Genomic DNA, 57671 nt, shown 5'->3' with positions numbered 1-57671 from the left:
ATAATGTGTTTTCTATCATCGTAAAGGCTACCGATTTAATATGTACATGACCCGGTATCTTGCTGATCACCTCATCCAGAAACATATAGAATCTCATTCTAGAATCTGCGGTGAAGGAGAGCGTTACATCAGTTAAGATGACGTCATAGAATGAGGATTGCTTGACAGTATCTACCCTGATGGAGTTTTGAATAAGAAAATTATAATTTTCAAGGTCATAGTCATCCCTGATAAGTTCAAACAAAAGGTTTAGATTCTCTATTTTGTTTGCGAAGATGATCTGTGTTGCAAGGGAATCCTCTGTTATTAATTTTCTGATTTCAGCTTTTGTCCTTTCGATGTCGGACTGTTGCTTAACGGCTTCCCACGCATTTAGCCTTAGCTGATGTGTAACTTCCAAAATGCGTGTGTTGTAGTACAAAGCAGCCCCGCATAAAAGAAGGAACGAGAATAAAAGCAAACTATACTTTAGATAACATCTGAACACGGTGCCTTCCTCCCCTACTACGGTGTTATCACCTTACCGTTTAAAGTTAAGCAATGATTCGTATAGTATTTCTTTAACTCCTCCGCTATTGCAGCTGTTTCGACATATGCGTTCCCTTCAATGTATAGGGTGATCCGCTTCTCAGGGTCTATGTTCTCCCCATCATATTCGATGCGTACTCTCTTTAGAGAAACTTGATTTTCTAGTTTTCTTAAGTAGTCTACAGGGGATTTATGTGGGCTTTGGAATACTTTGTAAAGCTTTATTTTCTCTTTAGACTGTGCGTCGTAATTATCGAGATCCAGCCTCAATTTGCTTATTACTTTTTCCAGGTGGATCAGCTTTTCAGAAATAGCGTGGTTTTTGTTTGAATAGTTATGCAATTTTATTTCACCGAAAAAGACTATTAGGATTACCAACAGAAACATGAAAAGGCTCCCTAAAGAGAAGCTCTTTTCCTTAGAACGTTGTCTTTCTTTAAGTGCCTGTTTCCTTGGCAATGTCCTGTATTTTGTTTTTCCCAGGAGTATGTTTGTAGCGAAAAGTAACCCACCCCTTTCCTCATCTTCTCTAAAGAATTTTTCAACTTTGAGTAGTATCGCTGCTTCGTATGGTGTAAGCAAAAACATATCGGCAAGTTTTTCTTCGCCTTTTATGACTTGGTTTATCGTTTTGGTTGCTATGACAGCAATATTGCTGCTTTTCCTGAGGGCGAGATCTTCAATTTTCTGCAATATCTCCCCGGCAATTCTTGTTGGGGTATTTTGCTCTAGTTTTATGTTTACTATTTCTAAGGGGATATGCTCTTTAGTGAGTCGAACAACAGTCAAGGTATGTGTGGGGTTGTAAACGAGAACTACATTTTCTCTTTGTAGCCTGTTGAATGGGCCAAATATGTTCTTTGAAATTTCTCCCATTTCTAAAAAGGGAAAAAAGATTCCTTTGCACTTCTTACCAGCACTATCGATGAACCGTTCGATTTCTGGGCTTATATTTGAACATACAAAGGAGTAGAACAATCTATTCGCAGTCTTACTGCTGGAAAAGTATTCGCATAAAGCATAGTGTCCACACTCTTCTTCTAATATCGTCCTTCTCAATAAGGAGTTTATATTGATGTACGATATAAAGGGAAAGCCCCTTGTAAAAAATCTCTGACCAGGTTTAGAAGGACAGTATACGATATAACAGGTGGCGTCGCTAAAGTTTACTATCTCCGCGATCTTTTGTAGATCTACGCTTTTACACGAGATAATATTGCCATCTTCGCTGGTTGTCTCGAATAGCGTAATGCTTTCTTCGGAAACGTATATAATTACTTTGTCTAACACTGTTAATAATCCGTGTTTTTTCATCGCCCCGTTGAAATAAAAGTAGTAGCAAAGAGTAAATAAATAGTTCAGGCTATGAAGTTTCCTGGTGTTGCTCTAGCCTTCCGTTTGTAACAGTTATTATAGTTTTGGTCGAATTTTTAACAATGCAAGGCTGTGGAGAAATTTAGTTGGTCTTACTAGAGTTGAGTATTCTAGCAAAATAAGACTTTGCGTGAAATGAAATTGCACAAGGGTATCCTTTGGCCCAATAAAGGTGATAACTTTTAACTTACTTAGCTTTTCCGGTAAATTAATGGTGAAAGTTATCACTTTTGGGTGTCGTCTGAATTTTTATGAGAGCGACCTCATTGAAAATCTTGTAGGTATCCGAGATAGAAGAGATTTTATCATCATTAATACCTGCGCTGTCACAAATGAAGCGGTACGTAAGGTAAAGCAGAAAATAAGGAAATGTCACAAAGAAGAACCTGAAAAAAAGATCATAGTTGTTGGTTGTGGTCCCCAACTTGATCCTAACGTGTATTCTCACATGCCTGGAGTTTTTAAAGTTCTTGGTAATGTCGAAAAATTAAAGGCCGAAAGTTATGCTTCCGAGCAAAAGATAGCAGTTGCCGATATAACTAATGCATCTGAAACTGCTTTTTCTGGCACGATAATGCCTGTGGTTTCCACTGTCCGTAAACGGGCTTTTCTTGAGATTCAAAATGGATGCGATCATGATTGCACCTTTTGTGCAATCACTCTTGCCAGGGGTAAGAATCGTTCTTCAGATGCTATGAAAATTGTTTTGGAAGTACGTAAAATGGTCGCCGCGGGTATAAATGAGGTCGTGCTTACCGGGGTTGATATCACTGATTATGGAAAAGATTTCTTCGGCAAACCAGCATTGGTTTATTTGTTAAAAGAAATTCTTAGTGGTGTTCCGGAGCTAAAGAGATTGCGTTTATCCTCTGTTGACGTCTCTGAACTTGGTGATGATTTCGTCGACTTATTCGCTACGGAAGCTCGCTTAATGCCACACTTGCACTTGAGCATACAGTCGGGCGATCCCATTATCCTGAAGCGGATGAAAAGGAGACACACTCCTGAACAGGTTGTTGAATTTCATTCGAAGATTTTAGCTGTTCGTCCGGAAACTGGCTTTGGTGCCGATATAATCGTAGGGTTTCCAACAGAGACCGAAGAAATGTTCCGCAATAGTTACGAATTAATCAAGAAACTTGCTATTCCATACCTACACGTTTTTCCTTTTTCACCTAAAAATGGGACGAAGGCTGCCTTAATGCCGCAGGTGGATGGAGTAGTAAAAAAGGGACGTGCAAAGCAGCTTATAGAATTGGGAAAGGAGAACTTGCGAATATTCAATGCCGCGCAACTTGGTAGTATACACAACCTTGTACTTGAGAGAGATGATATTGGAAGGAGTGAAAATTTTTGTTTAGTGAAACTAGATAGCGCGGTAAGTAATGATGCTGGCATCATACGTACCAAGATAATGGGTTGCAGTGATGCAGAAATGCTGTCGGGGCAGGTTATAGTGTAACGCTTTGTCTTAAAATGCGCGGCTCTAACATTAATGTATGATGTGACTCCGTCGGTCGCACAGTATAAAAAACGACGGTTTCAAAAGTTTACTATTTGATCTGGTCATGCCATTCCGGATAGTTTTATCTTTTCTTTTGGGCCAGCTCTTCTGGACGAAGCGATTTCCATGTTCTTTCTAAGCGTAGTTTTATTGGTATGAATCTGTTTTCTGTTGTACCAAATGAAAGCAGGATACGTTCTGCCCTGCCAACTAAATACTCTGCTGGAATGAAGCCTACAGATGCGAGGAATCTGCTATCAGTGGAATTATCCCTATTATCACCAAGGACGAAAAAATGTCCTTGTGGTACATGATATGTGCCGGTATTGTTTGCCGGTCCCTCAGTTGTTTTCTGCAGTACTGGATACGTAAGTTTACTATCCAGGATTTCTACGAAGCATTGTATTTCTGGTGTCCCAGAGTCCATAAAAACTCCATCTTCTGCTCTCTCTATGGGTTTGTGATTCACATACACTCTGCCGCCAATGAGTTGGATCTTATCTCCTGGCAGTCCGATAATTCTTTTGATGTAATTTGTGTTGTCCTTGTGTGGGTTTCTGAAAACTACTACATCTCCGCGTTTTGGAGGCTCGTAGAAAATTCTTGGATTTCCTCTTATAAAAGATGGGGAAAATGGGAAAGAGTACTTACTATATCCATAGGCATACTTAGAAGCGACTATGTAGTCTCCTGCCAAAAGTGTCTTTTTCATTGAACCCGAAGGTATGATGAACGGTTCGTAAAACAGACTGCGTACCAGTATCAGACCTATTATCAGCCAAAGTGTTTTACTTCTACAAGCATCCCTCAGTGTGTGTAGGATTTTTGATGAATGTGTCATTTATTTGGGAAGAGAGCCTTACCTACTGATAGCAGAATACCTATACTCTAGTCAATTCACATCCACCCCGAACGGGGACAGCCACAATTTACGTCTGGAGAGGAACAACCAATGCTTTGTATCTACGTAATAATGGACATGTAAAGCTTTTTAAGCTACTTTCTACTCCGAGGATTTTTAGAGTCTAGAGTTTGGCTTAAGAAGAGAGTGGTTTCTCATTTTGTTGTTTAGTCTTTGTTCTGACTCGCTTTAGTAACATGCTGTATCTGGAGAGTCTAGATTGTAGCTTGTTTATCCGATCTACTGTGTGGTAGTGTGCCATGTCCGAGAAGTCTGGGTTTGTTAGACAAATTGCCGTAACCCTTCTGTGTAATAGTCTTGTTTGGTACGACTACGCACTTTATGGTCACCTTATAGGCGTCATCAATATTTTATTTTTCCCTGAAATTAACCCAGTAGCACAACTCCTCTCATCTTTTGGAACGTTTGCTGTTGGTTTCTTGATGAGGCCAATAGGGGCGGTTTTTTTTGGCCACATAGGAGACAAATACGGTAGAAAAATTGGGGTTCTGCTATCTCTGATGATGATGTTCTTGCCTGTGGGCCTGCTGGCGGTTTTGCCGACGTACCATAGTATTGGTACGTCCGCGATTGTTTTGCTCATTTTGATTAGATTAATTCAAGGCTTTGCTCTTGGAGGGGAAGTTGGTAATGTACTCTTTTTGATAGAATGCAGTCCTCCCAAATATAGGGGATTTTTTGGAAGTTTTGAGGTACTCAGTGCAGTGATAGGTGCCACAATGAGCAGTGTTGTGGTTCTACTCTGTAAGAATGTAATTCCTGAAGAAGCATTCTTGAGTTGGGGTTGGAGAGTACCTTTCGTTATAGGAACATTTATGGGTGTTTTAGGTGCGGTCTTTAGAAACACACTTAGTGACACACCAATCTTTGAGAATGCCAATAGAGCCGACATCCTGCCAATAGCGATGCTCTTCGGGAAGTATAAGAAGGCGTTTTTTGTTGCTATCGGAATAGACAGTTTGGAAGAAACAAGTCTGTATCTTTTTCTTGTTTTCTTAGATGTCTACTTTGTGGGTAAAGTGGGTTTATCTGGCACAACCGCTGGATTAGTACATTTACTGTTCTTGCTTTTGCTTGGTGTATTAACGTTATTTTCGGCGCTGCTATCTGATTTATTCGGTAGAAAATTGATACTTTCACTGGCCGCTATACTTGCAATTGTTTCTGCGTATCCAATCTTTTTTCTTATAGAGAGTGGTGGCCTGGGTTATATGATTATTGCGAAGATATTATTTGTAGTAATAACAGGGTTCTCATTGGGTCCCGTGAGTACTGCTGTGTACGAAATATTTCCTGCTGAGATTTCTTATACAGGACTTGCGATCTCACGCAATGTTTCCAGTGCGCTTTTTGGAGGTATGGCGCCTGCTTTTACAATGTTTCTTATTGCAACGACAGGTAATAATCTTTCAGCAGCGATTCCTTTGGTTCTTGTTGGATTTTTGACTCTAGGTTCTCTGTGTTGTTATTCAAAAATATGAGACCGCGCGCTTACAATATTGCATTGCAGCTAATGTTCTTTTTCATGTAGTCTTTTTCAGTGATATATCGAGCAATTGTTTGAGAAAGCTATGTCTGTTGATGAAAGTACTAGATCCAAACAAATTGAGACTTCCATATACAATGTTTTGGATGTTGTTTACTGTGAAGTGAAAAATATTTCGGAAAGTCACAGAGGCCACGTTGATCATTCCCAAGATTCTCACTTCGAGATAGTTGTTGTGTCACCTTCTTTTAGAGGTCTATCAAAAATTTCTAGACACAGGATGATTTTCAAAATACTTGAGGAGCACTTCAAACTTGGCCTGCATGCCTTATCTATGAAACTATGGACAGAAGATGAGTATAAAAATCAATAACGTCAAAGGGACCAGGGATCTGTTTGGTGAGCAGCTAGAAAAGATGCATCTCATTGAGCAAGTGGCTAAGAATCTTTCGGTTCGGTATTTGTTTACTGAACTTGATACTCCGATAATTGAGTATACAGAGCTCTTTATTAGGAACCTTGGTGAAACGTCAGATGTAGTAAATAAAGAAATCTATTCATTCCAAGACAAAAGCGATCACAATATTTGCCTGAGACCAGAATTTACAGCTGCCGTAACCAGGGCATTTGTAGAGAATTTTCAGCATCTTCAATCACCTGTTCGGTTATTTTCTTTTGGTCCTCTGTTCAGATATGAGAGACCCCAGAAAGGGAGATATAGGCAATTTCATCAGGTGAATTTCGAATGGATCGGATCAAGGCATTATCTTTGGGCTGTTGAAGCTGTAGTTTTGGCAACGTCGTTCCTTAGAGAAATTGGAATAGGATGTGAAATACGCATTAATTCACTTGGTTGTACAAAAACTCGGGAGGAGTATAAGCTTGCACTTATTGAGTATTTTCTACAATATAAAGACCACCTTTCGCCTGATAGTTTGCTCAGGTTGAAAAAAAATCCATTGAGAATATTAGACTCAAAGGATCCATCTGAGAAAGAAATTGTCTTGGGTGCACCAAAAATTCTGGATTACCATACTAGTGATGCTTTAAGGGAGTTCGAATCAATTTGTGATACACTAAAACTCCTCAATATTAAGTTTTCTATAGATCATAGACTGGTCAGAGGATTAGATTACTATTCTGGTTTAATTTTCGAATGTACTAGTCCTGATCTTGGTGCGCAGGATGCCCTCTTGGGAGGTGGAGCATATGAGCAACTTTCAGAGAATTTGGGCGGAAAAAAAGTGCAGTCAGTCGGGTTTGCTGCCGGAATTGAACGCTTAATTGATGCGATGACGGTTTGGACACCTGCAAATGACAGAATTATCTCGATTGTTCCCATCGGGGAGGTCGCAGAAAGAGAGGCGCTAAAACTACTATTTTACCTACGCAGTGAGGGATTATGTGTTGATATGTGCTATGGGCTTGGTGTTAGGTCAAGAATGAAACGTGCCGAGAAAAGCACAGTTGCGGTCATTCTTGGTGAGGAAGAACTCTCGAAGAAGGAGTTAATTGTGAAAATAATGGAGACTGGTCAACAGATGACGGTTGCACGCGAAAAACTCCTATCCACGTTGAAGGAATTGGTCTGTTAGTGTTTGATTGGCGTGGGTTTTGCCTATAGGGGTATCAGTATAGATTTTCTTTGACGGTTCTTGATATTAACTTCTGATATCATATGGCAAGCCTCCCTTCTCACAATGGACTATCAGTCCCTAATCCTCGATTTGCACTGGTGGTAGAACAGTTAGAAGACATATTCTAGCATCGGGATAGAGCTCACATCCTTCTCATCTGAAGATTTCGTTCATGTTTGTAGAGTAGCGAAAATTGTATGCATCTCCGCCCATAAATTTTTCGCGGATGTGATGACACGCAGTTGCCGCTTCAGAAAATCCAGAAAGGATGAGTTTTAATTTTGAGTCGTAATATGCCACATCTCCAACCGCGTACACGCCACTGATATTCGTGCTGCAAGTAAGTGGATCGACATTAATACGGTGGTGAGTGATATCTAAGCCCCACTCCTCGAGATGTCGTAACGATGGCTTGAGGCCGAAAAAGGCTAAAAGGTAATCAGCCTCTAAGGTGACCGATTCACCGGTAAGCCCACTAAGCTCGACATGAGTGATTTGGCCTCTGCTTCCCCTTAAACTAGTAATTTGATATGGAGTGAGTATCTTAAGTTTTCCTCTTTCTTCTAGGGACTTTAGGTTTCCAAATGTACTATCCGAACATCTAAACTTCGAACGTCTGTGAATCAAGTACACCTTTCTGGCTATATTAGACAGCATCATACCCCAGTCTGCAGCAGAGTCTCCGCCACCGGCTATAGCAACAACCTTACCAGCGAAAACACTTGGATCCTTTATGCTATAAAAAAGTGATTTTCCCTCATAAACGTTGCTCGATTCTATTGGAATTCTGTTGTACTCGAACGCGCCTGCTCCCGCTGCTATGATGACTGCTCTGGCTGTGATCTCAATTCCCTTGCTTGTTCTTATTGTAAAGGATGTGTCCGACCTATTCATATGCGTTGCAAACTGACTGGTGTGGTACATTGGATTAAATCTCTCAGCCTGATCAGCTAAATTCGAAATAAGCGCAGCAGCAGTGATCTGTTTGTACCCGGGTATATCGTATATGAATTTCTCTGGATAAAGTGCTGTACACTGTCCACCGATGGAAGATAGTGAATCAACCACGTGCACCTGCATGCCCAACATACCAGCCTGAAAAGCTGCAAATATCCCAACAGGACCAGCCCCTATTATGATAACGTCAGTGTTCACCTAATTAGAGTCCCAAACTCTAGGTATGATACCAGGTTATCAATGGTTTTGAACATTATTTCGCTTTCTTCGGATTTTTAGCTTTTGAGTGAAGTGAATGTTCCACTTGAACAAATACGCTGTTCTGTAGTTGTTTCTTGCATCAGTGCGGAGAATAATTGATTTGCTGCTGTTTGTGGTGAGAGAATAATGCACTTTAGTAGATGGCTGTTCTGTGAATCGTAGGTATTTACGACACTTTGGTCTTTTTGGTAAAGAAGGTCAGTATGCGCTTCTCGATTCGAAGGTTGCAGTCATTGGTTCGGGAGGGCTTGGGTGTTCAGTTTTGTACAATCTTGCTGCCGCTGGGTTGGGTGAAATTGTCATTGTGGATTTCGATAGGGTCTCTGAATCTGATCTGAATAGGCAATTTCTTTTCGATAATTCATCGGTACAACAGCTTAAAGTGTATGCAGCTAAAAGAAGGCTCAACGCATTTAATGCGGATTGCAAGATCTCTTGCTATCCAATGCGAATACAGAACTGCCCGGAAGTGATCGAAGAATGTGAAGTAGTTGTTGATTGTACGGACAATTTTAAGACTAGATTCTATCTTAATGAATTGTGTTTTTTAAAAAGAAAAGTTTTGGTTTCTGGCGGAGTTACTGGATATTCTGGGTATGTTATTGTCCTGAAGCCTTTTGCCTCTGGGGACTCACCCTGTTATAGCTGTTTTTGTCCAGAAGAGCCGGAAGCCTGTTCTAAAGGTTCATGTGAGGAAGGTGGAGTGATTGGTGCTGCAGTCAATGCAATAGGAAGTATTCAAGCAATGAAAGTAATTCAGGAGATTTTGCATATTAACCCAGAAAAAGCAGGCAAACTTGTTTTTTGTGATATTCTTAATAACCGTTTCAGAAGTGCAGTTATCATGCGGGATCCGTATTGCAATGTGTGTGGGCAGAGATGCATTTGAATGGTAATTCAGCTTAATAGTAGTACCAGCTGCCATGTTTTTTCTGTAGCAGGGTAAAAGCAGCTCTGTCGAATTTTTACGAACTCAGATGTAGTGGAATAATCGTTTAGCTGAACCCAGCTGCCATGTTTCTCATCTTATAGTAGTAGAAAATGGCAGCTTGGCAATTAGATCTCTGTTAAAGTCATTGTTGGATGCCCCTTATGCTGGCACTCTCACACGATGACGAGGTCAGTTGTGTGTCCGGAGTTTGTTGCTTCTGCGTACCTCCTTCAACAGCGTCCTTTATGAAAGTGCAGTACATCCTAACAATGCAACTGGTTGTATTATTTGATGCAGCTTCCTTGGATAGGGGAATTATCGTTGATGCGTAATCCATATTTCTGCATGCAGCGCGTGCTGCTCTACGGCTAACTTCACCGTTATCGAGATAAGAAGATGCTAAAGAGTGTGCACCAGATGGTCCATCATTCTGGATTGCTTTATCTACTGTCTCTACTACTCGGGATACTTTTCCTGATATTGCTTCAGGTGCGGTACTAAGCTGCTGAAACAGTGCCGCTCTAAATTGTTGTATTTTTTGACATGGATCTAGTCCTGGGGATGCAAGGATAATTCTTCTTGCCTCACGGAGCTGAAATAATAGACGAGAATTTAACATGGTATCGATTCCTCCTGGTAAAGTTGATTTGTTAAGCTATTTATGAAGTTTCTAATAAAGTTATGTCTTATGCCGTTAGTCATCTCTGACATATTAAATTAGACATTGCAAAGACATGATGCGCCTCGCATATTTTTAGGCACTAAAAAAGCTCCTGAATAAATTTCAGACCACCAACCAGCGTGAGTGACGCAGTTTCTATTCGCTCTATGCTTCATAAAAAAATTGGATAAATGAACAACACCGCTCTATCGTAGCACGGAGTTCAATGAAGGTAAATAAATTTAGAGAAAAATTTTTTATTTAAATTTTGCCAATTGTCACATAAAAAATATAATAACTATGCTATTTCCAATAAGGTTCTAACTAATTTTAAAAGGTGTGCCCACTAGATGCGGTTACCGTTTTTTGTGCTAACATTAACGCTTCAGTCCGAGAGCTCTTTACCGATTGGAAATGGAAATACAAACTGCCTGGCCAATAGAAGAGGCAAAAAAACTACTGCCAAGGGTGAAAAATGACAAGATAATACTTTTTGAAACTGGGTATGGTCCTTCGGGTTTGCCTCATATAGGAACATTCGGAGAAGTGGTGCGAACCATAATGGTTATGAAAGCGCTGCAATATCTTTCTCCTAATGTAAAAATGAAGCTTATCTGTTTCTCCGATGATATGGATGGGTTGAGGAAGGTACCTGATAATGTTCCAAATCCTGATGAGGTGCGTCAGTACATTGGGTACGCGTTGACCTCAATTCCAGATCCCTTTGGTACGCATGAGAGCTATGGTGCGCACATGAATGCAAGGCTGATGTCTTTTTTAGATCTTTTTGGCTTTGAATATGAATTTAAAAGTTCAACTGAATGCTATAAGTCTGGGATGTTCGATGAACAATTACTCCTTGCATTAAAGCATAACCAAGAGCTCTTAGACCTAATAAAGCCAACCCTTGGTGACGAAAGACAGCAAACATACAGTCCTTTTCTTCCGGTTAGGGATGGTAAGGTGCTTCAAGCGGAAGTTGTCGAACTTAAAGAAGATAGCATTATCTATAAAGATCCGGAATGCGGAAAATTAGTTGAATCTTCTGTGATTGGGGGTAACTGTAAGTTGCAATGGAAGGTGGACTGGGGTATGCGTTGGGCGGCACTTAATGTGGATTTTGAGTTTCATGGAAAAGACTTAACTCCTTCTGCGGTTTTGTCCGCGAAAGTCGCGCGCATACTGGGTGCTGAACCTCCAGAACTTTCTGTTTATGAACTCTTTCTCGATGAAGAAGGTAAAAAAATCTCGAAGTCTAAAGGTAATGGTCTGGCGATAGAGGAATGGCTTAAATATGCTCCCTGGGAGAGCCTAGCGTTTTTTATGTTCCAGAATCCTAAAAGGGCGAAGCGTCTGTATTTTGATGTTATTCCGCGGAGTGTTGATGATTACCTGCGTTTTTCTGAGTCTTTTGAGGAGGGTGATCTGACAAATCCTCTCAGCTTCATTGATGCAAAAGATCGAAACGTAACAAAAGGAATTAGCTATTCGTTGCTTCTGAATCTTGCCTCTGCATGTAATCCCGAGAATTCCAGTGTACTTTGGGGTTTTATACGACGTTATAGTCCAACCGTAACGCCTGAAAATGATCCCCTACTGGGGAGGTTGGTCGATCATGCAATTGCATACTATAAAGACTTCGTAGCTTCAAATAAGATTTATAGAGTACCAACTGAGAGCGAAGCCAAGGCCTTGCTAACCTTATCTCGGGAATTGAGTAAAATCCCTTCCGATGCTACAGCGGATGATATACAGCGTGTCGTATATCTTGTTGGTAAGGAAGAAGGGTATTCTTCAGACATAAAAGGGTGGTTTCAGGTGCTGTACCAGATATTGCTTGGTCAAAACGAAGGACCCAGAATAGGATCGTTTTTTGCTCTATATGGCTTGAATAATGCCATCACTATGATAGAAAGTGCAGCTACAAGATGAAGCTTAGTTAGGTGGGTGGGTACTTTTAGCTGCTCCAATGTTATACTCCTGGTGATTTGGGGTTGTTGTAGTGCCTTTAGAAGCCTGACTGTTCAGAATGTGTGTGGCTTGTGGATGGTAGGGTGCTGCATGTCTTGTCTCTTCTGATTAGTTGTCCTGAATTTCTGTACTAAAAAAGATTTCATGAAAAACATTAGGAACTTTGCAATTATTGCTCACATAGATCATGGTAAATCTACACTTGCTGATAGATTAATGGAGGAGTGCAAAGCTGTAGATCCGAGAAAAATGAAGGAACAACTGCTTGACTCAATGAAAATAGAGAGAGAGCGAGGTATCACAATCAAATCTCAGACGGTAATGCTCAAGTATACCGCCAAGGATGGGGAGGTTTATGTTCTCAATTTGATTGATACGCCGGGTCACGTGGATTTTTCATATGAGGTAAGTAGATCGCTTGCAGCATGTGAGGGTTCTCTGCTAGTTGTGGATGCCACTCAAGGTTTAGAGGCTCAGACGCTCGCAAATGTTTATAAAGCGATAGACAACGATCACGCAATTATACCTGTGATTAACAAAATTGATTTGGATTCGGCTGAACCAGAAAGGGTGAGGGCTCAAATCAGGGATGTGATTGGTATAAGTACTGAAAATACTGTTGAGGTTTCTGCTAAATTGGGCCTGGGCATTGTGGATTTATTTGAGAGCATTGTGAAATACATACCACCACCGGAGGGTAATGTAAGTGAACGGCTTCAAGCGCTACTGATTGATAGCTGGTACGATATTTACCTTGGTGTTGTAATACTCGTCCGCGTGAAAAATGGCTCAATAAAGAGCGGTATGACAATTGAAATGATGTCAAATGGGAATAAGTATTGTGTTGAAAAGGTTGGAATTTTTACTCCAGAAAAAAGAAACGTAGCTGAGCTCGGTGCAGGTGAGATAGGATTTTTCACTGCATCGATAAAGAATGCTAGGGACTGTAATATCGGTGATACGATAACAGATGCGAAAAACCCGTGTACAGAATGTTTGCCTGGATTCAAGAAGCTTCGGCCAGTTGTATTTTGTAGTCTTTTTCCGGTTAGTTCAGATGAGTTTGAAAAGCTGCGTCAGGGCTTGGAAAAGCTTTACCTAAATGATTCAAGTTTTACATTTGAATCAGAGTCTTCATCAGCTTTAGGGCATGGTTTTCGGTGTGGGTTTCTAGGTATGTTGCATCTAGAAGTAATCACTGAAAGATTGGATGAAGAATTTGATCTTGCACTTGTTCTTACGGCGCCAAGTGTTGTGTACAGGATCCACATGAAAGATGGTTCCGTTTTAGAGTTGTACAATCCAACGGAAATGCCTGACCCAAGCAAAATAGATCATATAGAGGAACCTTGGATTAAGGCTTCCATAATGTTACCCGGGGATTACATAGGGGAAGTGATAAATTTGTGCAATGAGAAACGAGGTGAACAAATTGATCTGGGTTATGTAGATAACAAAGCGATTCTCACATACAGTTTACCGCTCTCCGAAATAGTTTTTGACTTCTATGATAGATTGAAATCTGTATCGAAGGGTTATGCTAGTCTGGATTGGGAGATTCATGGTTATCGTTTGAGTGAGCTTGTAAAGCTTTCCATTGTCATTAACGGTGAGGAGGTAGATGCTCTCTCAGTGATGATATACCGTCCAAATGCGGAAAGGCGCGGGAGGGAAATATGTGCGCGCCTGAAAGAATTAATTCCTAGACAGCAGTATAAAATCGCAATACAAGCTGCAATAGGGGGAAAAGTCATCGCAAGGGAAACTGTTAATCCATATAGGAAAGACGTTACTGCAAAATTGTATGGCGGTGACAGAACAAGAAGAATGAAGCTTCTTGAGAAGCAGAAGAAGGGTAAAAAGAGAATGCACAGTATAGGAAAGGCGAACATTCCGCAGACGGCGTTTATAGAGGCATTGAAAGTAAAACCATGATACGGGACTGCCCTTTATAGGAGTCAGTTTGATCTTGCTTTTATCTGATATCGCTTTCGCTGGATGATCTTTCCTTTGGATCTAGGGTTGAGTGATAAGAACTTTTCTTTTTATCCTAATAAGTAAGTAGTGATTTAATAATTTCATTATAGAATCCCCTGAGATCCTTGCTGAGGAGGAAACAAAGGATGAATAAAATAGCAATATTCTGTTTGATGCTATGTTGCATGCTCTTCTCTATACAGCCAGCAGAAGCGAAAAAAAAGAGCGGTGAAGGTGATGTAGTGTCAAGCGTGATTTGTAACATAGTGACCCAACTTTCTGGTCCGATATCACAAGCCATCGCGACACTTGTGATTATTATCACTGGGTATAGTTTCTTCGTGGGGAAGGTGTCCATAGGTATGTTATTTATCGTTGCAGCCGGAATGATGTTTGTCTTTGGTGCACAAACAATTATGGGTTGGATACTCGGTCAAAAAGCTTATCAGTGTAAAGGTGGAAGTGTTCTCGCCGAGAGTGCATCCAGAAAATAATTTGTTGAGTTATTCCTAAGTTGTATTGCCACCATTCCAAGACTAAGGAATTCCCGACTACCTTCTTCTGATAACCCCTGGACGGTGTATGGCTCGTCAGTGAGTTAAAATCAGTTAAGATTATAACCATTTTGGGCATTTTGCTTGTTTCGTGATCATAGATTTTTTAGCATTACTAACATACAATGCCCATGAATGGTGGTTTTAAAAGGTTTCAGAATGAAGAAAACGTTTCTGTGGTGCTTGATTTTATGTTGTGTGTTTGTGCTTGCAGCGCCAGTGTATGCTGCTCCAAAAGGTACAAATAGTGATAGTACGGTGTCTCGTGTAATTTGTAATATAGTAACTCAACTTTCTGGTCCGATTTCGCAGGCTATAGCAACGCTCGTAATTATTATTACTGGGTACAGCTTCTTTGTAGGAAAGGTATCTATAGGTATGTTATTTATCGTTGCAGCCGGAATGATGTTTGTTTTTGGCGCACAAACAATTATGGGTTGGATTTTAGGAACTGAATATAAATGTACGGGGGGTGAAGTTGCAGGTGGAGGAAAAAGTTAATGTCCACAAAAGTGTAGAGTGATTTTTCCTTAATCCTTTTTCAAGATGTGTCTGTTTCACTCATCTGCGTGATAGATCATGGTAGGTGGTTTGTATACAAAGGAAGTCTCACGGAATGTTCAGGCCTCTTGTTTTTACGACTCGAGTACTGTTCTAAACACGAATGGTACCCTGGTAAGGGTGGTGAAGCTATCAGATTTTAGGTTCACCACAGCTTCCTTGGAGAGGATGCGTTCTTTGTGCAAGAAGGTGCTCTATTCGAGTGAATTCGGTTGTTTGGCTCTCTGGGTCAATGTGGTGCGCTCGTCTGTTAAGTCGCCCCGCGCTGAGACTGTGGGCATGACCGAGTTTGCGATGAACTTATCCGATGCCTACCGTGGATTTGTGGAGAAAGAGAATAAATTCTCGAATGAGGTATTCATATCGATTGTATCGGAATCGGCTCTTGAATGCGCGGTTGGGCGGGTCGATTTTCTCTTGAAAACCTTGCTTAAAAGATTTCATGAGTTTACTTCTAAAATAGTCATAAAAGGTTTAGAAGATGCGGTCGCGGTAGTTTGCACTGAATTGGCAGACTACAATCCTGTGTTGCTTTGTGAAGCAGAGGTGATGGATTTCTTTTCCGCGTTGCTTGGGCTTTCAAAAGACGGTCTTGATAGTGGTGTTAGGGATATATCAACAGAACTGCTTTCTGATAGAAAAGTGTTTTTCGGTTTTAACACTTTTGAGATACATGGAGATAAAAGAACTTTTGGTGCGAGCTTTTCGGTAAAGAGTTTGAGAAATCTTGAGAATGCCCAATTCATAGCAAAATTCCTGGGCATCCAAAGCAGGGTGGTAATCACAGAGGTTATAGCAAGGACTACAGAAGAGGATATTAGGGGTGTCTTTGAGGAAAGTCTTGAACTGATAGCAGTTGTGAATGATTCGGTTTATCAAGATGCTTCTTCCAAGGACGTTGTTGCGGAGCATATGAAGGAGAAAAGGCTGGACGAGTTCTGTAAGCGTTCCTTCAAGGTGACACTTTTTGCAGATTCTTTAGAGGAACTTGGTCTTACTGTCGCGAGTTGTGAAAAGCTTTTCTCGCAGCAGGGTTTTATGATTGTTCGTGACGACCTACTTTTGGAAGATACTTTCTGGGGTAATCTACCTGGAAATTTCTCCAGAATGAGAAAGTGGGAGATAGCTTTACTAAAGGATGCCAATTCATTTTCCTTTACGCATGCACATTTTCGTTCTGTTTTGGCTGATGTGAGTAAATGTCTTGCCAAATTTGTTTCGCTTGAAGGCGAGTTACACTACTTTGGTTTTCCCGAAAATAAAAGCCATGCTATTGTCTTTGGTAAAGAGAAATCCAGTAGCATTGAGTTGCAGAATTTCCTCTTGTTAGAGTCAGTTGTGAGGCTCGGTGCCGAGTTCTTGATAGTGGATGATCAGTGTCTTTCGGAGGTGTTTGTACACGCGTTGGAAGGTTCTTACTTGGAGGTTACAGGTGAGGCATTTAAGTGCAATTTACTTGATGTCACTGATGAAAGTGTTTTACATGATATCCTGTTGGGGTTCTGTTTAAAGGATGTCAAACACGAGGAAATTGCCAGTGTAGTAGAAAGAATATCTAAGATCCCGCCGGGCAAAAGAAGTCTAACCGACTGTGCTGCACATCTGCAATCCATTTTTGGGGAGCTTTCGATATTGCAAGAAAGTTATGGATACCTTTTTGCCAGTGATGCTGAGAGTAGCTGGTTACTTGGTGATAAACTTGGTTTTTCGATAGGTAAATTGTCTTTGCCTGAAAGAGTTGTCTCGTCCATCACGTCTTACATGATTGCAAAGTATCTTGAAGCGCGTCAGCAATCAGGGAAGCCGTTTATAATTGTGATACAGAGCCCAGCTCGTTTTAAGACGCTTTTTTCTTCGTTATCAAAGTGGGAGTCGTTTTTGTGTAAAGTGAGCGAATATGGTGGTATGGTTCTTTTCTCAGCTGAGAACACGGCCTTCCTCGAAAGGTTGGGTGAAGTAGGGAAAAAGTACGTTACTACGAGAATGTTCCTGCCGTTGAGTGATACTTTGCCAGCAGAGTACAATAGATTTTTCGCTATCTCTTCTTCTGTCACGCGTACACTTGATGATGCATCCCTTTTTGGAAAATGTTTCTTCCTTAGTCAAAATGGTGACTCTGTGATTCTTAAGTTTGATTCCTCATTGGTTGAGGAGATGAAGATTTTGTCATCTCGCGGGAAGATTGGGAAAATGAAGGCTGCTATGCGGGAAGCAGGCAATAATCCTGCCATCTGGTTACCAATATTTTGCCGCAAATGCAACTGAAGAAGTTTCTCTTGCCTTTGTTTTTTCTATGTCTTTGTTTCTGCCCGAAGGAGGCTTCCTGTAAGTCCAAGCAGCCTGTTGCTTTGCCTGAACACGATCAAGGTAGCTTTGTAGAACCAGCAATTAATGTTTATTCAACGACGACTTCTGACTTTGTGACTCTCACTGCTGATGATTGTAGGTATATTTTTCCGACAAATGTACGTGCAAGCGTTGTTTGGTGTGATAAGTCCTGTTTTGAGAAACTAGATGATGTCTGCACAAATTGGAGCAGTACAGAAAGTGCAAACTACACTAAGGAGTGTATATGTGCAAGGCAGGTTACGGTTTGTGATCAAAAAACTGCAATCAATGGGATAGAACTTGGGTGTGTGATGTCGTTTCCACTTCCTACGCCGCCACCATTTTTTGATACACTTTGCTACTTGCCTAGGGTCACTGTTGTCCCGGTACGATCTTCTGATTATATGCACCCTAAGCTGCGTGTAGTGATCTCAACTTCAGGTGACATGAGCGCATATAATATAGACTATCCAGATCCGACGGATTATGGAAGCCACAGGCAAGTGCTTCAGAGTGAAGGAGGTAAGTGGGGTCCGGTTGTAGTCGAGAGAAGGCTCACAAGGAATGAGGTATGTGCAAGGGTTGTCCAAGTTTTTGGTGGAGAGGCTGGGGCTAAACGGGAAAATTGTTTCAATAGGTATACTTCGACAGATTATTCAGGCTTAAGAATTTGTGAAGGTGGCTCCGGTCTATGTATTGATAAGAAGCCGATTCCATACTTTAGACCACTTATTGCAAAGAAAGAAGAGCGGTCCAAGTGTGCTGGTCCGCTTTGCCAAAAGGGAGCTTTCGTTGGAGGGTACACGTGTATAGAGAGTAAATCTGAAGATTCTGGTAACGAGAAAGAATCTCCCATTTGTGGTAATGGAAAGTTCTTTATAGACAATGAAGGTAGCCTGCGTTGCGAAAATGAAGGAGCTGAGATATGTCCATCTGGTTACCTAGTAAGGCTACGCTACCTCGATGACCCGAATGGAAATGTGCTCTGTCCAAAGAATGTATTCTCCCTGCCTCAGGAATATATGACTGTCGTAAATGGTAGAGTAAAATTATTTAGAGAAAATATCAAAAAGTTTATTCCCTATCAAACAAAGGATGGTAAGAATGTGCCATCTGACGAACGTGCATTAGACATTCCACACACGGAGCAATCAGTGTTGGACAGTTTAACGTTTGATAAGCGGACGGGTTTCTACAAAGTGGAGTCTCAAAATAAGATTGTTCCTTACAAGTATGAAGAACAGTCAGTATACTGCCTCAAGGTGGATCTGGATGGAAAAGGTGCTTGTAGTAAACCCTTCTATTCTCCAGGATATCTTTCCCAAGGTGTTCAGTATGTTGCTACACAGTTTTCTACTTTTGAAGGAGAGGCGTTTTTTCTGCCTGACGATCATTACGATAACAAGTACTCATTAAACCAGTGTGGAAGTGGTCTATGTTATGTTCCTGTTACGCCGCTGTACAAAGGTTTGTGCTTCTTCGAAAAAGAAAATGGCCTTTGTTATGATTATAGGGCTGTTGTTCATTCTCCCCATAAGGATGGGGGACAGAAAGAAAAAGCACCGCGTGTTCAGGAAAAAGAACGTAACGACTCCGTTCTTGTTCCGTTCTGGGAGAGTAAAAATGAACCTCGCCTGAATTGTGATATAGTCGAAATAGAAGCAGTGGGTGCTGGCTCTGCTGGTACTAGTACTAAGGGTGGTAATTCTGGTGAGTATGTGTCAGTCAGAATGATCACGAAGGATTTCATGGATATCTTAGCTTCGGATAAGGTTTTATTTCCTGTAGTCGGTCTTGGAAGTAGTGTAGACAATAAAAATGAGGTTGGGGATTCGATCCTCTATGTATGCGATAAGGATAATTTTGAAGAGATATATGGTGGCAATGTAGATCGTGATAAAGATGGTAAGTGTGATTCAGGGTCTTCTGCTGATGGTGGTTCTGGATGTTCGAAAGTAAATCCTCACGATCAAGAGTATCTCAAGCACTGCAGCGTCTTGGTTGCTGCGCGCGGTGGTAGTGTGCGCCAGGTACCTCAAGAAAAGGATACATTTACTCGATTTGGCAGTGAATTTGAGGATAGATTTATAAATAAAATCTATAAGCCGTCTATTGACGGAAAGGTAGCAAATTCGTCGTGTGTATCCTCTGTTCCGTATTACGATCTAAAGACACGTCAACCAGCTTACACCGCGCCAGAGGAAGCAGTGTGTACGGTGCTTGAATATGAAAGTGAGGCACGGAAAAAAGGTGGGTCGACACAAGCGGATTTACGTTTCGATGAACGCTGGCTTGAGTGTAAGAAAACCGCCAAATATGGTAGAGGTGGTTGTCCAGCCAGATACTGTGTCCAAGGTAAGTCTGATGATTCCCATAATGGCTCCGATAATGTGCAACAGAGTGGTGGTGCGGGTGTGATTCGTGTGCGTTGTCAGTCATTTAAGAAGTAAAGACGATTATGCTTTTTAAGTGACTATTTTTTGTTTCGTCTGTGGCATTTCTTGTAAAGTTGCTATACGTCCCAGGGATTTGAAAAAGTCTGTGCATGCCTTACAATGTGATCCTGAGTGATTTCTAAGTAAGTCTTTTGATGCCAGTAAGTACCGGGAAAATAGTTCGCGTCGTTGGTCCGACAGTTGATGTAAAGTTCGAGGATTGCGTATTGCCAAAAATAGAAAATGCTCTCACCTGCGAGAATAACGGAAAGACCTTATACTTGGAAGTTGCGCAGCAATTGGGAGATGGGATAGTTCGCGCTGTAGCGATGGACTCGACGGATGGTTTGACTAGAGACAAAGTTGTTCAAGACACTGGGAAGCCAATCTGTGTGCCAGTCGGTAGGCAGACTCTTGGTAGAATCTTTAATGTAGTTGGGGAAGTCATAGATGGTGGTGGACCTGTGCCAGAACCCAATAAGGTTTCTCCAATATATGCAGAGCCTCCTAAGTTTGATATGCAGAGTACTTCCTCCGAAATTCTGGAGACCGGGATTAAGGTAATCGACTTACTCGCACCTTATTCTAAGGGAGGTAAGGTTGGTCTGTTTGGTGGAGCAGGCGTTGGAAAGACTGTCCTTATTATGGAACTTATCAATAATATCGCAAAGGCCTATGGCGGTTTCTCTGTGTTTGCAGGTGTTGGTGAGCGAACCAGAGAGGGAAATGATCTTTACAACGAAATGATTGAGTCAGGAGTGATCGACAAGGAACATCCTGAAAAATCTAAGGTTGTCCTGGTTTATGGTCAGATGAATGAACCACCTGGCGCGCGTGCGAAAGTTGCGATGAGTGCCCTCACCATGGCTGAGTACTTCCGTGACAAAGAGGGGCAAGATGTTCTCTTCTTTGTGGACAACATCTTTAGGTTCACTCAAGCCGGTGCAGAACTCTCTACTTTGTTGGGAAGAATCCCATCAGCGGTAGGATATCAACCGACTCTTGCTACGGATATGGGAAGGCTGCAGGAACGTATTACTTCTACTAAACATGGTTCCATTACTTCTGTACAGGCGATATATGTTCCTGCAGATGATATCACCGACCCAGCTCCAGCGACCTCTTTTGCTCACCTAGACTCTACAACTGTTCTGTCAAGGCAAGTTGCTGAAGCCGGTATATACCCTGCAGTTGATGCCCTTGCTTCCAGTGCACAGATTCTTTCTCCGGAAGTGTTGGGTCAAGAACATTACGAGGTTGCACAAAAGGTGAAGGGAATTCTTCAAAGTTATAAATCCCTTCAAGACATAATTGCGATCTTAGGCATGGAAGAGCTTTCTGAGGAAGATAAGCTTACGGTTTACAGAGCGAGAAAAATTGAGAAATTCTTATCTCAGCCGTTTCATGTAGCAGAGGTCTTTACAGGTCAGCCAGGAAGATTTGTAAGTCTTAAAGATACTATAGCTGGTTTTAAGGAACTGGTTGAAGGTAAGTGCGATGATATGCCCGAGGCTGCCTTTTATATGGTTGGTAACATGAACGAAGCGAGGGAGAAGGCCGCTGGTCTAAAGGAGAAATAGATGTCCGCTTTTGAGCTTAGTATTTTTACTCCTCTTGAGTCCAGAAAGTTGCACGTCGTGAGTTTGGGGGGTGATACAGAGGAGGGAAGGTTTGTTGTCCTCGTGGGGCATGAACCATCTGTTTTCGCATTGAAAAATGGACTTATCTTCGCAGTTCTTTCTGATGGGACAAAGAAGAAATTTTTTGTTGAAGGTGCGATCCTTAGAATCCAGGATAAGGCATATGTCCTGACGGCTGAGACCGTGCTAGATGTTGAACTAATAGATGAAGAGTTTTTAAAACGTTACCGCGATGCTGAAGTAGTTGCTCGCGTAGTTAAGCAAATGGAGGCCTGATATATGTTCTTTATTGATTCAGCGAATTTAGATGAGATAAGGTCAGCCGTGGAGCTCGGTCTGGTGAGTGGTGTTACAACTAATCCGACTCTTATTAGTAGGTCAGGGCGTAAACATGATGATGTGATTAGAGAAATTTGTAGTATTGTGCATGGTCCTGTCAGTGCTGAAGTTGTGTCTCTTACTTCATCTGAAATGGTAGATGAAGGTTTACACCTCTCTAGTATTGCAAAGAATGTAGTTGTTAAACTTCCGTGCACTCAAGATGGTATAAAAGCTGCTTCCAAACTGAAAGCTCATGGATGTATGGTGAATATCACCCTTTGTTTTTCTGCGGCTCAGGCGGTTCTTGCTGCTAGTGTAGGTGCTGATTTCGTTTCGCCTTTCATTGGGCGCCTCGATGATATTGGTCACCAAGGCGTGCTTTTAATAGATGAAATTGCCCAGTTGTATGAGAATAGATATGAAACGAAGATCCTTTCTGCATCTATCAGAAGCGTAGAACATGTGCTCACATCTCTGAAACTCGGCGCGCACGTCGTAACCGTGCCAATAAAGATTCTGAAACAGATGTTTGAGCATCCACTTACTGATAAGGGTCTGGAGATTTTTATGAGAGACTATAAAGAGGCTAAATATGATAAGTAGGTTCTTTTGCTACTCATGAAAGATGAGAGATTTGTAGAGTTGGCAAGTAAATTTGTCGACGTTGTCCATTTCATGGGGTTGAATTATTCTGCGTTGTTGTTTGCAGCAAGAGAGACTCAAACGGAGGATCTTCTGTATTGCTATAATGAGAATGTCGTGAAATTTCTTGAATGTTTTGAGGATTATGTCACGCAAAAAGCTCTGCTCTGTTCTGACTACACAGTTGGGAAAGTCTCACAAAAGATAGAATCTGTTCTATGGAATAGGGCGCTCGTTTACTCGGAATTTAAAAATTACAGACAGTTTATAAGAGCAAAGTTTTGTTTTGCACTCAAACCAGGAAGCTCTATTGAATCATTGCAATGCTCGTTTTATTTATCTGATTCTCTATGGCATGCCGTCGGTGATGTCGCAACAGGTTTCTCTTTTTACAGCAAAAGAGCCACGCTCATGGCTTTGAATTCGTTTTTTATGGTTAAGTTCGCTGATGATTACTCAGATGGCTTCGAAAAAAGTCGGAACTTTTTAAGGAGAAGAATAAATAACATTGTTACGCTCGCAAAGATTAAGGCGAGACTAATTGAAAAGATGGAAAGGCACGGCTGATAGATACTCGATTAAGGTACACGTTAGACAACTCTCATTCTGCTGTGCCTCGGGGCCGTGATCAAGCCTGTACGCAAAGTTCGAGCAACAGAATTCGAGGCGAAACCGTGTCTTAGAGAAATGTCATCAATCAAAAGGGTATATCATCGTCATCTAGAACATTTTCAACGTGATTTGTTGCTGTTCCCAAATCAGATTTTATATTATTGGATTGAGCTCCGGCGTAATTGGTTTCACCATTCCCCTGAGAGCTAAGTATTTTTAAAACTGAATTGAATGGGTTTAACACAACTTCGGTTGTGTATCTTTCGATGCCATTGTTATCCGTCCATTTTCTTGTTTGGAGTGAACCTTCAATGTATAAGCGGGTGCCTTTATTCACGTAGTTGCTTATCACCTTGATTAGAGGCTCGTTGAACACAACCACTTGATGCCACTCAGTTTTTGAAACACGCTCTCCCGTATTTTTGTCGTTCCAATTTTCCGTTGTCGCTAATGAAAAAGTGGCCACCTGCTTTGCATTCGACATGGTACGTACCTCTGGATCTTTACCAAGGTTGCCGACCAAAATAACTTTGTTAATCATATTGTATCTTTTACATGTCCGGACGGCTTGAAAGGATATCACAAAACAGTTCCATGAACTAGAATTTCAATCAATGTTACATGCAAGACGCATCGAGCATATTTTTTATTTACATTTATTGAAAGATCAGTTCTGCTGACTTAGAATTGACCTGTCTTTGAAATGCTATACAATGCGAGTCTTATCGATATGTCTGTTATTGTTGCTTACTTCCTGTGCTGCAAAATATGACAAGGGACTAAAGAGCCCGTGTTTTGTAGAAGGGGCGGGCTTATTTAATTGAGTTTTGATTTATGTTGTCAAAAAAGCTTGAGAGCATTAAACCTTCTGCGACGGCTGAGGCTACACGTAGGGTGCGTGAGTTGAGGGCGCGCGGAAAAGATGTAATATCATTGTGTATAGGAGAGCCTGACTTTTCTACACCTTTTCTAGGTCAGGAAATGGCCATACAGGCCATAAAAGATTGTGATGATAATTACTCTCCTGTTGCTGGAACAATGGTGCTTCGCGAGGAGATTGCTGCGAAGTTTGTCCGTGATAATGCATTGCATTATTCACCGCATGAGATTGTTGTGAGTAATGGAGCAAAGCAGGTGTTGTATAACATCCTTGGTGCGATTCTTAATCCAGGGGATGAAGTGGTGCTTATTGCTCCTTATTGGGTCTCTTATTGTGAAATGGTGCGTATCTTTTCGGGTAAGCCTGTTGTCGTGCCAAGTGCAAAAAACTTTAAGATAAATATTCCGGCAATACGGGAGGCGCTTAACACAAAAACCAAAGCAATACTGATCAACTCCCCAAATAACCCATCCGGAGTGTGCTATCAAGAAAGTGAACTCAGGGACTTGGCTAGTGTCTTGAGAGCGTATCCGCAGGTCTATATCATATCCGATGACATATACGAGCATATCACTTATGCGGAGTCTAGCTTTCTCAATATCGCGAATGTCGCACCAGAGTTGAAGGAGCGCATAATTTTAGTAAACGGTGTTTCTAAATGTTATGCTATGACCGGTTGGCGAGTAGGTTATGCGGCTATTCCAAATAAAGCAGTCATTTCTCTGGTGTGTAGATTACAGGAGCATAGTACGTTCGGTGTATGTACAATAGCTCAGGCCGCTGCTTTAGGAGCACTGCGTTCGGGACAAGAGGTTCTTTCTGAAAGACTTGCTATCTTTGAAAGGAAGAGAAACAAGGCTGTCGAAGTGCTCTCTATGTTGCCTGAGTTGTGCTGTTATAAGCCAGATGGTGGGTTTTACCTCTTTCTCTCTTGTTCTGCCTTCTTCGGGAAGAAAAGTCCCAGTGGTTTCGAAGTGAAAACGGATTCCGATGTTGCAGAGTATCTGCTTGAGGAGCACGCTGTTGCGGTCGTGCCTGGGGAAGAGTTCGGAGTGCCAGGGTATTTTAGGATTTCTTATGCTTTGTCAGTGGATCTACTAGAGCAAGCTTGTATGCGTATAGTGAATGCATTTAAAGCACTTAGATAAAGATCATCCGTCGTCGATTTCTCAAGGTAAGGTAATTGAATATCTCCTTACCTTTAGTTTATACTGGTCTCTTGATACTTGGGCTTGCGATGTCCATAAGTAGTTTCTACGGCCTTATAAGAAAATTGGAAGAGTACTGGAGCGGATACGGTTGTTCTATCTTGCTTCCTTATACGAGTGAGCTTGGCGCCGCAACTCTGCATCCTGCAACAATTTTTTCTTCTATTTCATCTGAGGATGTGAAGATTGCTTATGTTCAACCTGTAATACGTCCGGCTGATGGTATGTATGGAAAAAACCCAAATAGGTTATATCAACACCACCAGTATCAGGTATTCATAAAACCTTCTCCAGATAATCTGCAGGACCTTTATCTAGAAAGTCTAAAGCACGTCGGTATCGACATACGTAATCATGATATACGTTTTGTTGAAGATGATTGGGAGAATCCTAGTGTGGGTGCATGGGGGATGGGCTGGGAGGTCTGGTGTGACGGAATGGAGATCTCGCAATTTACATACATGCAGCAGGTTGGTGGGATTTCGCTAAGTAGTATCCCTGGAGAGTTAGCCTACGGCTTGGAGAGGATTGCAATGTATTTGCAGGATGTTGACAACGTAGGAAGCCTATTCTATTCCAAGGATTCTGTGAAGTATATGCAAGTCTATGGCGAGAATGAGCGTCAATTTTCTATTGCGTCCCTCGAATCCTATGACTATGAGCTTTTATTGAATCAATTCAATGATAATGTTGCCCAAGCAAAAATTTTTATAGAGAGAAAATTGCCACTTGTTGCATATGACCATTGTGTTAAGACAAGCCATATATTGAATCTTATCGATTCTAGGGGTTTCATAAGCGTCAGTGAACGAGCTAAGTACATCTTGGACATCAGGGGCTTGGTGAAGCAGTGTTGTGAGCTTTTTATAGAGCAGGAGGGGTCTTGTGCCTAAGTTTCTTCTAGAAATTTTGTCTGAAGAAATGCCCGTAGCTCTGCAAAGTTATGCGCAGAAAAGTTTCTTTGACCTTTTTTCATCCGCTACTACGGACCTAAGTGTTGGAAAGATAGAAGTCTTTACCAGTTGCAGAAGGGTGGCAGTACTCATAGATGATGTAAACAGCGACCTCGCAAATCAAAAAGTTGATAAAAAGGGTCCAAGTGTTGGTTCAGATCTTTCTGTTGTGGAGAGGTTTGCCACTTCAATGGGTACTAGTACTTCGGATTTATATATCAAGAGTATTGGAAATAAAGAATATTATTTTGCTCCAGTTGCAGGGAAAGTGCTCTTCATAGATGATATTATGAGACAACGGACCGAGGCTATACTTGGGAGTTTTTCATGGCCTAGGTCAATGCGATGGGGAAATTATTCTCTAAACTGGATCAGGCCAATAAAAAGCATTGTTTGTATGCTTGGAAAATCCATCATTCCTGTGCAGTTCCATCATTATACTGCGGGAGCGGTAACAGTAGGTCCTTATGTTGATCCTGCTTTGCAAAAAATCAAAATCACATCCGCTGAGGAATATCAGTCCATTTTGATGAAAAGTGGTGTTATTCTATCCCAGGTTGAAAGGGAGAACCTTATAAAAGAGCAAATATCTCAGCTAGAGGCCAAGCATGGATTTTCTGTCTGCGTGACGGAGGAATTATTGAATGAGGTTGTCGGAATTACCGAAGCGCCTAATGTACTCCTGGGCTCATTCCCGCAGTCATTTCTGGAGCTCCATGAACGCATAATAGAAACGGTTATTGTTTCTCACCAGAAAGTTTTTCCGGTGTCAAAGAATGGTAGCCTTCTGAATAAATTTGTATTTGTGAGTTCGATTGCTAGCGATGCACCAATTAGAGGATATGAGCGCGTGATTACAGCAAGATTGGCTGATGCAGCGTCAATGGTTCTTATTGATTCTAAAAATCCCTTGTGCGCACTGAGTCCAAAACTGAAACAGCTAATTTTTCACAAGAAATTGGGTAGTTTTCGTGAGAAAGTACAACGTGTTAGGACATTGGCGAAGTTTATTGCCTTTTGGGTGCCGAACGCTTCCATTATAAAAGTGGAAGAAGCAGCTGAACTTGCTAAGCTGGATTTGTTGACAACCTTTGTCCGTGATTTTCCCAAGCTGGCTGGTTTTATGGGTTCTTACTGCTTAACCCTGTGTGGTGAGACAGATGTTGAAATTATTGATGCAGTTAGGGATCAGTATCTACCTGTCGATGCGGCGGATGTTTGCCCGACCGCTCCCGTCACGGTGACGCTTGCGCTAGCTGATAAAATAGATACTTTGGTCGGTTTGATTAGTGTAAAAGAAAAAGTTACTTCTACTCGGGATCCGCTCGGTATACGGCGCTCAGCTATTGGTGTGTTACGTATCATCATAGAAAATAAGCTAGATGTTCCACTCCAGGTTTTCTTAATGAAAGCAATTGATTTGTATCCATCGTCTTTGTTTTTTTCTCTTATTAAGAAGATTGGTGCCGGTTCTGATGAAGAGAAGCAAAGCAAAGATGATGTGGTGAATTTCACATTAAATTTCTTTTCCGAACGCCTGAAAGCGCTTCTATTCAAAAGGGGGGTGAATCAAGCAGTTTTCGCTTCGGTCAGTGATGGAATTACGCGTCCTCTAGTACTAACAGAGAAGTGTATTGCTATTTCTGGGTGGCTTAAGCAAGCTGAAGGCATTGAGTTCGTGCAGCTTTACAAAAGGATGATGGGTATCCTTAGGGGATTCTCCGATTCTGCTAAAGCAAAGTTTAGTAAAAAAGTACTCGTCCTACCAGAAGAGGTGAGCCTCATACAAGAGTTTGAGGCTTTTCGGCCACTTTTTAGTAATGCCGTAAAGGAGCGTAATTTTGAAATGGCCTTTTCACAATGCACTGGTCTTTTAAAACCAATCACGGTTTTTATGGATAGTGTGCTTGTTAATGTTGAAGATCATGAGCTTAAGAAGAATCGCATTGGGTTGTTACTATCAATAACTGAAACCCTGGATGAATTGTGTGATTTCAAGGTTCTATCTAGAAACTTTTCATGAGTCTTTTATTTTTCTAAGAAGCTGATTAAGTTGTTTTTTTTCATTCATAAATTTTTGGGCTCTTCTCCTCACGTAGTATGGGTCGTATCCCGCCAGTGCGCACACTATCCTAAAGTCATGGCACATTCCGAGAAGCCATCCACGTGCTGAAATTCTTGCTAGACGATCCTCGGTGCGTTTGCTTTCTGTAAGGGAGTCCATGAAGGCCTGAAGTATTACAGCCCGCCATAATGCTCTTTCTGCATTATTTCTATTTGTCTCAATTATTTTCCGTAGAAAGAATTCGTCAGTCATTTTCTGAATCTCCGGTTAGCAATCCGTTTGTGAGGTATGGTTTTATGCTGCTCTAAAAGATATCCGGCAGAACAATAAAGTTGGCTCTTTTCTAGTGTTACAGAACACTTTAAAAGTATATTTGTTAATCATGCACTCTTTTACTATTAACGAATGCCATATTACTTAACTTAAATGCTGAACCAGTGGAAGCAAAAGTTGAGAAATCCGTATTTAATACTATCTTGCTATAGTAGGTCACCTATATCTTGATGTACCTGGGTACTTTTTGAATAGAAAAATTTTGTGTATATGATCGTTATGTATTGAGAGAAGTGTACACTTCATTTGATGAGTTGAAATTTAAGCTAGTTCTACAGCAATAAATTTTGAACTTATCTATTTTAATTGCAGTTTATCCGGGACGGTGTCTGAGATAGAAATTTCGTTAAAGTGTGCGAACCTAAAAATACAAGAAAAACTGTTATTGTTTCATTCTCTTAGGTCTGGTACGACCTTAACATTAATGCCGAACCGAGCTTCTAATCATGGGATTAGAAACAAAAATAAAAAACCCGAAATACACCGCCAGTTTGTGAATTGGTGCTGAACCTCGTTTACACTGCCCGAAAATTTCCCCGAAGAAATAACCCTACCAAGGCAAGAAGACCCCATACAGTGAATTGTATGATGTCAAGTAGATGGAACAGAACTAATCGTTCGTCATCTCTGCACGTACGATGTCCTCTGTGATAATAAGTGTTTTAACATCTTTGTTACTCGGGAGTTCAAACATGTAATTGCGTAGCACAGACTCCATAATTGACCTCAGCCCCCTAGCGCCGACCTTTCTTTTGATTGCTGCACGAGCTACCGCTTTGAGTGCCTCATCACTAAAGGAAAGTTGTATATTATCCATCCCGAACAAGCATACATACTGTTTTACTAGGGCATTTTTTGGCACCGACAGTATTTCCACCAAATTTTCTTCTGTTAATTCATCAAGTACTCCAATTACAGGCAATCGTCCAACAAACTCAGGAATCATGCCAAATTTGACCAGATCCTCAGGTTCAACTTTCTTCAGTATTTTTGGAGAAACCTCTTTGCTTTGAAGCTCAGATTTAAAGCCCATTGTGTTACTGCTTCGACGATTTGCAATTATGTTGTCTAGTCCTACGAAAGCACCACCACAGATAAACAATATGTTAGTTGTATCGATTTGTATTGTCTCCTGGTTTGGGTGCTTGCGTCCGCCCTGAGGAGGAACAGATGCAATTGTTCCTTCCATAATTTTGAGCAAGGCTTGTTGAACGCCTTCACCAGAAACGTCCCTTGTTATGGACGGACTATCTGATTTCCTGGAAATTTTATCAATTTCATCAATGTAAACTATTCCTCTTTGTGCTGCTTCAACGTTGTAGTCAGCAGATTGTAGAAGCATCCTCAAGATATTTTCTACATCATCGCCTACATATCCAGCCTCAGTAATACTTGTAGCATCACAAATTGCGAACGGTACATTCAGAAAACGTGCCAATGTCTTCGCAAAGAGGGTTTTTCCACAACCAGTAGGTCCAATAATTAGAATATTAGATTTTGTTATTTCAACATCCTTCATATTAGGTCTACTACCCACGAAGGATTTGTAGTGGTTATAAACCGCAACAGAAAGTATTTTTTTTGCGTCTTCTTGAGCCGTGATGAAGGAATCAAAGTATTTCTTTATGTCCTTCGGAGTGAACCTTTCCGCAGAAGCTGCTTCAAGAGTAATTTCCTCACTGAGTACGTTAGAACATAACGCTATACACCTATCGCAGATAAATGCGGACATACCTGCAACAAGTTTCCGTACTTTATCTTCCGTCTCACCGCAAAAAGAGCACTTCGGAAGTAGATCACTCTTGTTTACCACTACCCTCTTTCCTCTGTGTGATTATGTCATCAATTAAGCCAACTTTTTTTGCTTCTTCCGGGCTCAAGAAGGTATCTCTCTCAAGCAACGTCTCTATTTTCTTTATTGTTTCACCTGTATGCTTCCGGTAGATCTCATTGATCATTCTCTTGAGTTTCAGTATCTCCTTTACATGAATCTCCATATCAGTCGCCTGGCCACGCACTCCACCGGAAGGTTGATGTACCATTACCCGCGAGTGCGGAAGAGCAAAACGTTTCCCCTTTGCACCTGAAGCAAGTATCAGAGAGGCAGCAGAAGCAGCCTGACCAACACAGACAGTTGAGACAGACGGCCTTATGTACTGCATTGTATCATATATTGAAAGGCCGGCAGTCACGACGCCACCCGGAGAATTGATATACATAAAAATATCTTTTTCGGGGTTTTCCGCTTCGAGAAAAAGGAGCTGCGCGACTATTAGACTAGCCATTCCATCCTCTATCGGTCCTGTGAGAAAGACAACACGTTCCTTCAAGAGCCTCGAAAATATATCGTATGCCCTCTCGCCTCGAGGTGTTTGATCAACCACCATCGGAACAAGGTTCATCTTTTCTTTGATAAGAGTGTCCATTTTCATCCGTGCCTATACCTGTGTCCCAATTTTTTCTTGCACATAGCCGAGTATTTCATCAACTGTCGAAGGTTCAGCCTCCTTTTGTACAGTCTCTAGTAATGCAGCAAATATCTTACTTTCCATTAACTTAAGGGTCACCGAGCCTGCAAAGTCTTTATTGTTTTTATATATCTCTGCCAGATAGCTTGCATCCAGACCAGCAGCCACAGAGACATTTAACAGATGACGGGCAACGTCACTCTTATCAATCGATATATTTCTCTCTGCTGCGAACTCAGCCAGGATAAGTGAAAGCTTGGTTCTTCGTATAGCCTCCTTTTTGATGTCATCTGCAGAAATCTTCGGATGATCAATCTTGACATAACGCTCTTGTCTTTCCAAAAGCGACTCTGGAACTTGGAAATCATATTGCTCCAATTGGGCTTCGAGCTGACTCCTGAGAAGTTCATTAATCCTTTGTGAGCATTCCGAGCCGATGAGTTTTCTTACTTTCTCATTAGCTTCACCATCTGTCTTGCAGGACAAGCACTGAAGTAGTGCAGCTTCTGGATCTGGAACTTTCTGCGATCTCTTTCCACTCTTTACTAAAGCACGGAAAACAGCGTTTTTACCTGCAACCGCAACATCATGATAGTCTTCTGGGAACAGCACTGGAATGGATCGTTCTTCGCCGATTTTCATACCAATCAGCCCGTCACTTAAGGAGGTAATTACCTTTCCATCACCGATCTGACATTCAAAGTTATCGAGCTGGCCACCTCTGAATGCTTCATCGCCAATTTTACCGCGCAGATCCACAACGACCCTATCCCCTTTCTCTATTGTTTCAGATTGAGCAAGATCAATCCAATCGACGAGCTGCTCCTTCATTTTCTGCTTATACTTTTCTACGTCTCCCTCAGATATCTCAAATGTTTTGGTTTTGAGTATCACCTGGGAAAAGTCTATTTTTGGGATCTGCGGGAGAAGCTCGCACTCAACAGTGAACCTGACAGCAGTTTTATTCTCTTTGTACCCTGTAGTGTCTATACTTGTAATTTCTTCGTGATCATTAAAAAGAACGAGTTTTTCATTCTGCTTAATGTCATACCAATGTCTGTAGACCTGGTCCACGATAACACTCTCTATCAGACCCTCCTCTTGTTTTACAACGACGTCGAAGGGAGTCTTGCCTTTTCTGAAACCCCGATAAACATTTCTCTTTATCCTATCTTCAATGGCTTCCTTGAAACCTGCATCTATGGCAGATGCAGGTATCTCGACTTCGTATTTTCTTTTTAAACCGTGACTATAAACTTCTTTCAATAGCATAGAGATAGACCTAAGCCTAAAGCATTTTGGTACGGACGAGAGGACTTGAACCTCCACGGGGTGCCCACTAGATCCTAAGTCTAGCGCGTCTACCAATTCCGCCACGTCCGCACGCGTCAACCCATATTCTCTACGTGCTTGATAAAATTTTCAATAGTGGCTGTAGCATACTCGATAACTTTTTCCTGTTGATGTTGTGTATTTCCAGTGCAAGCTATATCTTCATTAGCAGTATCCAAGAGAAGGCTTTCTAGCTCTAGGGCGGCAAAAAGCAGTAGAGTAGCATCGTTTAATGTGGAAGGTGACGCTGCTGCAATTTCTTTGACCCGTTGATTTAATCGTTCTGCAACATACTCTATACGATTTTCGTCTTCCTTAGGGCAGGCCACCTTATACTCCGTGCCATTTATCGTGATATTTTTTGTTACGAGTGCGTTCATGAGAATTTTTCTGTACTCTGAGAAAGGTAGGTATTCAAATGAGGCTTATCTCTTCGGGTCTCTTATAGCGTAACTCAGGTAAATGAAAGTGCAATCTGGAAACTTACCCATAAGTCTACTGAGATTATCCAATGTATACGAATCCGGCTCAATCAAAATGCTATCTAAATTATGGCTAAAGATTGATCTTTTCAATAATCTCTATGACCTCACTGATTCCTGCAGCAGTCTCTCTGATTATACTTTTCAGAGTTTTGATTTCGTTCAGTTGCATGCTTATTTGTCTTTTCAGCTCTGCTATTTCAGTCGATAATTTTTCACATTCCTGCTGTTTTTTTATTTTTTCTAGTTGAATCCTTCTCTGGAGCGTTGTTTCGAGATGTTTCAGTACAAAGTCAAGTTTTTGAAACGAAACCGGATTTTTTTTCGTCATGCCTTCCTTTATCACCGATTAAGTAATTCAACTGGCTATACAAACCACGAAATTTCCCACGATTTGTGTAGATGTACAATAGCACTGAAGGGCTTCTTCGCTAATTTCCATGCAAAAACCCAGTTCTTCGAAGAAACCACTCCTGAGTACGCGCATAGCAATATACCTTGTCAGTTCTCGAGCTAATTGAGGAGAACAAAGCCTCCTGAAAAGTTATTCTGCTCACGACTCACAGCACGGACGCTGCAAACTTCAGGACAGATGCCACCAGCTCTGATGCATTTTAGCGTGAAGTAAAGCTGGAGTAACTAACTAGATCCTACAGGTAGCAACCTTTTTTACGGTCTCTATCACCTCAGGTAGTTGGGGAAGAGCCAGCTCCTCTAGTGCGCTAGAGTATGGCATTGGAACGTCTTTGCCTGAAATTCTAACCACAGGTGCATCTAGTAAATCGAAGCCTTCTTCCATGATTCTTGCTGACACTTCAGATCCGAAACTTAAAACGGGAAAACCCTGTTCGAGTGTGATTAATTTACTCGTCTTTTTAAGGGATTTAATGACTGTTTCGAAATCTAGTGGTCTGAGTGTACGTAAATCTATTACTTCAACATTTATGTTGTGTTCCCTTTCTAGCACTTCTGCCGCTTCAAGTGCTAGTCCTACGCAAATCGAAAACGTCACAATGGTGACGTCTGTACCATTTCTCAGAACATTTGCCTTTCCAATAGGAACCAAGTAGTCCTCTGCTTCCTGCTCAGCAGTAAGATTGTGTGCAAGCCCATATGCCTTTTCATTTTCCAAGAAGATGACCGGGTTATTATCCCTCACTGCTGATTTCAATAATCCACGACAGTCGGATGCAAAGTATGGAGCTACTACCTTTAAACCGGGTATGTGAGAATACCACGCGGCAAGACATTGTGAATGTTGTGCGCCCACCTGAACAGCAGCTCCATTCGGTCCTCTGAAGACAATAGGGCAACTCAAACGTCCACCAGACATATAATGCGTTTTTGCAGCAGAATTAAGAATCTGGTCCATCGCTTGTAATGAGAAGTTAAATGACATGAATTCAACTATCGGCCTCAGGCCTGCAAAAGCTGCTCCAGTGGCTATGCCTGCGAAAGCATGTTCGCTTATTGGTGCATCTACGACCCTCCTTTCGCCGAATTCCTCCAGAAGTCCTTGTGTTACTTTGTATGCGCCTTGGTACCTACCCACCTCTTCACCGATAATGAAAACGTCGGAGTCACGTCGCATTTCTTCGGCTATTGCATTTCTTATTGCTTCCCTTACTGTGATTTTTGCCACTGTGCTTTCAAAGATCGGCTAACAGAAAAGTATAATAGTCCACTTGATGTTACCTTGCTAGTTTTTTTCTTAAATTAGAGCTCATTGTAGTGTATGAGTTTTGCAAATGGGTTGGTTGTGCGGTAATATTTGCGTTGTGCCCATTGTTGATCAGTGGTCCCTAGAATTGTGTTTCTGGGTGGTATATTAGATGAAGTCGTTTCTCTTCGTTCTAGCCTTTCTTTTTGTTTCCGATGTCTTTGTCTCCTGAGCGTCAAGTAGCTTTTACTTTGTGCGCGTTCAAAGCCGGTATCCCGGTCATTTTTTGTAGTCCCTCTAAGGTCGTCGTTGCTGCTCCACGTGATTCGTGTGATGTAGAGGGGTTCTTTAGGAATTACGGAAAAGCAGGAGTCTCACTTTTGTTATCTGCAGAGCGCATTAATTTTCATTCCGGCGGTTCAAATAAGCAGAGTGTGAGCCTGTCTCTAAAAGTGGTTGAGGAACTCAGGTTGGGGTTGGAATTGTTGATGAGGTTAGCAGATACTACCCCTGCTAGTAAGGAAGAGGAGCTTCTAATCGTGCTTGCAAAAATAGCCGAGCTTCTGCCAGAAGTCCTTGTTTCTACACTCGAATTCCCGGGACGGACAGATATGTTGAATTTTGCAGTTTCCAACGGGTTGCAAGTAATCGACTTAGATGAAATCTCGAAAGGACTGGTGCAGCAACATGTTACTCGCGTTTCGGAAGCAAAAATACGAATAAGAGAGAACGTGGATTCCTACATAGTGTGTTACCGGTCAATCTTGAAAGAGCACTATGCAATCGTTATAGGTGATCCTTTAAGTTCGCAGGAGCCGATTGTTAGGGTACACTCCTCCTGTTATACAGGGGACCTACTGGGTAGTTTGTCGTGTGATTGCAGAGATCAACTGCACGATACAGTCAAGAAGATGGCTGAGAATCCAGCGGGTGGGATAATACTGTACCTTTCACAAGAAGGTAGAGGTATAGGATTACCGAACAAAATACGGGCATATAATCTTCAAGAGGATAAGGGTCTTGACACAGTTGAGGCAAACCTTTGTCTTGGTTTTAAGGATGACGAGCGTGATTTCCAAGTGGTAAAGCTTATCCTGCAGGATCTTGGTGTCCAAAGAGTTAGGCTCGTTACAAATAACCCAGAGAAGATTCGTCGACTCAGTTTCGCAGGGGTGGATGTCGCTTCTCGTGTGCCAATCTTGATGAAGAGCAATCCCTATAACCGCAAATACCTTCAGACGAAATCTGAGAAGCTTGGGCATATCTTTATCGCTTAGGTTTTTAACCTTTTTGAAATCAAATTGGGGTTACTTTACACCTTGTTGTGGTCTTACCTGTTTGATTGCTGCGACTTATTTCTTTGCTTATATAGCATCTTGTTGGATACTGTAGTATATCTGAGTGCTGTTCATATTACTGATTCGCGTCCTTCGCTTTTTTGTTTGCAGTGTCGTTTTTTGTTGCTCTGCCTACGGGAGTTGATATTTTACTAAGGAACTGTTGTTAGATCTTGTCTGATGTGATTTGTGTTCTGTATTTCTGATGGGTGTATGGTGAGGTTTTTCAAAAGCAAAGGCGAAGCAAAGCAAAAGGTGGCGCACTGGTATGAGGAGCATATAGGACGAGTTACTCTGCAAAGGAATTTTCTCGTAGTGATGAACTTAGGGGTCATAGTGGCTCTTATGTTGGTTGTTTTTGCTTTATTTGCCGTTAGCAGTTCAAGAACCATAGAGCCTTTTGTAATCGAGGTTTCTAAGAAAACCGGGACCATAGCACGTGTCAATCCTGCTACGGTAAAGGAATATTCTGCAAACAGAGCGATAACAAATTATTTTGTTACGCAGTATGTAAAAGCAAGGGAAGTTTTCCATCCTGCAACGTATCGTTACGATTACTACACTACAGTGAGGGTGTTCTCGGATCCTCATATTTATGCGCTGTTTAAGGGATCTCTCTCCTTAAGTAACCCTACGAGTCCACTCAACTTGCACGCTAATGTAGCGGATTCCAAGTACGAAGTTCGCTCAATAAGACATCTAGACAGTGATACAGTTCAGATGAGAATTACTATAAGATTCATAAGTAGTGATGGTGGGGTGAGCGTCGCAAATAAGATTGTGTCTGTCAGATACAGTTATATGGATCTTGACCTTTCAGAAGAGGATAGGCGTCTCAATCCTCTTGGTTTTGTTGTTGTTTCTTATCAGGTAGATGATGACCATTCGTGATTTGTTCTTTATTGTGTTTTTCGCACTTTTCTGCATGCAAGCACATGCCATTGAGCATGATCCCCGTATGCGGACTCTTGTCTATTCGCAGAATGCAGTCTTCAGGGTGGATACGAGTTACGGATATCAGTCATTTATAAAGTTTTCTGAGAAAGAGCAAATCAAAACAATAGCTCTTGGCAACAGCGTTGGTTGGAGTGTGAATCCTGTGGGTGAAAAAATATTCCTGAGGCCTCTTGAAAAGGGACTTTCAACCAACATGGTTGTAGTGACTGATAAGCGTACTTACGTATTTGACTTATTTAGTGCCTCTGAAGATGACGAAAAAAGAAGAAAAGTAAGTGAGATCAACTATATGGTACGGTTTCAGTATCCTGATGAGGTCTCTTCAGATGCTTCAAGTATGGGCGAGCTTTCTGTAGGGGGTAGATTGTACGAATTAGATTACAGCTCTCTTCGTCGAAATTATTCTTTTGTCGGAAAGGCAGATTTTCAGCTTAAAGAAGTGATGAATAATCTTGGGCTCACTTTTTTCAGATTTGTGGGAAGCAACATTCCTAGGGTCTTCATCGTGAATTCAGATCGGAGCGAAAGCCGAGCTAAGATGTGGCGATTTAGGGATTATATGGTGATAGAAGGCGTGCATAAAAAATTGCATCTGCGTTACAAAGATTCCATGTTGGAAGTGGTGAATAATGATTTGGAGTAGTTGGTGATGCACGGGAATAAGGAAAACAACGATTTAGAAGAGTTTAGTATAGGTGATGAGCCTGTAGAGGTTAGTGATAGAGGTTCTGGAATACAAGGGGGAGGCCTCAAGAGAAAGCTTCTCTATGTTCTGATTGTTGGGATTGTGTTTTTTTTTGCTTATAAGTTCTTTTCCAGCGACTCGCAGAGGGAAGATACCGGTATTTCAACAGGGGAAACTCAGATCGAAGAGAGGGTTGTTCCTGATAGGGAGATAAAAGTCAGTACGAAGGAAGACTTTCTTACGCAAAAGGAAGAGACTGCGCCTGTACTTCTTCCACCAAAGATGTCTGATCTTCCGAAGTTGCCAGTAATACCTGTTCCTACTGTACCAGAGAATCCTTCTGTTATTACACCTAAGCCTGCGGCTGTGGGGCCGTCTCTTCCGTCATTCTTTCCTCCGCCTCCTAGCTCCACGTCTAGCGCTATGGATCCGCCTGGCAAGGTAAGTAGTGGAGTGAATAAATACAATAGAAGCACTCCTATGATTGCCTTTGGTGGGGGTGGAGTTACCTCTTCAGAAGGACAATCTAGTGGGATTAGTCTTTCGGATCCAGCTTCTCTTCTTGATCCAAGTAAGTTGGGTGAGTTAAGAAGGTCGCTTCAACAGAGTGATATGACTGCTCCCGAAGACAAGGAATTGGCCAGGACTTCTGGGCAGATAGTTGCCGGATACGTCGGGGATTTGGATTACGTGTTGACCGAAGGCAAAATGTTGGACGTGGTTCTTGAGACAGCTGTGAACACCGATCTGAAAGCTAAAGTGCGCGCGATTGTAAGTAGGGACGTCTTTTCTGAATCAGGTAACCAGATTTTGATTCCTAGAGGCTCAAGACTGATAGGTTCGTATTCAACAGATATTTCCTTTACGCAATCCAGAATTGATATAACGTGGTCTCGCATCATTCTCCCGAACGGCGTAGACATAAATCTGGGTGGCTTTAGCGGTGTGGATCCACTTGGTAGGGCTGGGGTTAGAGGGACTGTGAACAACAAAGTTTCTAATGTCATGAGTACGTCCATCCTACTCGCTACAGCTAGGGTAGCAAGTGGCATGATAGTGGATAGAATAATGGGGTCGAGTAAAAGTCAGATGAATGTTCCTAAGAGAAAGCTGCCACAAAAAGAAGACAACGAAGATGATTCGAAGGTAAAAGGTTCTCCGGGTGCGATTATTGCTGTGCAAGCTATTCAAGATGCTTCAAAGCAAGTGACGGATTATGTGAAGCGTACGGCTGATATGAACCCAACAATTACTGTAAACCAGGGTGCGAGGCTTAAAGTATTCGTAGGCCAAGACATAGTTTTTCCGAGAGCCGCGTTCCAAGAGTATAAAGTGCTTAATTGATGTTATATGCAATACACAGCTCTCAATAAATATCTGGAGCCCCTGGAAACACTGTTTCAGGATAGTGATATCAACGAGATCTCGATTAATAGACCTGGTGAGGTGTGGATCGAGAAGAAGGGTGAGATTATAAGGTCTGAAATGCCTGAGCTCGATTTTCAGCATCTTAAAGGACTTGCGAAATTGGTTGCTCAAGCGACCGAACAAAATGTAAGTGGTGAGTTCCCGCTTCTTTCTGCCGCTCTGCCAAATGAGTGCCGTGTTCAGCTGGTTTTGCCACCTGTTGCAGAAGCGGGGACGGTCGTAATTTCAATAAGAAAACCTAGCAGCATACAATTGTCTCTTGGTGATTATGAGGCAATGGGCGCATTTGAGAAACTTAAGCATCATGATGTACCACTTGATATAGATAATCGTCTCCGTGAGTTCTTGAAGGGTGGCGATATAAAAAGTTTTCTTGAACTTGCAATAAAAGAAAAAAAGAACATCATCATCAGCGGTGGCACATCGACTGGTAAGACTACTTTCACCAATAGTCTGCTTCGTGAAATACCAACTTATGAGAGGATTATTACTGTCGAAGATGCTCGAGAGGTAGTGTTGTCTAAGCATCTGAATAGAGTGCATTTAGTTGCTTCAAAGGGCGGACAAGGTCGTGCCAATGTCACAACTCAAGATCTGATAGAAGCATGCCTGCGCCTTCGTCCGGACAGAATTATAGTTGGTGAACTGAGGGGTGCAGAAGCTTTTAGTTTTCTTAGGGCGATTAATACAGGGCATCCAGGTTCAATTTCTACTTTACATGCGGATGCTCCGAAGATGGCTATAGAGCAACTGAAGCTTATGGTAATGCAGGCGGGTTTAGGAATTCCGCCTGCGCAAATTAAGGAATATATAATGAATGTGGTAGATGTTATTGTTCAACTCAAAAGAGCGGGTCATGGGAAGAGGTTTGTTTCTGAGATCTTGCTTACCAAGGATCTGCTTGAGATCGGTGAGTGAGCTATAGGCATTAGGTGAGTCAGAGCGCGTTATGAGACAACTTAGGAATATTGTAACGATATTTTTTCTGCTGGCGTTCATTTTCGCACTGGCCTTTTACATTTCAGCAGCTATCTTTGTAGTTGCAGTTTGGGGAATAGAACACCTCAACTTTCGTGATTTGCAGCCATCTTTGGACAGGTTTCCTACACGTCTCTGGCCTACGATTTTTATCTATATAAGTGATCTTTTCAAGAATTGGGATGCTTGGGCCCCAGCTGTAAAGATAAAACTTGCTGTCTCGTTAGGCATTCCATTTGGAATACTTGGGGTTGTTTTTTATATGCTCCGTGTACCGATTATGGAGTGGCGTCCATTTAAAAAGAAAGAATCTGTGCATGGTGATGCAAGGTGGGCAACAGAAAGGGAGATAAGAAAAATCGGGCTTAGAAGTCGTAAGGGACTACTGCTTGGTAAAGATAAGAAAGGTTTCCTTATTGCCGGGGGATTTCAGCATGCTCTATTATTTGCTCCAACTGGTTCTGGGAAGGGTGTTGGTTTTGTGATTCCAAATCTTCTCTTCTGGGAAGATTCTGTTGTTGTTCACGATATTAAACTTGAGAACTTTAACTTAACTAGCGGCTACAGAAAAAAAATTGGTCAGAAGGTCTACTGTTGGAGTCCAGCTGATCCAGATGGTAAGAGTCACTGTTATAACCCATTGGATTGGGTTAGTTCGAAACCTGGTCAGATGGTGGATGATGTTCAAAAAATTGCCAACCTCCTAATGCCTGAACAAGATTTCTGGGTCAATGAGGCTCGGAGTCTTTTTCTTGGAGTAGTGCTGTACATTCTTGCTGTACCAGAAAAGGTGAAGTCCTTTGGAGAGGTAGTAAGGGTGATGAGAAGCGATGATGTTACGTATAGTCTCGCTGTTGCGTTGGACACAATGGGTAAAAAGATTCATCCAGTTGCCTATATGAACATTGCGGCCTTTCTTCAAAAGGCAGACAAAGAGAGATCTGGTGTGATATCGACAATGAACTCTTCACTTGAGTTGTGGGCGAATCCCCTTATTGATACCACGACAGCTACTAGTGACTTTAATTTTATGAAGTTCAAAAAAGAGCTTACTACCGTGTACGTCGGTCTTACACCGGATAACTTAACGAGATTGCAGCCACTCATGCAAGTGTTCTATCAACAAGCGACTGAGTTTTTGTGTAGGCATCTTCCGCAGAAAGACGAACCATATGGTGTTCTCTTTATGATGGATGAGTTTCCTACCCTTGGTGAGATGGAACAGTTTAAGACCGGTATTGCGTATTTTCGTGGATATAATGTGCGTCTGTTTCTTATTATTCAAGATACCGAGCAGTTAAAGGGTATCTATGAAGAAGCAGGAATGAACTCTTTTCTCTCGAACTCTACCTACAGAATTACTTTCGCTGCGAACAATATAGAAACGGCAAATTTAATTTCACAGTTGGTGGGAAATAAGACAGTTGCACAGGAGTCGCTCAACAAACCGAAGTTTCTTGACTTGAACCCTGCATCACGGTCTCTGCATGTTTCTGAGACTCAGCGGGCGCTTTTGTTGCCTCAAGAGGTAATAATGCTACCGCGCGATCAACAGATTCTGTTAATTGAATCTACCTATCCTATTAAATCGAAAAAGATACGGTATTACGAAGATAGTTTTTTCACGAAAAAGCTCGTTGATCCTATTTCTATTCCGATCCAGGAACCATTTGATCCTAAAAAATTTGAAGAGAAGATGCGTAAGGAAAGGGAGGCTAAAGAATTAGAAGAGAATGCTCCATTGGCTATAGATGAAGATCAGGCGCTTCTCGAAGACGAGTCTCTTTTGGATGATTCCGACTATGAAGATGGGGACTTTGAAGATCTAGATGAAGAAGAGGATTTGTCCGATTTTCTAGATGATGCAGAGGAAGAGAACGAAGAAAACATGGCATGAGGTTGTGTGCTTTTCAAGATTTGGCCCTTGCTGGTGTTTTTCTTTCTTTATGGCGGTACAGCAAGAAAGTACGAGCATAATAGGTTGGTTTGGTGATTCTGCTTGCACGTTGTTGTTACTAGAAAGTCTTCTTCAGTGTTGATAAAGCTTCAGACTTTATGGGAAAGGGGTTCAATGTCAATTTTGGGTGCGTTAGAATAGGTGCTATGCTTCCGCTATCGAAATGGACTACCTTGCCTTTATAGTTTTTGTTTACCTTATAGCAGCGATCCCTTTTGGTCGATGTATATCCGCATGTTTTGGAGTTGATATCTGCAATAGGGGATCAGGTAACATTGGTGCGACAAATATGACCCGAGTGATGGGGTTGGGTTTTGGTTCTGTTGTCTTTGTTCTGGACTTTTTGAAAGCAGCGGTCCCAGTTTTTTTAGCAGTGCAGTGTTGCAGTGATGTGTTTGCATCTGCAGTTGGTTTTGTTGCAGTTTTTGCTCATGTTTTTTCTGTTTACATGGCATTTAAAGGTGGTAAAGGAGTTGCACCAATGATGGGTGTTTACTTTGTTTTGGTTCCGGTAGTTTTCATTATTATTGTATGTACATGGGTGGTCTTTTTTGTTCTGTTCAGACAGCCCTTTATTTCGTCTTTGACTGCCTGTTTCGTCGGTGCTGTTTGTTCTTATGCTTTCCTAGAGTCCTTCGTATTTTTGCCGATACTCGCCGGAACAGTGCTTGTTTTCATAAAGCATATGACCAATGTTCGTGAGTTCCTACAAGCCAGATAGGGTTTAACTGGCCTAGTGGTAGACCCGTGGATCTTTGTCTTGTCTAGTGTTAGGTCGGATGTTAATGTTTCCAGAGTGAGTGAACACATTTCGTGAATGGACGTTGTTACAAGGTTTGCGCCGTCTCCCACAGGTAATTTGCATATTGGCGGTCTCAGGACTGCTATGTTTAATTTTCTCTATGCTAAAAGGTATGGTGGTAGATTCCTTCTTAGAATTGAAGATACTGATTTAGCTAGATCGGATGCGGCTTATCTAGAGTCGATTTTGCAGGGTCTGAAGTGGCTTTCGCTTTCTCATGATGTGCTTATCTGCCAATCTGCGAATGTTAATAGGCATAGAGAGGTTGCACTTGAGCTGTTGAACCGGGGCAAAGCTTATCACGATAATGGTGCGGTGCGCCTTAAGGTAAATCACGATAAACCAGTAAAGTTTTCTGATTTGATTTTAGGAGAGATTTCAACTGATGGTAACAGCATTAATGATGTTGTGATCCTCAGGTCGGATGGGAGTCCAACCTACATGCTTGCGGTGGTTGTCGATGATCATGATATGGGTATAACTCACATAATAAGGGGTTCTGATCACATTACGAATACTTTTACCCAAAAGCTAATATATGAGGGCATGGGTTGGTCTCTACCTAATGTTGCTCATATACCGCTAATACACAATGAACATGGCGCTAAGCTCTCAAAGAGGGATGGTGCTGTCGATGTAGTAGATTATAAAACGATGGGTATACTGCCTGAGGCGATGTTCAATTATTTGCTTAGGCTAGGATGGAGTCATGGTGATAAAGAAATATTCTCCATGCAGGAGGCTATAGACCTTTTCGATATTACAGCAGTTGGTAAGTCTCCTGCTCGCTTTGACCGTGAGAAACTTTATAGCCTTAATTCTCATTATATCAGTGTATTACCACCTGAGAGAATAGCCTTAGAGGTTCGAAGTTTTGTTGGAGAAAAAATAGTAGTTTCTGATAGTGCATTCGTTGCATTTGTTGAATTGTTTCGGAAAAAATGTTCCTCGATTGTTGAATTGAAGGATAGTCTTCGGTTTTGTTGGTGTACTTATTTGTGTCCAGAGGTAAATAGGATCTTGTTACAAGAGTTATTAAAACTACTGGAAAATACTGATTGGACTTCTGGTTTACAGCAAGTTTTGAAAGAGTATATTTCTCTTTCTGGATTTTCTGCAAAAGAGGTCTACACGAATCTGAGGATGGCCTTAATAGGGCAGGAACACTCCCCTTCGGTGGTGGAAATTATGCAAATCTTTGGTAAGGACATTGTTCTTCAAAAGTTGCACGACTCTCTCAAATAAGTCTTTCTTCAGTAAGTATCTGTGTGTAGATTGCACTTTTTAAAAATTATAGTTTGCTTAAGGCAATGTTTAGGAGTTTGCCTCTCAGGGAAAATTGCTTAGCTTAAATGGCATGGATTCAATAGTTGTCTTCGATATAGAAACCGTTCCTGATACTGCTCTGTGTGAGGCACTTACCGGTTTTAAAGGTAAAGATGTTGTCGCGATGAGAAAGGCTATGGAGGATTATCATCTAGATATTACGGATGGCAAGAATCCATTTCTCAGGCAGCCCTTTCACAAGGTTGTCGTAATATCGCTGCTAAAGGCGACCCTTACTTGTAAAAATGATTGTGAGTTCTTTCAACTAAGAAAAATTGCTTCTGGAGATATTCAGTGCTACAGCGAAAAAGAACTAGTACAGTTCTTTTTTGATCATGTATGTAAGTCACTACCTAGGCTTGTTTCTTTCAATGGTAGGACCTTCGATCTTCCTGTCTTAAAATATCGTGCGATGCGCTACGGTGTCGTTGCGCGTAATTTTTATCATTCCGGTGATAAATGGAACAGTTACAATAACAGGTACAGTGTGAATTGGCATACCGACCTGATTGATTTGCTGTCTGAGTACGGAGTTTCAGCAAGAGTCAAGATGAGCGAAGTCTGTGCAGCGCTTGGATTGCCCGGAAAACTTGGTATCGATGGTGCACAGGTTACACCCATGTATGATGCAGGGAGAATCACAGAAATTAAATATTATTGCGAGATAGATGTTTTGAATACCTACTTGATCTATTTAACTGTACTCAGGCACCAGGGGACAGTTTCAGAGGAGAGCTATGCAAGGAACCTGGATGAGTTGATGTGCTATCTCGAAAGAAATGAAAAGGACAACCCTAGTTATTTACCTTTTTTGCGATCTCTTAGGGCGAGTGAGATAGCGCGGTTTTAAATGCTATGGCCGTGTTGTAGTTTTCCTTCTTGGAAAGCAGTGTGGAAATAATTGCCTACCAGTTTCACTGGTGCATCGTTAAAGCCGGTAATATTGAAGAGTGAGACTGGACGGCACACTTAGCCAAAGCATTTGTATGTTCTCAGCATAGAAACACGACAAGCAGATTGCCAACTTTCATAGGTGCTCTAGTACTTTCCCTTTTCTGTGACAAAAACTAGGACCCACAGTTTTGGGTAGTGATATTGGATACAGAGCAAGTGTCCTTGCAACTGATATACTTCTAGGTCTTACAGGACTTACTGATAGCTTTATGCGTAGCCTCAGCATTAATCCAACCCACGACTTCGACAAATTTATCCTTCTCAAGATCTTTGTAATGCCGGAAGAAATGCTCGATCTGATCAAGGAAAATATTAGGAAAATCTCCCGGTTCATTAAAGTTGATGTAGTATGGATCGATTTTGGATGTTGGCACAGTGAGCAATTTTTCGTCCTCTCCTTTTTCGTCGCGCATTACGAATGCCCCTATTACCTTTACACGGATTAATGATCCTGGCATCAAAGGAGATCTGGTGACTACCAACGCATCAAGGGGATCACCGTCTCCCCCGAGAGTATTCGGGATGAAAGCATAATTGCACGGATAATTCATGCTTACAGGAATAAATCGATCAACGCAAATAAGTCCATCCTCATTGATCTCGTACTTTACACCATCGCTTCCGGCCGGAATCTCAACAATTACGTTTGCTTCTAGCGGAAAATTTTCTGGTTGTTTAACACGGCTGTAAGACTTCATATCCTTCCCACGAATTGCTAGAATGAATGTTTAACAGAAGTACTAAGAACAAACAAGCACACCTGTATCCCATTAGTTTATGCACCGCATACAAAAAATAAAGGCCCGTGAGGTTTTCAATAGTAGAGGATGGCCCACAATCGAGGTTGAGGTGACAACGAGTTGTGGCAAAGTGGGGTGTGCAATAGCGCCTTCTGGCGCGTCAAAGGGTGTCCTCGAAGCCTGTGAGTTGCTTGATGATGACAAGAAGCGCTTATCTGGAAGGGGTGTCTTGCGTGCTATAGAAAATGTCCACAAAATTATCGCTCCGGCCCTTATAGGGAAGAGTGTTGCTGTCCAAACTGAGATAGATTCTCTTTTGATTCAATTAGACGGTACAACAAATAAGTCTGTGCTTGGAGCTAATACAATTACGGCCGTTTCTCTTGCAGTTGCGAAGGCAAATGCAAGTGTCAGGAGCGTTCCTTTATGTATTGTTTTTCATAACTTACTCGCCAGTGAGACTGAGGATTTTGTGTATGTTCCTCCTATTCCAATGTTGAATGTCATAAATGGTGGTTTACATGCCGATAATATGTTGGCAATCCAGGAGTTCATGATTTGTCCAGTTGGTTGTCACTCTTTTAGGGAAAGTATGGAAAGGGCAGCGGAAGTCTTTCACCGTTTGAAGGTGCTTCTCAAACAGTATGGGAAGAGTACCAATGTTGGTGATGAAGGTGGTTTCGCGCCTGATCTTTCTTCCACTGAGGAGACACTCGGACTTCTCTCTGAGGCCATTGGTGATGATAGAGAAGGCATTAAAATAGCTCTTGATGCGGCTTCTTCAACTTTTTACAAAGATGGAAAATACAATATCGATGGAAAATTGTTGAATGTTAACGAGATGGTCGATTTCTATGCCGCGATCATAGACAGGTACAATATTATTTCCATCGAGGATCCCCTGCACGAGAGTGATTGGGATTCTTGGAAGCTAATTACAAAAAAACTCTCTGATAAAATCTATATAGTTGGCGATGATATTTTTGTCACTAACCCTAAGATGATAGAAAAGGGAATAAGAACTGGTGTTGCTAATGCGGTGCTTGTGAAAATTAACCAAGTTGGTACCGTTACAGAGACGATTGAGAGCATAAAATTGGCTCGGAAAGCCGGATATAAAGTCGTCATATCACACCGTTCCGGCGAGACCGAAGATGTTTCGATAGCTCATCTGGCTGTTGCTTGTGGTGGTGCCTTTCTCAAGGCTGGTTCTTTAAGTCGCTCGGAGAGAGTTGCTAAGTACAATGAGGTACTTCGTTTGGAGGAGGTTTTTTTGTGATGTTTAAGGTTGTTTGCATTGTTTTGCTTTTTTCTTTGTTTCCTTTATCGTCTTACTCCGTTGCAATCAAAGCCGCTGCTATGGTTGGAGATGTAGTCATCTCGAATCAAGATGTGCACAACTATCAAAACCTTGTTGTAATGCTTGGAGAAAAGTCTGATCTCTCTTATTCTGCGGCCTTAGAGCAGATGATAGACTTGGAAGTGTATTACCAGTATGCAAGACATGTTGGACTTCCGTTTTCTAATCAAAAGTATGATGCGGCACTTAAACATCTTCAAGCGTTAGGAATCAATCGTACAGCGCACACGTCATTGCTTGAAGAATATCTGAAAAAGCAGGTCTTTCTCTCTGAAGTTGTTGACCTTATCGTCAGGCCTAGAGTTCGCATCGATGATAGGGATTTTGACGTAATTAAACGTGAGTTGCTCAGAAAAAAGAATACTTTCAGACTGAAGAAGATTAACAGTAATGGATCTACGGAGGAGCTTGGGTGGTTAGGACTTGATGTATTGCAACCCAATATTAGAGACGCGGTTTCTCAGCTTGCTGTGGGCAAGATCTCTGAGGAAGTGGATGGGAGTCGTTTTCAGGTTCTTGATAAAGAAAATGATTTTATTCTTTCAGTTGAGTATAAAGGCTTAGTTTCCCCTAAGTCAGATGTTGTAGGTATGCATCAGACTCTTTATTCTGGAAAACTGTCTGAGTTGAAAGCAAAGGATCGCAAGGATTTGTTTCTTATGGAGCACGGTATAGAAGTAAAAAGGGATGAGCGTATTATCCTTGATCTTACACTGGATCCTGATCACTTGCGTGGACAATTGATCAAATTCATATATTCGAAGAAGATCGCAGAAGCATTGAAGGAGCTCTCTCTGAAATTGAGAGAAAATATACGCGTTGTCAAATATCCAGGTGAATAGTAATACTCTCCTTGTTGAATATGCTCCCCTGGTGCAGAGAAACTAATTTAGGTTTAGCGAATATCACAGAGCATCTCCACGATAACGAAGGGCGGTGCTCTTCATGAATCTTTATGTGGTTCTCCATACATGTGGAGAACCATCTCAAAACTGATTAATCGTGTATACTTCTTTTTGGTTCGCCTATGTAGATTTGTCTAGGTCTGCAAAGTTTTTGTTCACTGTCACTCAAGAATTCTGCGATTTGTGCAACCCAACCTACTGTCCTAGCAAGTGCAAAAATCGGTGTGAACATGCGCGATGGTATTCCTAATGCGTCCAGCACTATTCCCGAATAGAAGTCTACATTAGGATATAGTTTACGACTCAGAAAGTATTCCTCGCTTGTTGCGATTGTTTCAAGTTTACCTGCAATATTGAGAATAGGTGAATCGGCTTTTAGCACACTATAAGCTTTTTGTTTCAATATGGCTGCGCGAGGGTCGTAGTTTTTATACACCCTGTGCCCGAAACCCATAAGTCTCTCTTCTTTCTTTTTAACGCGCTCAATAAAGTTCTCTACGTTCCCGCCGTTTTCAATGATACTTCTCAACATTTCTAGGACTCGCTCATTTGCGCCACCGTGCAGTGGTCCCCATAGACTAGCTGTAGCAGCAGAACAGGCAGCAATTGGGCTTGCTCCTGAGGATACAACCATCCGTGCAACAGAGGTAGAGGCGGTTTGACCATGATCTGCGTGTAGGATAAAGATTTTGTCCAATATCTCCGCATCTTTGGGCTTTTTCTCCCCAAACATCATGTACAGGAAGTTTTCAGCATAAGGAAGTCTAGTATCAGGTTCGATGAACTCCTGCGAATTGATATGTCGGTATATATACGCTACGAGCCAGGGTGTATAGGCGACTAGAAGTAGCTTCTTCTCATGAAAGTCAGTTTCTCCGTATACTGAAGCGAGCGAAGCAAATGCAGATATTAAAACTGCCATCGGGTGTACGCTTGTTGGGAAAGAACGGATATTTTTCAAGACGCACTCAGGAAGTTGTGGTACGTGCTTTATTTCTTCTTCAAACTCTTGTGTAGCAATGGAATCTGGGAGTTTACCGTTTATGAGAAGGTAGCCGACCTGCAAGAAGTTAGAAGTTCGTGCTAATTCCTCTATTGAGTAGCCCCTATGCAGAAATATGCCTTTTTCACCATCTATGAAAGTAATGCTAGACTTGCATGGAGCAGTTTTTGCATACCCCGGATCATAGAAAAATCCCCTTGGCTCCAAAGAGGCAGAGACACCAAAGGGACCAGCTGTGCTTTTTACAAATTCCTCCACATTTACTTTTACTTTTTCAGAATTCATCTTCTTTCAATATTCTCCAGTTGAATACTATAATGGCTCTTGCTGCGCGGTTAACAAGATTCTACAGGTATTTTTCTAATTTTGTATGCAGGTACAGTACATGTACGATCCCCAGGGTTCCAATTCTCGCACAAGAACAATTTCTTGCAAAGGGGAATGTGCTGCGCCGGCAAAAGGTGACATTATATTGCTATTCCTTTCATATGTTTCGTATACTCGCTCTCAGTTTTTTTGCTCTAGTTTTGTGTGTACCCATAAATTCGTTTGCAATATCGGATTTACACATAGCAGTTGATAGTAGTCTAAGTATTCCTTTTCGGAAAATCATCAAAGATTATGCTCACAAAAGGTTAATGATCATTACTGCTGATTTTAAGAACTCAGACCTCTTGTCCGCAGATCCAGAAAAGGGGCATCATGCTGTTGTTTCAGTTGTTCACTTAGGGCAAAAGCCCGAGCTGAACGGCGTACCGTTTGCATCCGATAAGTTATACGTTTGTATTGCAGAAAGTAGTCCAATAAGAAAATTAATAGGCAAACATGATAGTCTGAATACAGTCTTAAAAATTGCACAAAAGCATTCCGCTTTTATTGTACCAGCCCCTGACAATGTGATGGGAAACATAATCAATGATGTTGTGTTAAAATTGTGTGCAGGCAGATTAGTAAAAGTGAAAAATTTCGAGAATTTGGGTCGTGCGGCTATTGAAAGTGGTGCCTTTGTTATTCTTCCAGGCAGTATTGCTATCCAACACGAGAGTGCTGGCCTTAATAGGTTGTTCGAGGTGCCACAGGAATTGTATCCGGAGATCCGGTACAGCATCACCATTTTGGAAAATGAAGGGATTAATCAATCTAGAGAATTTGTAAAATTTCTTTTCTTAGGAGAGATCAATTATAGTGAACTTGGGTTCTACAAGGGAGCATAATGCTTTGTGTAGTTTGTGATTTGGTCCTGCGCGTAATCTACCATAAGGGGGTGTCATGCTTTATATAGTTTCTGGCTTAGTCTTGTTGGCAACCTTGTGTGTGCTGGGATTACTTTTTTTTCTCGGTGCTAATCGTGAAGAGGAGTTTTCTGATACAGTTGAAGACGATGAGCACGAAGAATACCACAAGGAGAAGCAGCGGAGGATAAAAGATCAATACTACAGAAGCATAGACTTAGAGGAATTTAATAGGCATTTTGGTTCAGATCCCAAGATTGTTGGAATAGCAAAACCTCAAGGTAAGTGGACCAGTATGGTAATAAAAAGGAACATGCTATACATCACGACCTTAAAGAACCTTATGGGATCTAACTTTTCCAAGATGGGTATATGGCAACTGAAAGTAAAGGCACAATCCATGATTTCTCATGGTATGCACAAGGGAAGAGGAAAATAGACTAGCGGGAGCAATTTGCTATAGATAGACAGCTGGAAAGTTCGAATTCGCTCCTTCACAATGAGTGCCACTTTACATGGCGTGTATCATATAGTTTGTTTGAGTAGTGATGCCACGAAGCATTCTACTGCCTGGCGGTTTTGTGCAAGTTTTTCCCTTTCTGCAATGATGATTGATAGTGCCTTTTGCTTTGTTTCTGTCAGGTTATCGTTGGTTAGTACGTAGTCGTATTCTGAGAAATGTTGGATTTCCTTAAGGGCCGCTCTTAGTCTATATTCAATAACATCAGCTGTGTCTGTGGCCCTGTTGGTCAGACGCGTCTTTAGTTTTTCTAAACTGGGTGGCAGAAGAAATATGGAAACACAATTAGTCTTCTTGCGAATTTGTTCAGCTCCCTGCCAGTCTATACAACAAATCACATCTGTACCAAGTGCCAGAGTTTTCTCTATATATCTACGTGAGGTGCCGTATTGATTCTGCAAAACTGTTGCATGTTCAAGCATTTCTCCTTCTTGTAGTAATCGATTAAAGTCATCCTCATTTACGAAATAATAATCTGTCCCATCTCTTTCTTTTCCCCGCGGTTGTCTGGTGGTAAATGAAACAGACCGCTTAATGAACGGATCCTGAGTGACTAAGAAATCCGCTACTGTTGTTTTCCCTCCACCGGAAGGAGAGGAGATAATAAACAGAATTCCCTTTCGCATGCGAAATCTCCCTTTAAGTTGTATCTCGTACTCACTTTTACTTATTGAAGGTGCTTCCTTCTAGATCAGCTTCTGTGAGATCTGCATTGTGTAGTTTATTTTTGCTAAAAGTGTTTCCTATTAATGTCGCACCTCTAAAATTTACTTTTCCTAGGTCAATTTTACTGAAGTCGATATTTGAGTAGTTTACATCCGAAAAATCGTACGTTCCACTTGCAACGAGTTTTTCAAAATTCGACAATCCGACAATCGCTCCCATTTTATCAAGTTGAGAAGAAATGTCTTCTGTAAACTTTTCTGTGAAAAGCGTCTTTGTAAATAGCGTATTTTCCATATTTGTTCTAGAAAAATCATTCCCGGCAAAACTCGATTTAACGATCGTTGAATTACTTGCCGAGTTGTCTGTAAAGGTATTAGCAAAGAAATGACTTTTGTCTATTGTTACACCTACGGCCTGCGTTTCGCTTATATGAGAACGCAGCAGCTGTAGCAGTTGTAATTTAAGATTTCTTAAAGAAGCCTTTATGATCCCCGAGTTCTCTATTGTTATATCTGAAAGATCCCCTTGGACAAATGGGGACTCTATTTGCGTATTCTTAATTGCAATGCTCTTGCCATTGATGTCCAAAAGTACGGTATCAAGAAGTCCTGAGTTAGAGATAACAAAATTTGTAATAATACAATCTGCTAGCGAGGTATCTGCAATTTCGCTGTCATACAATTTTACGTTGCTTATGGACGACCGGATTATTGCTGATGAATCGATCGTAATGTTCTGTGAGCTAAAGTTACACAAGCAGCATTCTGAAAAAGCGGTGTTTCCTATGTGTAATCCCTCTAGAAATGCTGAGGAGAAGTCGGTTTTCATGAAGAAGGTATCTTCAACCGATGCATAGCTGAGGTCTGTGTTTAGCATGCTTACCTTTTCTAGATAGCAGTTGTATAGCCTGCTTTGGTGGAGGTCTGAGTTAGTTATCTCCGAGGAAAACACCTCAGTATAATATATGCGAGAATCTGATAACTCTATTCCGTGTAGAAAGCTGCCTATAAGCGCACTTCTAGAGATCTCTGCATTTATGAGTCTTGAGGTTGTTAGTTGGGAATTGGTAATTTGCGAATCTTCTATTTTTATGTTGGAGAGGTCAGTTTCAGAAATTTCACTTTCAGCAAGAAGAGTATTCTCAAACTTGGCCTCCAAAATATCGGAGTTTCTGATCAAAATGTTGTTTAGCTTGCTCTCATTTACTACAAGAGAGGGAGCGTGTGTCTTCAGGATTTTGACATTTTTTAGCTCAGATTTTTCTATTTGTGTGTTGTTTAAATCAGACTCAACGATATACACATCATACATCTGACTACTTATTACATGTCCTTTGTAGATAATTGTATTGTAAAAAGTAGAGTTATTTATGACGCTGTTTTTGATCGTAAGACTAGTGAAAATTGCACGATCGAAAGAAGAATTCTCTATTACCATTCCATCGAACGTTACTTTGCCGAGGTCTAGTCCAGAAAAATCAACATCTGTCAGTCTATCACCAAAGCGTTCCTTAAAATCCAACACAATGTTGCGATCTTTGTTTTGTAGTTTTAGAAATTCTATTATTTCCTTTTTGGTTGGCGAGGCAGCGTAACAATCAGAGGAAGCAAAAAAAAGGATAGCGACTAAAAAAAACGAGATTAAATTTCCCATAGGCAATCAATTCAGGCTAGATATGATAACTCTAATTACTAGACCCAACACATTTTGTCGGGCGCCCAATCATACAGGATGAAGCTAATATTGTAGCAGCCGCGATACATAGTGCAGGTAACATATTATAGTGAATGTCAGAGGTATTGAAGATTGTCAAAAGTATTGTTGCCGTTGTTCCAGAAGTCAAGCCAAGAAGTGCTGGCATTTTGTTTCTAGTTTTTGTGTACAAAGTGAACAACATCACCGGTCCTATTGAAGCACCCAACCCAGTCAAAGAAAAGATTGCTAATTTTCCAACGGATTGGTTGAAAATTAACGAGATCAAAAGTGCTAATGCGCCTACAAGGATTGTCATAAGTTTTGTCGCGAGAATAAGATGTGTATCACTTCTGTTTCGTGTAATGTGTCTATAGATATCGTTAGCTATACAGCTTGCACTTGATATCAATTGAGCATCTATCGTACTCATTACGGCGGCTAAAATCGCGATTATTATCATGCTACTGTAAAGTGGACTGGTAAAAACTTCGCTTAGGTTCAAAAGTAGCATTTCTGTATCTTTAATAGATGGGAGTAGTTTTCTTCCGTACACTGCAGATATTGTGATTCCAAGGTAGATTATGATGTTTATGATAATGCTTGTATTCCGAGCTATGCTCAATTTATCCGGAGATTTTATAGCTAGGAATTTTCCAATTGTGTGCGGTGTCCCAAACATTACCGAGGCAAAGCTGAAGTAAAATATTGCTTGTGTAATGTCAGAATGACTAATCTCATTTGAGCCACTCTGTTTCAAGAAAATGGTTAGTGGTTCGAGGCCGAACTTTGCCAGCAGTGAAAAAGGTAATATGCAAGTTGCTAAAACCATTATTGCTCCCTGAAGAACGTTCACGTGCGAAGCAGATCTAAAACCGCCTATGGTAGTGTAGAACAGTGTAACGATAAGCACCGCTAATGCCACCAAATTGGACTCAAGGCTCACCACTTTCGAAAGGACTTTTGTAAGACCAAGCATATTTGCACCAATATATGTCACGGTGAAAAGAGTGATAATCAGTGATGCGAGAACTCCAACTGCTTTGCTGTCAAACTTATTTGCGAGATATTGCGGAATGGTAAGTGCATCCTTGCTTTCTTCACTCTGTACTCTTAAGCGTCCAGCCAAGATTCGCCAAGAAAGTATGCTAAACACAAAGAATCCCAGATCAACCCAGAGCCGCGAGAGCCCAATTGTGTAAATCATGCTTGCAACTACAGTGAAGGTTCCTACGCTGATTTCAGAAGAAACATGACTTATCCCTGTGATTATTTCATGGACCGACCTATTTGCAAGAATATACTCTTTGAACGATGCACCCACTCTCTTGCGAACGAACCCAAAGAAAAAAATACAGAGAAAGTATAATCCTACCGCAAGTAGGTGAGTGTAAAACATCTACAATGTAATTCCAGCAAGCAAGCTTCAAGCCGCAACTCAAACAAAACTAAATATATTAATTACACGGGACAAAGAAAAAGAAAATACTTACCCTCATGAAATTTGCCCACCACTACAAGGCTAAGAACAAGTCTAGCTTGCCCTTCATGCGAATAACTGAGGAAGTTCAAGATGCATGACTAAACCCGTCACTTCCGCAAAAGTCCAGCACCTCCTTAACGTGTCCTGGTACCTGTACCTTTCTCCACAATTTTCTGATCTTTCCATTCAGATCTACTACAAATGTACTGCGTTCTATGCCGTAATACTTTTTCCCAAACATTGATTTCTCCACCCAAGCTCCATACTTCTGTATGGTCTCTGCTGATTCGTCGGACAATAAATGAAAAGGAAGTTCGTACCTCGTGGAGAAATTCTTATGTGCCTTGAGACTGTCTTTTGATATACCAATGACAACAACATTGAGCTCTTTAAACTCCTCAATGCGTTCTTTAAAATCTTTTGCTTCCTGAGTGCAGCCAGGAGTGTCATCCTTTGGGTAAAAATAGATCACAAAACCAGCCTTCCCTAGAAAATCTTGTAGACTTACCATTCCACCCATACTCGAAGGAAGACAAAAAGAAGGAGCTAGATCATCTACTTTCAAAGCACTCATGAGGGATTCTTATCATGTTCCAACAGGTAACTTGTATCACTGGTTGTAGCAGAACGAAAGACCCTACAATGGCTTCTTAGTGGCTATTCTCTTGCTAAAAGGAGATTTTGTTCCTGCAAGAGAGTTGCCCCTAAGCTATTAAAGATTGCCAAACGCTTTTGTATCTACAGACTATCACTCTGTTTTAGGTTGTAACAAAAACACCGCGGAGCAAAAAACTTTTGCTTACAGCTAGTAAAGTCAGAAAAAGATGTCTGAGCTATTTTTAAATTTACATTTTTTATAGGGTAAAAATAATATTTTACCTAGTTTGGGGTTTGCTGTATGGATTTCCTATAGCCTGATGTTTCACTGTAACGTTCTTTCTGATACAATCCCTACGGCTTTTGCACTATTTACGATCACATTGAGTAACACGGATTATACAGCAGATTCGATAAAGGTATTAAAAGGTCTTGAGGCCGTTCGGAAAAGGCCCGGGATGTATATCGGAGACACGGACGATGGGTCTGGGTTGCATCAGATGGTGTATGAAGTTGTTGATAATTCCGTAGATGAATCCCTTGCCGGTTATTGCACCGCGATAGAGGTTGTCATTGATGTTGATGGGTCGATCTCTGTTAAGGACAACGGACGTGGTATGCCTACAGATATGCATGGAGAAGGCGTGTCCGCAGCAGAGGTAATTATGACGCAATTGCACGCTGGTGGGAAATTCGATCAGAGCAGTTATAAAGTATCTGGTGGTCTGCACGGTGTTGGTGTGTCGGTAGTAAATGCCCTTTCTGATTGGTTGAAGCTGACAGTTTACAGAGATGGTAAAATTCACTTCGCGGAATTTAGGAATGGTGAAACAGTACACTCTTTGTCTGTTATTGGGGAGTGTGGTGATAAAACTGGTACATTAGTTCATTTTCTTCCATCGAGGAGTACGTTTAAAAACACAACAGAGGTGAGCTTTACTACTCTTGAGAATAGATTTAGAGAGTTGGCGTTTTTGAATCCTGGATTAGAAGTTTCTCTGCTCGATCTGAGAAAAAGTGGTGGTAGTACAGGGAAGGTAGTTTTTTTCTCTTCTGGTGGTACTGAAGAATTTGTTACTTATCTGGACCGAAGCAAGCAACCCATTCACCCGAGTCCAATCAGGATCATTGGGGGAGTTGATTCCATTGTGATGGATATAGCAATCCAGTGGAATGATTCTTATTACGAGAATGTGCTTTGCTTCACAAACAATATAAAGCAAAGAGACGGTGGTACGCACCTCGCTGCGCTTAGGAGCGCGATGACGAGAGTTATGCACAACTACATTGTCAAGGAGAATCTGATTAAGAAGGAAAAAGTGCTTGTGTCCGGTGAGGATGTAAGAGAGGGTCTAACCGCAATTCTCTCTATTAAACTTCCGGACCCAAAATTTTCCTCTCAAACTAAGGAGAAACTCATCAGTTCTGAGGTCAAGCCTGTAATAGAAAAAATAGTTAGTGATTCGCTGGCGAGTTGGCTTGAAGAGAATCCCAGTGCTGCAAGGGTGATTGCAAAGAAGGTAGTCGAGTCTGCTTTAGCGAGAGAGGCAGCAAAAAAAGCACGGGATCTCACACGTAGAAAAGGCGGGCTGGAAATAACAACACTTCCAGGAAAGCTGGCCGATTGTCAAGAAAAATCTCCTGAGCTCTCAGAATTGTTAATTGTTGAGGGTGATTCAGCAGGGGGCTCGGCGAAACAAGGTAGAGATAGGAAAACTCAAGCTGTTTTACCATTAAGAGGAAAAATTCTTAATGTTGAGAAAACGAGATTCCATAAGGTTATAGGTTCGGCGGAGATAGGAAATTTGATTGCTGCTTTGGGTACCAGCATAGGAGAAGAGGAGTTTAACATTGATAAGATCAGGTACCACAAGGTCATCATCATGACGGATGCTGATGTCGATGGCCTCCATATTAGGACGCTTTTGCTGACGTTTTTTTTCCGTTATGCGCGACCAATCGTTGAGCGTGGATATTTGTACATTGCTCAAACGCCACTGTATAAAGTGATGAGAAAGGGCACAGATGTTTATCTCCGTGATGATATGGCTCTGGAGGAATACCTCCTGGAGCGTATTGTAAAAGGTAAAGAGTTAATAGGTGCGAATGGTGATGTGTATACCGGTCAAGCGCTGAAACGCATTGTACAGCAATGTCTAGTTCTTTCTAGAATTCTTGAAAAGTTTGACTATAGGATACCATTGGAGATTTTGGAGGTGGTTTTTCTGTGCGGCGAAGGGGCTGACCCTCAGCTTCTCGCTGAAAGAGTCGCTCTTGCATCTTTTGGTACATGGACTGTTGTTCGCGAGGATGGTGCATTGTTTTTTGAGCGCACTTTCCAGGGGTTGAGAAACCGATATGAATAC

Annotated in this window: 51 protein-coding genes and 1 tRNA gene (2 of these 52 running past the window's edge); 32 read left to right on the top strand and 20 right to left on the bottom strand. The window is 41.5% G+C overall.

Annotated elements, in window-relative coordinates:
* Together AS219_RS03210 and AS219_RS03205 are read right to left on the bottom strand one after the other, a co-directional pair.
* Positions 1–421, bottom strand: the 5' portion of a protein-coding gene (locus tag AS219_RS03210) for a hypothetical protein (RefSeq protein WP_231861855.1). The gene continues 50 nt to the left of window position 1, outside the view; only the first 421 of its 471 coding nucleotides appear in the window; the start codon lies at positions 419–421; the stop codon falls past the left edge of the window.
* Positions 422–504: 83 nt separating this feature from the next.
* Positions 505–1842, bottom strand: a complete 1338-nt coding sequence (locus AS219_RS03205) for a hypothetical protein (protein ID WP_067980009.1) — start codon at positions 1840–1842, stop codon at positions 505–507.
* Positions 1843–2113: 271 nt separating this feature from the next.
* Here AS219_RS03205 and mtaB point away from each other — a divergent pair, with 271 nt between their 5' ends.
* Positions 2114–3364, top strand: coding sequence for a tRNA (N(6)-L-threonylcarbamoyladenosine(37)-C(2))-methylthiotransferase MtaB (gene mtaB, locus AS219_RS03200; protein WP_067980006.1), 1251 nt, complete (start codon positions 2114–2116; stop codon positions 3362–3364).
* 124 nt (positions 3365–3488) lie between these two features.
* On the opposite strand, the gene lepB is transcribed toward mtaB, so the two are convergent.
* Complete coding sequence (gene lepB, locus AS219_RS03195; protein ID WP_067980003.1) at positions 3489–4247, bottom strand: signal peptidase I; 759 nt, start codon at positions 4245–4247, stop codon at positions 3489–3491.
* Positions 4248–4567: 320 nt separating this feature from the next.
* On the opposite strand from lepB, the gene AS219_RS03190 reads away from it, so the two are divergent.
* From AS219_RS03190 to hisS, 3 genes are all read left to right on the top strand, one after another.
* Positions 4568–5809, top strand: coding sequence for an MFS transporter (locus AS219_RS03190; RefSeq protein ID WP_067980000.1), 1242 nt, complete (start codon positions 4568–4570; stop codon positions 5807–5809).
* 90 nt (positions 5810–5899) lie between these two features.
* Positions 5900–6187 (top strand): BolA family protein, encoded by a 288-nt coding sequence (locus AS219_RS03185; RefSeq protein WP_067979997.1) that lies wholly within the window; start codon positions 5900–5902, stop codon positions 6185–6187.
* Positions 6168–7409, top strand: a complete 1242-nt coding sequence (gene hisS, locus AS219_RS03180; protein ID WP_067979994.1) for a histidine--tRNA ligase — start codon at positions 6168–6170, stop codon at positions 7407–7409. Before AS219_RS03185 ends, hisS begins: the two co-directional genes overlap by 20 nt.
* A 195-nt stretch (positions 7410–7604) precedes the next feature.
* Here the strand turns inward: hisS and AS219_RS03175 are convergent, their stop codons facing one another.
* Positions 7605–8606, bottom strand: a complete 1002-nt coding sequence (locus AS219_RS03175; RefSeq protein WP_067979992.1) for an NAD(P)/FAD-dependent oxidoreductase — start codon at positions 8604–8606, stop codon at positions 7605–7607.
* A gap of 214 nt (positions 8607–8820) precedes the next feature.
* On the opposite strand from AS219_RS03175, the gene AS219_RS03170 reads away from it, so the two are divergent.
* Positions 8821–9558 (top strand): HesA/MoeB/ThiF family protein, encoded by a 738-nt coding sequence (locus AS219_RS03170; protein WP_067979989.1) that lies wholly within the window; start codon positions 8821–8823, stop codon positions 9556–9558.
* A gap of 184 nt (positions 9559–9742) precedes the next feature.
* Here the strand turns inward: AS219_RS03170 and AS219_RS03165 are convergent, their stop codons facing one another.
* A complete protein-coding gene (locus AS219_RS03165; protein ID WP_067979986.1) occupies positions 9743–10219 on the bottom strand; it encodes a hypothetical protein in 477 nt (158 codons plus the stop codon).
* Between the two features lie 456 nt (positions 10220–10675).
* Here AS219_RS03165 and AS219_RS03160 point away from each other — a divergent pair, with 456 nt between their 5' ends.
* The 10 genes from AS219_RS03160 (at position 10676) to AS219_RS03115 (ending at position 23257) form a co-directional block, all read left to right on the top strand.
* A complete protein-coding gene (locus AS219_RS03160) occupies positions 10676–12193 on the top strand; it encodes a lysine--tRNA ligase (protein WP_067979984.1) in 1518 nt (505 codons plus the stop codon).
* 183 nt (positions 12194–12376) lie between these two features.
* On the top strand, positions 12377–14167 hold the full coding sequence (gene lepA, locus AS219_RS03155; protein ID WP_067979981.1) for a translation elongation factor 4: 1791 nt from the start codon (positions 12377–12379) through the stop codon (positions 14165–14167).
* Between the two features lie 188 nt (positions 14168–14355).
* Positions 14356–14703: a TrbC/VirB2 family protein gene (locus AS219_RS03150; protein WP_067979978.1), complete on the top strand. Its 348-nt coding sequence runs from the start codon at positions 14356–14358 to the stop codon at positions 14701–14703.
* A gap of 219 nt (positions 14704–14922) precedes the next feature.
* Positions 14923–15264, top strand: a complete 342-nt coding sequence (locus AS219_RS03145) for a TrbC/VirB2 family protein (protein ID WP_231861854.1) — start codon at positions 14923–14925, stop codon at positions 15262–15264.
* Positions 15265–15342: 78 nt separating this feature from the next.
* Positions 15343–17589 (top strand): VirB4 family type IV secretion system protein, encoded by a 2247-nt coding sequence (locus AS219_RS03140; RefSeq protein WP_082784593.1) that lies wholly within the window; start codon positions 15343–15345, stop codon positions 17587–17589.
* Entirely contained in the window at positions 17580–20102 is a 2523-nt protein-coding gene (locus AS219_RS03135; protein ID WP_067979970.1) for a hypothetical protein, read from the top strand. Before AS219_RS03140 ends, AS219_RS03135 begins: the two co-directional genes overlap by 10 nt.
* Positions 20103–20242: 140 nt before the next feature.
* A complete protein-coding gene (atpD, locus tag AS219_RS03130; RefSeq protein WP_067979967.1) occupies positions 20243–21667 on the top strand; it encodes a F0F1 ATP synthase subunit beta in 1425 nt (474 codons plus the stop codon).
* A complete protein-coding gene (locus tag AS219_RS03125) occupies positions 21668–22003 on the top strand; it encodes a hypothetical protein (protein ID WP_067979962.1) in 336 nt (111 codons plus the stop codon).
* A 3-nt stretch (positions 22004–22006) separates the two neighbouring features.
* On the top strand, positions 22007–22651 hold the full coding sequence (gene fsa / locus AS219_RS03120; RefSeq protein WP_067979960.1) for a fructose-6-phosphate aldolase: 645 nt from the start codon (positions 22007–22009) through the stop codon (positions 22649–22651).
* A 15-nt stretch (positions 22652–22666) separates the two neighbouring features.
* Positions 22667–23257: a COQ9 family protein gene (locus AS219_RS03115; protein ID WP_067979957.1), complete on the top strand. Its 591-nt coding sequence runs from the start codon at positions 22667–22669 to the stop codon at positions 23255–23257.
* 130 nt (positions 23258–23387) lie between these two features.
* Here AS219_RS03115 and ssb read toward each other — a convergent pair whose 3' ends face one another.
* On the bottom strand, positions 23388–23843 hold the full coding sequence (ssb, locus tag AS219_RS03110; protein WP_067979954.1) for a single-stranded DNA-binding protein: 456 nt from the start codon (positions 23841–23843) through the stop codon (positions 23388–23390).
* Positions 23844–24136: 293 nt separating this feature from the next.
* Between ssb and AS219_RS03105 the strand changes: the two genes are divergently transcribed.
* The 3 genes from AS219_RS03105 to glyS all read left to right on the top strand — a co-directional run bounded on the left by AS219_RS03105 (position 24137) and on the right by glyS (position 28366).
* Positions 24137–25330, top strand: a complete 1194-nt coding sequence (locus AS219_RS03105; RefSeq protein WP_067979952.1) for a pyridoxal phosphate-dependent aminotransferase — start codon at positions 24137–24139, stop codon at positions 25328–25330.
* 89 nt (positions 25331–25419) lie between these two features.
* The gene (locus AS219_RS03100) at positions 25420–26283 is read left to right on the top strand and encodes a glycine--tRNA ligase subunit alpha (protein WP_067979949.1); all 864 of its coding nucleotides are present in this window, start codon (positions 25420–25422) and stop codon (positions 26281–26283) included.
* Positions 26276–28366, top strand: coding sequence for a glycine--tRNA ligase subunit beta (gene glyS, locus AS219_RS03095; protein ID WP_067979946.1), 2091 nt, complete (start codon positions 26276–26278; stop codon positions 28364–28366). Before AS219_RS03100 ends, glyS begins: the two co-directional genes overlap by 8 nt.
* On the opposite strand, the gene AS219_RS03090 is transcribed toward glyS, so the two are convergent.
* From AS219_RS03090 to AS219_RS03055, 8 genes are all read right to left on the bottom strand, one after another.
* A complete protein-coding gene (locus tag AS219_RS03090) occupies positions 28361–28660 on the bottom strand; it encodes a hypothetical protein (RefSeq protein ID WP_011452136.1) in 300 nt (99 codons plus the stop codon). The two genes, glyS and AS219_RS03090, sit on opposite strands and share 6 nt — an antisense overlap.
* A 691-nt stretch (positions 28661–29351) precedes the next feature.
* Positions 29352–30554, bottom strand: a complete 1203-nt coding sequence (clpX, locus tag AS219_RS03085; RefSeq protein ID WP_067979944.1) for an ATP-dependent Clp protease ATP-binding subunit ClpX — start codon at positions 30552–30554, stop codon at positions 29352–29354.
* Positions 30538–31143 carry an ATP-dependent Clp protease proteolytic subunit gene (locus tag AS219_RS03080; protein WP_067979941.1) on the bottom strand — a complete coding sequence of 202 codons (606 nt, stop codon included), beginning with the start codon at positions 31141–31143 and terminating at the stop codon, positions 30538–30540. Before AS219_RS03080 ends, clpX begins: the two co-directional genes overlap by 17 nt.
* A gap of 36 nt (positions 31144–31179) precedes the next feature.
* Entirely contained in the window at positions 31180–32481 is a 1302-nt protein-coding gene (gene tig, locus AS219_RS03075) for a trigger factor (protein WP_067979938.1), read from the bottom strand.
* Positions 32482–32508: 27 nt separating this feature from the next.
* Positions 32509–32592 (bottom strand) — tRNA-Leu (locus AS219_RS03070).
* A gap of 5 nt (positions 32593–32597) precedes the next feature.
* Positions 32598–32921, bottom strand: coding sequence for a cell division protein ZapA (locus tag AS219_RS03065; RefSeq protein ID WP_067979933.1), 324 nt, complete (start codon positions 32919–32921; stop codon positions 32598–32600).
* A gap of 175 nt (positions 32922–33096) precedes the next feature.
* Complete coding sequence (locus AS219_RS03060) at positions 33097–33369, bottom strand: hypothetical protein (RefSeq protein ID WP_231861853.1); 273 nt, start codon at positions 33367–33369, stop codon at positions 33097–33099.
* Positions 33370–33666: 297 nt separating this feature from the next.
* A complete protein-coding gene (locus tag AS219_RS03055) occupies positions 33667–34665 on the bottom strand; it encodes a pyruvate dehydrogenase complex E1 component subunit beta (RefSeq protein WP_067979931.1) in 999 nt (332 codons plus the stop codon).
* A gap of 233 nt (positions 34666–34898) precedes the next feature.
* Between AS219_RS03055 and AS219_RS03050 the strand changes: the two genes are divergently transcribed.
* From AS219_RS03050 to AS219_RS03010, 9 genes are all read left to right on the top strand, one after another.
* Entirely contained in the window at positions 34899–35960 is a 1062-nt protein-coding gene (locus AS219_RS03050; protein WP_067979928.1) for a GTP cyclohydrolase II, read from the top strand.
* Positions 35961–36233: 273 nt separating this feature from the next.
* Positions 36234–36911, top strand: a complete 678-nt coding sequence (locus tag AS219_RS03045; RefSeq protein WP_067979925.1) for a virB8 family protein — start codon at positions 36234–36236, stop codon at positions 36909–36911.
* On the top strand, positions 36895–37620 hold the full coding sequence (gene virB9 / locus AS219_RS03040; RefSeq protein ID WP_231861852.1) for a P-type conjugative transfer protein VirB9: 726 nt from the start codon (positions 36895–36897) through the stop codon (positions 37618–37620). Before AS219_RS03045 ends, virB9 begins: the two co-directional genes overlap by 17 nt.
* 6 nt (positions 37621–37626) lie before the next feature.
* A complete protein-coding gene (locus AS219_RS03035) occupies positions 37627–39006 on the top strand; it encodes a TrbI/VirB10 family protein (protein ID WP_082784607.1) in 1380 nt (459 codons plus the stop codon).
* Between the two features lie 6 nt (positions 39007–39012).
* Positions 39013–40008, top strand: a complete 996-nt coding sequence (gene virB11 / locus AS219_RS03030; RefSeq protein WP_067979919.1) for a P-type DNA transfer ATPase VirB11 — start codon at positions 39013–39015, stop codon at positions 40006–40008.
* Between the two features lie 31 nt (positions 40009–40039).
* Positions 40040–41965 carry a type IV secretory system conjugative DNA transfer family protein gene (locus AS219_RS03025; protein WP_067979916.1) on the top strand — a complete coding sequence of 642 codons (1926 nt, stop codon included), beginning with the start codon at positions 40040–40042 and terminating at the stop codon, positions 41963–41965.
* 223 nt (positions 41966–42188) lie between these two features.
* Positions 42189–42746 (top strand): glycerol-3-phosphate acyltransferase, encoded by a 558-nt coding sequence (locus tag AS219_RS03020; RefSeq protein ID WP_067979913.1) that lies wholly within the window; start codon positions 42189–42191, stop codon positions 42744–42746.
* Between the two features lie 96 nt (positions 42747–42842).
* Positions 42843–44072 carry a glutamate--tRNA ligase gene (locus AS219_RS03015; protein ID WP_067979911.1) on the top strand — a complete coding sequence of 410 codons (1230 nt, stop codon included), beginning with the start codon at positions 42843–42845 and terminating at the stop codon, positions 44070–44072.
* A 112-nt stretch (positions 44073–44184) separates the two neighbouring features.
* Positions 44185–45003 carry a 3'-5' exonuclease gene (locus AS219_RS03010; RefSeq protein ID WP_067979908.1) on the top strand — a complete coding sequence of 273 codons (819 nt, stop codon included), beginning with the start codon at positions 44185–44187 and terminating at the stop codon, positions 45001–45003.
* 283 nt (positions 45004–45286) lie between these two features.
* On the opposite strand, the gene ppa is transcribed toward AS219_RS03010, so the two are convergent.
* The gene (gene ppa / locus AS219_RS03005; RefSeq protein WP_067979907.1) at positions 45287–45805 is read right to left on the bottom strand and encodes an inorganic diphosphatase; all 519 of its coding nucleotides are present in this window, start codon (positions 45803–45805) and stop codon (positions 45287–45289) included.
* 79 nt (positions 45806–45884) lie between these two features.
* Between ppa and eno the strand changes: the two genes are divergently transcribed.
* Together eno and AS219_RS02995 are read left to right on the top strand one after the other, a co-directional pair.
* A complete protein-coding gene (gene eno, locus AS219_RS03000) occupies positions 45885–47126 on the top strand; it encodes a phosphopyruvate hydratase (protein ID WP_067979906.1) in 1242 nt (413 codons plus the stop codon).
* Complete coding sequence (locus AS219_RS02995) at positions 47126–48049, top strand: hypothetical protein (RefSeq protein ID WP_067979905.1); 924 nt, start codon at positions 47126–47128, stop codon at positions 48047–48049. Before eno ends, AS219_RS02995 begins: the two co-directional genes overlap by 1 nt.
* Positions 48050–48203: 154 nt before the next feature.
* Here the strand turns inward: AS219_RS02995 and AS219_RS02990 are convergent, their stop codons facing one another.
* Positions 48204–49400, bottom strand: a complete 1197-nt coding sequence (locus AS219_RS02990) for a citrate/2-methylcitrate synthase (protein WP_067979904.1) — start codon at positions 49398–49400, stop codon at positions 48204–48206.
* Between the two features lie 203 nt (positions 49401–49603).
* On the opposite strand from AS219_RS02990, the gene AS219_RS02985 reads away from it, so the two are divergent.
* Entirely contained in the window at positions 49604–50329 is a 726-nt protein-coding gene (locus tag AS219_RS02985; protein WP_067980552.1) for a hypothetical protein, read from the top strand.
* A gap of 55 nt (positions 50330–50384) precedes the next feature.
* Positions 50385–50786 carry a hypothetical protein gene (locus AS219_RS02980; RefSeq protein ID WP_067979903.1) on the top strand — a complete coding sequence of 134 codons (402 nt, stop codon included), beginning with the start codon at positions 50385–50387 and terminating at the stop codon, positions 50784–50786.
* A gap of 86 nt (positions 50787–50872) precedes the next feature.
* Here the strand turns inward: AS219_RS02980 and gmk are convergent, their stop codons facing one another.
* From gmk to AS219_RS02960, 4 genes are all read right to left on the bottom strand, one after another.
* Positions 50873–51493: a guanylate kinase gene (gmk, locus tag AS219_RS02975; protein WP_067979902.1), complete on the bottom strand. Its 621-nt coding sequence runs from the start codon at positions 51491–51493 to the stop codon at positions 50873–50875.
* 37 nt (positions 51494–51530) lie between these two features.
* Positions 51531–53186, bottom strand: coding sequence for a pentapeptide repeat-containing protein (locus tag AS219_RS02970; RefSeq protein ID WP_067979900.1), 1656 nt, complete (start codon positions 53184–53186; stop codon positions 51531–51533).
* A gap of 31 nt (positions 53187–53217) precedes the next feature.
* On the bottom strand, positions 53218–54624 hold the full coding sequence (locus tag AS219_RS02965; protein ID WP_067979898.1) for a sodium:solute symporter family transporter: 1407 nt from the start codon (positions 54622–54624) through the stop codon (positions 53218–53220).
* A gap of 169 nt (positions 54625–54793) precedes the next feature.
* The gene (locus tag AS219_RS02960; protein ID WP_067979896.1) at positions 54794–55282 is read right to left on the bottom strand and encodes a peroxiredoxin; all 489 of its coding nucleotides are present in this window, start codon (positions 55280–55282) and stop codon (positions 54794–54796) included.
* A gap of 406 nt (positions 55283–55688) precedes the next feature.
* Here AS219_RS02960 and gyrB point away from each other — a divergent pair, with 406 nt between their 5' ends.
* On the top strand, positions 55689–57671 hold the 5' portion of the coding sequence (gyrB, locus tag AS219_RS02955) for a DNA topoisomerase (ATP-hydrolyzing) subunit B (protein ID WP_067980549.1). It continues 372 nt past the right edge of the window; 1983 of the gene's 2355 nt are visible here — the first part of the coding sequence; the start codon lies at positions 55689–55691; its stop codon lies beyond the right edge, outside the window.

Source organism: Neorickettsia sp. 179522, assembly GCF_001593535.1.
Lineage (GTDB): Bacteria > Pseudomonadota > Alphaproteobacteria > Rickettsiales > Anaplasmataceae > Neorickettsia > Neorickettsia findlayensis.
The sequence above is the reverse complement of the archived record's forward strand: the minus strand, read 5'-3'. Positions and strand labels throughout refer to the sequence as shown.

What these genes read in the sequence shown, in the direction of transcription:
- lepA (WP_067979981.1), top strand. Translation starts at nt 12,377, where the DNA reads ATGAAAAACATTAGGAACTTTGCAATTATTGCTCACATAGATCATGGT.
- AS219_RS03065 (WP_067979933.1), bottom strand. Translation starts at nt 32,921, where the DNA reads ATGAACGCACTCGTAACAAAAAATATCACGATAAATGGCACGGAGTAT.
- ppa (WP_067979907.1), bottom strand. Translation starts at nt 45,805, where the DNA reads ATGAAGTCTTACAGCCGTGTTAAACAACCAGAAAATTTTCCGCTAGAA.
- AS219_RS03090 (WP_011452136.1), bottom strand. Translation starts at nt 28,660, where the DNA reads ATGACTGACGAATTCTTTCTACGGAAAATAATTGAGACAAATAGAAAT.
- AS219_RS03140 (WP_082784593.1), top strand. Translation starts at nt 15,343, where the DNA reads ATGGTAGGTGGTTTGTATACAAAGGAAGTCTCACGGAATGTTCAGGCC.
- hisS (WP_067979994.1), top strand. Translation starts at nt 6,168, where the DNA reads ATGAGTATAAAAATCAATAACGTCAAAGGGACCAGGGATCTGTTTGGT.
- AS219_RS03145 (WP_231861854.1), top strand. Translation starts at nt 14,923, where the DNA reads ATGAAGAAAACGTTTCTGTGGTGCTTGATTTTATGTTGTGTGTTTGTG.
- AS219_RS03185 (WP_067979997.1), top strand. Translation starts at nt 5,900, where the DNA reads ATGTCTGTTGATGAAAGTACTAGATCCAAACAAATTGAGACTTCCATA.
- atpD (WP_067979967.1), top strand. Translation starts at nt 20,243, where the DNA reads ATGCCAGTAAGTACCGGGAAAATAGTTCGCGTCGTTGGTCCGACAGTT.
- AS219_RS03105 (WP_067979952.1), top strand. Translation starts at nt 24,137, where the DNA reads ATGTTGTCAAAAAAGCTTGAGAGCATTAAACCTTCTGCGACGGCTGAG.
- fsa (WP_067979960.1), top strand. Translation starts at nt 22,007, where the DNA reads ATGTTCTTTATTGATTCAGCGAATTTAGATGAGATAAGGTCAGCCGTG.
- AS219_RS03150 (WP_067979978.1), top strand. Translation starts at nt 14,356, where the DNA reads ATGAATAAAATAGCAATATTCTGTTTGATGCTATGTTGCATGCTCTTC.
- tig (WP_067979938.1), bottom strand. Translation starts at nt 32,481, where the DNA reads ATGCTATTGAAAGAAGTTTATAGTCACGGTTTAAAAAGAAAATACGAA.
- AS219_RS03115 (WP_067979957.1), top strand. Translation starts at nt 22,667, where the DNA reads ATGAAAGATGAGAGATTTGTAGAGTTGGCAAGTAAATTTGTCGACGTT.
- AS219_RS02995 (WP_067979905.1), top strand. Translation starts at nt 47,126, where the DNA reads ATGTTTAAGGTTGTTTGCATTGTTTTGCTTTTTTCTTTGTTTCCTTTA.
- AS219_RS02960 (WP_067979896.1), bottom strand. Translation starts at nt 55,282, where the DNA reads ATGAGTGCTTTGAAAGTAGATGATCTAGCTCCTTCTTTTTGTCTTCCT.
- lepB (WP_067980003.1), bottom strand. Translation starts at nt 4,247, where the DNA reads ATGACACATTCATCAAAAATCCTACACACACTGAGGGATGCTTGTAGA.
- AS219_RS02990 (WP_067979904.1), bottom strand. Translation starts at nt 49,400, where the DNA reads ATGAATTCTGAAAAAGTAAAAGTAAATGTGGAGGAATTTGTAAAAAGC.
- mtaB (WP_067980006.1), top strand. Translation starts at nt 2,114, where the DNA reads ATGGTGAAAGTTATCACTTTTGGGTGTCGTCTGAATTTTTATGAGAGC.
- virB11 (WP_067979919.1), top strand. Translation starts at nt 39,013, where the DNA reads ATGCAATACACAGCTCTCAATAAATATCTGGAGCCCCTGGAAACACTG.
- AS219_RS03125 (WP_067979962.1), top strand. Translation starts at nt 21,668, where the DNA reads ATGTCCGCTTTTGAGCTTAGTATTTTTACTCCTCTTGAGTCCAGAAAG.
- AS219_RS03010 (WP_067979908.1), top strand. Translation starts at nt 44,185, where the DNA reads ATGGATTCAATAGTTGTCTTCGATATAGAAACCGTTCCTGATACTGCT.
- AS219_RS02985 (WP_067980552.1), top strand. Translation starts at nt 49,604, where the DNA reads ATGTTTCGTATACTCGCTCTCAGTTTTTTTGCTCTAGTTTTGTGTGTA.
- AS219_RS03080 (WP_067979941.1), bottom strand. Translation starts at nt 31,143, where the DNA reads ATGAACCTTGTTCCGATGGTGGTTGATCAAACACCTCGAGGCGAGAGG.
- AS219_RS02980 (WP_067979903.1), top strand. Translation starts at nt 50,385, where the DNA reads ATGCTTTATATAGTTTCTGGCTTAGTCTTGTTGGCAACCTTGTGTGTG.
- ssb (WP_067979954.1), bottom strand. Translation starts at nt 23,843, where the DNA reads ATGATTAACAAAGTTATTTTGGTCGGCAACCTTGGTAAAGATCCAGAG.
- AS219_RS03205 (WP_067980009.1), bottom strand. Translation starts at nt 1,842, where the DNA reads ATGAAAAAACACGGATTATTAACAGTGTTAGACAAAGTAATTATATAC.
- AS219_RS03035 (WP_082784607.1), top strand. Translation starts at nt 37,627, where the DNA reads ATGCACGGGAATAAGGAAAACAACGATTTAGAAGAGTTTAGTATAGGT.
- virB9 (WP_231861852.1), top strand. Translation starts at nt 36,895, where the DNA reads ATGATGACCATTCGTGATTTGTTCTTTATTGTGTTTTTCGCACTTTTC.
- gmk (WP_067979902.1), bottom strand. Translation starts at nt 51,493, where the DNA reads ATGCGAAAGGGAATTCTGTTTATTATCTCCTCTCCTTCCGGTGGAGGG.
- AS219_RS03025 (WP_067979916.1), top strand. Translation starts at nt 40,040, where the DNA reads ATGAGACAACTTAGGAATATTGTAACGATATTTTTTCTGCTGGCGTTC.
- AS219_RS02970 (WP_067979900.1), bottom strand. Translation starts at nt 53,186, where the DNA reads ATGGGAAATTTAATCTCGTTTTTTTTAGTCGCTATCCTTTTTTTTGCT.
- AS219_RS03020 (WP_067979913.1), top strand. Translation starts at nt 42,189, where the DNA reads ATGGACTACCTTGCCTTTATAGTTTTTGTTTACCTTATAGCAGCGATC.
- AS219_RS03050 (WP_067979928.1), top strand. Translation starts at nt 34,899, where the DNA reads ATGTCTTTGTCTCCTGAGCGTCAAGTAGCTTTTACTTTGTGCGCGTTC.
- AS219_RS03190 (WP_067980000.1), top strand. Translation starts at nt 4,568, where the DNA reads ATGTCCGAGAAGTCTGGGTTTGTTAGACAAATTGCCGTAACCCTTCTG.
- AS219_RS02965 (WP_067979898.1), bottom strand. Translation starts at nt 54,624, where the DNA reads ATGTTTTACACTCACCTACTTGCGGTAGGATTATACTTTCTCTGTATT.
- AS219_RS03165 (WP_067979986.1), bottom strand. Translation starts at nt 10,219, where the DNA reads ATGTTAAATTCTCGTCTATTATTTCAGCTCCGTGAGGCAAGAAGAATT.
- AS219_RS03015 (WP_067979911.1), top strand. Translation starts at nt 42,843, where the DNA reads ATGGACGTTGTTACAAGGTTTGCGCCGTCTCCCACAGGTAATTTGCAT.
- AS219_RS03135 (WP_067979970.1), top strand. Translation starts at nt 17,580, where the DNA reads ATGCAACTGAAGAAGTTTCTCTTGCCTTTGTTTTTTCTATGTCTTTGT.
- eno (WP_067979906.1), top strand. Translation starts at nt 45,885, where the DNA reads ATGCACCGCATACAAAAAATAAAGGCCCGTGAGGTTTTCAATAGTAGA.
- AS219_RS03100 (WP_067979949.1), top strand. Translation starts at nt 25,420, where the DNA reads ATGTCCATAAGTAGTTTCTACGGCCTTATAAGAAAATTGGAAGAGTAC.
- AS219_RS03045 (WP_067979925.1), top strand. Translation starts at nt 36,234, where the DNA reads ATGGTGAGGTTTTTCAAAAGCAAAGGCGAAGCAAAGCAAAAGGTGGCG.
- AS219_RS03160 (WP_067979984.1), top strand. Translation starts at nt 10,676, where the DNA reads ATGGAAATACAAACTGCCTGGCCAATAGAAGAGGCAAAAAAACTACTG.